Below are 47,328 nucleotides of genomic sequence, written 5' to 3'. Positions count from 1 at the left end.
AAAATAATGCACAACCAATGATCATATAAATAAACACAATCGATGGACCGGCCAAACTAATGGTTTTTCCTGATCCCATGAATAATCCGGTACCTATTGCTCCACCAATCGCAATTAATTGTAAATGTCTGTTACTCAGATTACGCTTGAGATCTTGTTGTTCATATTCATCATGTGTTTCGTTTAACGCCATAGCAAAGTTCTCTGTTATTTTGACAACAGAAATAAGCAATTATTGTTCCAAGTTAATATAGATAATCGCTCGTTATGATACAATTTAAACAAACAGATAATTTTATTCTTAATTTATTGCAGATAATCTTCTATTTAATTTTTACCATGTGACCAAATACGATTACTCAATCATTCAGATGAAGTTAGCTGTATAGCAAAGCGCTAGCTTAAACGCTTTGCTAACAATCGTATTTAAATATCACTCTTCGTTTTCAATAAGACCAAATTTTGCTATCGCAGCTTGAACAATTTCATCAAAATATGGATGTGCCTGTTTTAATTTATCCAACGCATCTGTAATTGGTGTTAAAGCATCTTCTAATGTATTGTGTTCATAATTATATATAACTGTTTGTTTATCTAAGCTCGTAATCAGAAGATACCAGTTACCTTCTGGATTAAACTTAAAACCTAATTGTTCAATCTGTGGATATTGCTTATTCATTGCAATAACAAACTCTTTCCATTCTTTTGCAAAAGTTTTATTAAAACCATTTTTCCATAAAGCAAAATTGAGGATCATTCGATCGTTATCATTTATAAAGAAATTAGTAAGCCACCAGTTATTTGTTTCATCATTTTCGCCTTCATTCGTTAATTCATAAAATGCATAAAGATTTTTCCATGTTTTAGAATCTTCAAAATCAAAATCTTCATTTTTCCATTTCGATGATAAAAACCACGTTTCATTTTCATGAAAATCATAGGAACCTATAAGACTATCATCATTAAAATTTTCTACAAACTCTTCAATTAAATTATCGACTGCATTGAAAATTTTTTCACTTAATTCACCATTAAGTAAATTATTTGCCTGTTCCAATAATTGAATATTTTCAATAATCAGTTTAGCTGCATTTGTATTACTATTACTCATTTTCTTATTCCTATATACTTAGAAAATAAATTATTAAAAAGTTTTAATATGATCAGCAAATTGTTTTGCTAACCAAGCGCTACGATTATTTACATCAGATTTTTTGGCATATTTATAAAACAATCTGGATATCTGTAACCATGAAATACCTATCAATCTTTTTTGATTTCCTTGATCTTGGTATCTTACGGGTAATTTTCCATTTTTAGTTAAATAAATCACTGCCCAATCTCTTGTTAATCCGGCCTTAGCTTGTACTAAATTAATGTAACGCTGCAATTGATCTTGTCCTTCAGTCGCATCAATTTTTATTTCAATAAACAATAAAAACTGAGATGTATCAATTTCAATATCAATTCGATTTTCTTGTTGACCTAAAGGACAACATTCAGCTATGGTTGAGTATCTTTCAACGTTGTAAATTTGAAATCGTTCTGGCAATAAAGATATAAGTTCTTTTAAAAACTCATTACCTCGCCCATGATCTCCTCGATAATCTAAAAACCATTTTAGAACTTGACTATTTTTTACTTCATCTCTTCCCAAGCCAGCAGTCTGCCAAACATTGGCATGCAAACCTTGTTTTTTGGCTTCTCTTATAGGTTGCTGTACTTCATCTGATTTATATACAGTAAAAAAGCGTTTCAATTTTTGATAATCAATAAAAACCTTTCGCCAATCCTTAAAGAACAGTTCAAGTCTTCGATCTAATGATAGATTCTGTAATTCTCTTTGTTGCTGCCGTTCTATTTCTTTCCAGCCTTCAAAAAAATCTAATAGCTGAGGAGAAATATCATTCATACGTAATTCCATCACTACTCCAATATTTATAAAATTTGTCCAATCTATAGTATATTTTGTCTTTTAGTTGTCTAAGGTAATACCTCTATAAATTTCATCAAATACACACATATTAATACAACATAAGAAATTGATTATTATATAATTAAACCAAAATCTCCCGCTTGCCATCTGCGTCCATTGGGCTAACAATTTCGTCGTCTTCCATCTGATCAATAATTCGAGCAGCTTGAGTATAGCCTAACCCAAATTGATGTTGTAATGATGACACCGACACCTTACGGGTTTTAAGCACAAATAATGTACATTGATAAAGCAGATCAGCATCAATATCGTAACCATCATCATAGGAACTAATGTCAAATGGATTTAGCCTATAAGATTCTAAAAGTGCCTTAATATACTGAGGTTTAGCACATTGACGCCATACATCACAAATACGATTAATTTCATCAGTGGAAACAAAAGCACCAGACACATATTCAGGCTCTACTTTACCCGGCCCAAGAAACAACATATCGCCTTGAGCAGATAAATTCTCAGCACCATCATGATCCAAAATAAGACATGATTGAATATGGTGATCGACTTTCAAGGCAATACGACTTGGAATATTAGCTTTAATTCGCTCTGTGATTATATTTTTCGATAAATTTTGTGTAGCAAGTACCAGATGAATACCTGCCGCACGAGATTTTTGTGCCAAATATGAAATCATTTTTTCGATTTTTTTACTGTCTTTTTGCATCACATCAGCAAGTTCATTCACAACAACCACAATTTGTGGTAAATCTAATTCAATATTTTGAACATTGGTTTCTTTGATTTTTGTATTATAATTTTTTAATGTACGAACATTTATAGAAGAAAAAAGTGTATAACGTCGCTCCATTTCATGAATACACCAGTTTAATACATTCAATGTATCTTTCTCATTTGTGACAACGGGTGTCAATAAATGAGGAATATCTTGATAATTTGCCAGTTCAGACTGTTTACAATCAATCAAAATTAAACGGATTTGATCGGGCGTATATTTTAACAAAATCGATAATATCATCGAATGGATCAAAGATGATTGATTGGAATTTATTGAGCCCGCTATTAATAAATGTGGTGCTTTATTCAAATCTGTTGTAATGATTTCACCTTTAGTATTTTTTCCAAGTGCCAGCGTAATCAATACATTGCTATTAGAATAATTTTCTGCTTCCAGTATTTGAATTAAGCCTAATTGTTTTCTTTGCGGATCAATTTTATCTAGCAAATCTAAATTTGGAATATTATAGGATTGCTCACATTTATCCATATGCAGAATATGAGTGCTAGCTGATATATCTGCATTTATATTTTCATCAAAATGATCTTCTTGCAAAAAATCCTCCAAAGTATCAACCGCACCATCAAAACCTTTATAAGATTGTTTGTATTGCTCTAAATCTTCAAAATCCATATCATAATTTTCAATCGCATCATAAATATACCTTTGGACTTTTTCAAATAACTCCTGTGGCTCCAAAACCTGTATTGAATGTGCCTTTTCAATTAACCAGTTTAGAAGACTATTTGTGATTATACTACTTGCAGTTAAAGTAAAATAATCATCATCAAATTCCGTAATTTCCTGAGAAAAATGAATTGGATTATTCTGTAGATCATCAAGCAAATCATTTTCACAACGCAATTTAATTTCTAATTCATCGCGCTCAAAATAAGCATATTCATATTCTTTTTCTTCGATCAAGTTATCTAAATCAAAAGCATCAATATCTACACTAATTCGCTGTTCAATCAATTTTACCTGATCAAATCTTTGTAGATTAAAGGTTCTCAAAACACTACGATGACCCATTATTTTACTTGCCATTAAAAATTGTTTATGTCCATGCTGAATAATGCCATGTGGTTTTAATGTATATGCCTGTTTTTCAGTCTGTCCTTCTTTACAATATAAACATTCTAACCACAATTCACTGTCTAAAAGTGCTTTATAAATTTTTTTAATTTCATCACAGTCAAAATCATCGATATATTCAGGAGAATAGCCTACCGACACAAAACGAATACGTGATCGCCAATCTTGTAATTTGGTATTTTTAACCAGTTGTTGTTCAGCTGATTCAAAAAAATCTGATACTTTGTGATAAATTTCGTGAGGTAAATAGTGTTGCAGATACTCATTTGCCATAACTAATACTAACGCTTTTTCTGCACTTAACGGCTCTATTGAAGCATCTTGGCTTAAATAATACTTATCAGGTTGATTACCTTTTAATATAATTTTCTCAAGTGTTCCACTCGTCAAAATGACATTTAATGTTTTTAAATCACGTCGAATTGCCTTATTAATTGACTTTTCATCAATTACATCACTATACAAACTTCTAAGATATGTTTTTAGTTGCTCAATGGAATAAGCCTTGGATGATTGACGAGGTAAAATCTGATAAATTCTCAATATACGTTTTATTTGACTGGGAACAATTTCACTCATTCTGTATTCTCATATACATTGTTCTGGTGCAATAAGAATATCAAGGTTATGAGACAAATAATGTCTCACGAATTATTTTTTTAATTTTTATTTATCAAGCAAAATCCTCACTTCTACGCTTCATCACTTAATTCTTGCATCGCTTTCTCTAGCACTTCGTATATCCGTTGATCATGACATTGTGCTACGTTAAATCTTAAAAAATGACTTGCGTTATTCGATTGACTAAAGGCATTACCGGGCGCCAAAATCACATTATACTTTAAACAGATCTTTGATAATTCGGCAGCATCAATATGTTTCGGTAATTGGCACCACAAAAAAATACCGCCTTTGGGAATTACCCATGGCGTAATATCTAATTTTTCCAATTGTCGAATGGCTTTACTCATGTGATCGGCTAAATGCAGTTTTAATCCTTCCAGATGTTTCCTAAAACTACTGTCAGATAAAACTGTATAAATAATTCCTGCATTTAACAAGCCACAGCCAAAATTAGTGGCAATTTTCAGATTAATTAAACCATCAATCAAACGTGGGTGGGCTGCAATATAGCCACAACGGATAGATGCAGAAACTGTTTTGGAAAAACTACCCATTTGAATAACATTGGTAAAACCATTTAAATCCAGATAACGCGGTGCCGGAACAAATTCAAAATCTGCAAAAATATCGTCTTCGACAATGGTTAAATTGGCCTGTTCTGCCACTTTTAAAATCTGATAAGCGGTATGCGTGGAAAGTGTTGCCCCAGTGGGATTATGAATGCCTGCATTAGTAATATAAAGTTTGGGCTGATGCAATTGTACGATCTGCTCAAATTGCTCAATATCCGGACCATTCTCGGTATAAGGCACAGCAACAATATTGACACGATGGACTTTGAGTAAACTTTGAAAATTAAAATAGTAAGGATCATCAACCAGTACGCTATCGCCTGCTTGCAAAAATAATCTGCAAATCAGATCTATGGCCTGAGTGCCAGACTCCGTTAACAAAACTTGATCCGGTTGAATATAAATTCCCTTTTGCTCTATACGTCGTGCAATCCAGTGCCGTAAGGGCTGGTGTCCCCATGGATTGGCATAATTTACCAGTAGATCGGTATGTTGTTTGGATACTTTGCGTAGTGCCTTGCGAATGCTGAGTTCCGGCATCCAATGCCCGGGTAACCAGCCACACCCGGGTTTAAGTACTTGTGGTTGTGCAATCAGGGATTGACGGGAAATCCATAATGGATCAATTTCACGATCGACCAATCGTGTGAGTTCGTGCTGAGGAAAAGCAGTCTGAGTACCTGATACAAAATAGCCGGCACCTTGCCTTGATTCAATCACTTTCTCTGCCACCAGTCGATCATAGCTTTCTATAACGGTTGAAACAGAATAACCAAGTGTTTTGGCTAACATCCTTACCGAAGGCAAACGTGCCCCCATCATCAGATGATGATTTTCAATTTTTGACCTGATATGTTGCATGGTTTTTTCAATTTTTGTCATAAAAATATTTTCCATTTCAATACACTGTATTGGAATATCATACATAACAGTTAGTTTAAATTGTACTGGATTGTACATAGTGATTGATCTGATTCACAGCCAAAGTAAGCCTATTTTTAAGGGGCTACTTATGCATCAAAAATCACAAGGCTGGTTGAATGGTTTACTTGGCGTTATTATTTTTGCCGGATCATTGCCTGCTACACGACTGGCGCTGAGGGACTTCAATCCGGAATTTTTAACGGGTATCAGAGCCGTTATTGCAGGAATATTAAGTCTGGCTATTATCATTATTTTCAAGCAGGGTAAACCTGAAATAAAGCACTACGCCTCTCTTGCAATTGTAGCATTTGGTGCAGTATTTGGATTTCCATTTTTCACTGCTTTAGCCTTACAATCTATCACTTCAGCACAGTCTATTGTTTTTATTGGCTTATTACCTTTATCAACAGCAATTTTTGCTGTTATACGAGCAAAAGAACGACCTCAATCCAAGTTCTGGTTATTTGCTATTTTAGGCAGTGCATGCATTATCTATTTTATTTATCTACAAACGCAAAGTAAAAATGACTTACTTGGTTATTTCTGGATGATTTGTGCCATTGTGGTTTGCGGTCTAGCTTATGCCGAAGGTGGAAAACTATCCCGAACTTTAGGTGGATGGCAAGTGATTGCATGGGCATTAATTTTTTCCCTACCGATCATGCTGATTTTTACTTGCTTTTATCTTCCCAAAACATTTCATCAGGTTACGCTATCAGGAATGTTAAGCCTATTCTACGTTTCTGTTTTTAGCATGTTTCTGGGATTTATTTTTTGGTACAAAGGTTTAGCACAAGGCGGCATTGCTGCGGTAGGACAACTTCAATTATTACAACCATTTTTTGGTTTTTTGTTGGCTGCCCTATTCTTACATGAGACCATTGAATGGCAATTTATCGCTATCAGTATGGCAGTTTTGTGTTGTGTGGGATTTGCAAAAAAATATGCCTATGCAACATAATACAAATTCAATAAGCCCTACTTTGCAGCGATCAAATACGCACCAAACATTTTTACAGTATTTAAATCGTTAAAAAGCGGTATAACGTTTTAGATTTTATCACTTGCGTTATATCAACATACTCTAAATGAAAAAATTAAATCATTTACGCAAGTCTATCGTCTTGTGCAGAAATAAAGATAAACGTTGCCATTCGTCCTGTTTTTGCCTGTCGACGATAAGAATAAAACGAGTCTGTTTCAGCATAGCTACAGCGATCGCCACCTGTTACCGACGTTATTCCCAAAGCCTGTAATTTTTTAGTCGCAATGGCATATAAATCGGCGAGATATTTACCATTCTGTCGTGCAATAAAGTCATTTTCAAAATCAGAATTTTGACTGACAAAAGCGGCTTTTACTTCTGCCCCAACTTCAAAATTTGCTTGACTAATTGCAGCACCAATCCATGCATAAACAGGCTGAGTCTGCATTTTAGCGAGTGTGGCTTCAATAATCCCATTGGCCAGTCCACGCCAGCCAGCATGCAGACAGGCAATTTCTGTTCCTTGTGCATTACTGACCACGATCGGCAGGCAATCGGCTGTCATCATCATCAATGCCACACCTTTTTGCTGTGTGACTAAACCATCACCATCTAGCAATGTTGCCTCGATTTGATCATCTACCAGATAAGCTGTTGTACTATGCGTTTGGTTTAGCCATTGCAGGCGTGTTACACCATAAGGCTGTAATGCTTTTAGCAATGCGATACGGCGTTTTTGTACTTGTGACGCAGAATCGCCTACATGCAGGCCTAAATTAAACTGCAAATAAGGCTGTTGTTGTGTTTGCTCAGAATCAATGATTGCCAATGTTTGTCCTGCAAATATGTCCTTCGGCAAGCCTTGTGCCTGATGCCATAAGAATATTTGGGGTGCTTTAATCATTCAATTATTCTCCCTTACTTTGTGCATCCTGCTGTAATAGCTGGACCAATCTGGAAAAATCTTCAGGCCATTCTGCTTCAAATCGCATTTCTTCGCCAGTTACAGGATGGATAAGTCCCAAACAACGAGCATGCAAAGCCTGACGTTTAAGCTGCTGTAAATACTGTGTCAATTCAATACCAATACTTTTGGGTAATTTCAAACGAGCATAGGTTTGATCACCCACCAAAGGATGTCCCATGTGAGCAAAATGAACACGAATCTGGTGAGTACGACCAGTCTCAAGTTGCGCTTGTACTAGACTAAAATACTCAAATCGCTGTAGCACATTGTAATGCGTTACCGCAGGTTTACCCCCATTAACAACCGCCATCTTGGTACGCTCTACCGGATGACGTTTAATTGGTGCATCAACTGTTCCTCCAGCAATAATATGTCCATAACAGACCAGATCATAGACCCGATAGACCGATTTACTAGCAAGTTGCCGTGTAAGTGCATGTTGTGCTTCCAGTGTTTTGGCAATAACCAATAATCCACTGGTATCCTTGTCAATACGATGTACTAGGCCTGCTCTGGCCAACTCACGAGATTGGGGATAATGGTAAAGTAAAGCATTAACCAATGTTCCTGATGGATTACCTGCGCCTGGATGCACCACCATACCAACCGGTTTATTAATGACCAAAATTGCATCATCTTCATAAACAATATTTAATGCGATATTTTCTGGTTGATTGAATAATTGTGCTTCAAGCTTAACATCCAGAGTTAAAGTTTCATTGCCTTCACTACGATTTTTGGGCTTGACGTGTTGTCCATTAATTTTGAGTACACCATCACTGATCCATGATTTTATTTTCTCTCTAGAAAAGTCATCCCAGAGCTGTGCAGCAATTTGATCAAATCTTTGTCCTAAATAACGCTCATCCAATTGACAATGGCGTTGAATATGCGTAGCTTGCGGTGTTGAAAATTGTTCTTGAATCTCATCAAATTCAGATGCCGTTTCAAGTATTGTAGAATTTTGTGCAGATTGCGTGGAAGTCATTTGCTCACATTTCAATAAAAATGGTTTAATAGGCGTATTGTAGCTGATTGCCCATCATGACACAGAGGAGTTTTTATGTCGCTACCACGTTTTAATGTTTTAGTGTTGTCTTTATCCATAGGCATCACTTCTGTAATGGTGGGCTGTAGCAGTAATCCCAAAAAGGTTGTCGATACCGGGCCACAATCAAGCGAACAGGTATACTATGAAAAAGCTGTTCAAGCACTTGATAAAGGGCAATATACTGAAGCTGGTAAACAACTTGAAGCTTTAGATACTTATTTTCCAACTGGTCGTTATTCTCAACAGGCACAGCTTGACCTGATGTATACCAAATTCAAACAGGGAAATTATGCTGAGGCTGTCACGATTGCAGATCGTTTTATTCGCTTGAATCCACAGCATCCTCAAGCGGACTATGCTTATTATTTACGCGGTGTAGCTAATATGGAGCAAAACTATGATGGTTTGCTACGCTATACCTCACTAAAACAGGCACATCGTGATACAGGATATCTTAAAGTTGCTTATCAGAATTTTGCCGACTTCATTCGTCGTTATACAAGCAGCAAATATGCAGTAGATGCTGCGCAACGCATGCAATTTATCGGGCAGGAACTGGCTGAAAGTGAAATGAATGCCGCACGCTTTAATATTGAGCGTAAAGCATGGGTTGCTGCATTACAACGTGCCCGCTGGGTTTTAGAATATTATCCACAAGCCCCACAAACTGCTGAAGCAATTGCTACCGCAGCGTATGCCTATCAACAATTGGGTGATCAGGAATCTGCACAACAATATATCAAACTGTTACAAGCAAACTATCCTGAACTGCTTAAATCTAACGGAACGGTTAATCTAAAGGCAGCACGTCATCAGGCCAGCTTATTTAATCGCTTCTCTTTAGGAATTTTTGGTCGCTCTGCTCAAAATAGCGCCAGCGCATCTTCTGAAGTTGCTGCACCACATTCTGTTGTGCCGCAAGCCGAACAAACACCTGCTGAACAGCCAAAGCGTAGCTGGTTAAACCGTTTAAGTTTAGGTTTACTGGATAAAGATCAGCAAAACTAAATGTTTTTTTGCTGTAATTTTGATTAAAGTAATTTGAGCATCACATGATGCTCAAATTTTTTTATTTGTATTGAGATTTTTTAAAATGGCAATTCCTCAGCATACCATTGATCAAATTCTGGATCGTGTCGATATTGTCGATCTCATTAGTCAACGTGTAAAACTTAAAAAAACTGGACGAACTTATTCTGGCTGCTGTCCATTTCATCAAGAAAAAACGCCATCTTTCCACGTCTATCGAGACAAAGCGTATTATCATTGTTTTGGTTGTCAAGCCAATGGAAATGCCATTCGATTCCTCATGGATCTGGATAATCGTAACTTTATTGATGTTATTAAGGATCTGGCGCAGCAAACCGGCATTGAACTGCCTAAAGATGATTTTTCAGCAAAAAAAGCCACGTATCAACGTAAAATTACCGAAACCACCACAATTGCACCATCGACTGATGCAATAATCACGTCTAATGAAATTACTGACGCACCCTCTCTATCAGTTGATCCTTTTGCTGATTTTTATGCAATGGAACCTATGCCTGGTGATGATTATGCCGCTTTGTCAGCAAATGATGCGACCACTGAAGAACACTCACTTTATGATCTTCTAGAACAAGTCACTCTGTATTACCAAAAACAACTCAGTGCTGCACCACATGCACAAAACTATTTCCATAATCGGGCATTAAACGAGAATACCATTACCACATGGCGATTAGGTTATGCACCTGCCGATTGGAATCATTTAGAAAAAGCTTTTCCATTAGATATTGAAGGTTTAAAACTGGTCGGTTTAATTAGAGAAAATGATTCTGGAAAAAATTTTGATCTATTACGTGATCGTGTAATTTTTCCAATTCGTGACAGTAAAGGCCGTGTTGTAGGATTTGGTGGCCGTGCCCTGAATGATGAAATCAAACCTAAATATATTAACTCTCCAGACTCGGAAGTTTTCCATAAAAATCAATTACTTTATGGATTGTATGAAGGTCGAAAAAACAAAAGCATCGACTGGTTAATGGTCGAAGGTTACATGGATGTTATTGCCTTACACCAAGCAGGAATCACAGGTGCAGTTGCCACATTAGGAACCGCCAGCAATACCGACCATCTAAATATTTTATTTAAACAAAATCCACGCCTGACATTAGCATTTGATGGGGATGCAGCCGGACAAAAAGCCGCATGGCGGACACTGGAAATTGCCTTACCATTACTCAATGATGGTAGAGAATTACGATTTTTTATTCTGCCCGACCAACATGACCCCGATTCATTAATACGCCAGCTTGGTTTAGAACAATTTCAACAATTACTTAACAAAGCCCCATTACTGTCTGACTACTTATTTGCTCAATTGACCAAACGTTACGATATTAGTCACCCTGAAGGTAAAGGTATGGTGATGGCAGAATTACGCCAACTGACCAACACCTTACCAAATGGCTCATATAAATACTTATTATCACAATCTTTTCGGGAACGTTTGGGCTTTGGTCGCAAGAAATTTGATAGTAGCACACAAGATAAGGATTTAAGTTTTGACCGCATTGACCGCAATCATTTATTGGTAGCATTACTTATGCATTATCCATTGCTATTTCCTCATTTTGAAACCCTCAGAGCATTTATCCCCAGCCAAAGTAATACACCGATTCGGCAATTATTGGATATTTTGGATAAAATTTACGATACCTTGCCTAAAGACATTGAATTGAGTCGTTATTTTGCTTTAGGTGCAGCTGCAAATTTACATGGGAAAATTTTACCCATTCTCAATCAGGTTGATATTGAAGATTTACAGATTAATCACCCCGAAGAGTTGGATAAACATGCCCAATCATTATTTGTATCGATGAAAATTTATTATTTAAAACTCAAACTCAAGCATCCTGCATCAGTCAAAGAAGCACATAACCTCAAAAAACAACTCAACGATGCTTCCAGAAGCTTAACTGAATTACAGATCAGCGAGCCTTAGTTTTACGCATGTTGTCATGAATGTCTTGTATCGTTTCATTCAGCCATTGGGCGTGTTCCGGTTGCTCTGCTCTGGCCGCTTCACGAAACAACTTAGATGGAATATGCAACATTTTATTGGTTAATCGCTGCGACAACCTTTCTAATAATTCTGCTGGATCAACGCCTTGTTGTAATTGTTGCAATGCCAATTGAAGCTCTTTCTGGCGCTGATGTTCTGCAAAGTCACGATATTGTTGAATATCATGTCCTGCCCGTTGTACTTTTTCATTAATGACAAACTGTGATGCCAGTTGTGAGACTAAAATCTCTGCATCAAGTGCAGCCTGACGACGCTGTGACAAATTATCATCAATTACTGCCTGTAAATCATCAACTCCATATAAGTAAACACTATCCAAATCGTCTACTTTAGCATCAATATCACGAGGAACAGCTAGATCAACCATTAACATCGGTTGATATTTTCGCTGTTTAACGGCACGTTTTACCGCAGAATATGAAATTACCTGATGTAAACTTCCAGTACAACTTGAGACAACATCCGCACGATACAAATTATTTTCTAGTTGATCAAAATCAATTACCTCCACCTCAACACGAGTAGCGAGTTCCTGTGCCAGATGTTCAGCTTTACTGCGAGTTCGATTACAAATAATCATTTTTGCCACACCCATTTCAGCCAGATGTTTTGCAACCAGCGTATTCATTTCACCTGCTGCGACAATCAATACCGTCATCTGCGACACATGGCTAAAAACCTGTGTTGAAAGTTGTGCAACAGCATAACCCATGGAAATGGCATGGGCACCCACAGCAGTTTCAGAACGCACCTTCTTTGCTGCATAGAATGCATATTCAAATAAACGATTTAAATGTGGAGAAACGACTTCGGCATCTTTGGCCAATATTAATGCATTTTTGATTTGACCTAAAATTTGTGGCTCACCCAGCATCAATGAATCCAGCCCACTGGCTACACGCATCAAGTGCGTCATGGCATCTACATTTTCATAATGATAAACATGACGCAACAGAGTATTTACATCAATTCCATTACACTGTGCCATCCAATGCAGTACATCGTCAGTATTTTTGGTTAATGCATAAATTTCTGTACGATTGCAGGTTGAAACAACCACCATATCCGCTAATTCAGGATGTTGTCGTGTTTCAGAAAAGACTGTATTTAATCGCTCTGGATTAAAAGCAATTTGTTCACGGAGTTCAACAGAAGCCGTATGATGATTGACACCCAAAGCCAAGAAAGTCATATTACTTCATCAAGTGGAAAAGATATGATACAAACGTGCATATATGTTAAACAACCATGATACAAAAATGTAATTCGAATGCAGCAAATTTCAGATAATTTCATGCAGAAAACTGCCAGATACTATTCTATCACATTCCTTCTTATAGGAAGTATCACTGCTACGTCTACACTATACGCTGCTGAAATGCGAAACACTGATCATCATAGCGCATTTTTATCCGTTTTTACTGCGGAATTTGCATTAGGACAAGGTAATATTGAACAATCACTAAGCACTTACCACGATTTGGTGATGCATTACAATGTACCCAATATTAATCAGCGCGCTCTAGAAATTGCCTTACAAGTCAATGATATTGATGCAGCACTAGAAATTGCCAAACACTGGGTTCAGCAATATCCTAACGATGTCCCAGCCATGTTTTATCTTGCCCACCTCGCATTACGCGCACAACAATACGAATTGGCAGCACAAACACTGGATCACATTCTCAGTCTAGACACGAATGCTGATCTGGAGGGAATTCTGGACGGCATTTACCCTGAATCTCTTGAAGCCCGTCAGGCATTATTGATTGCGCTAGATCATATTAACAAACAGAATAATCCCTCTCTATTGGTCATTGTCGCTGGACTTGAAGCACAAAATGGCCAGTTTAACAGTGCTTTAAAGAAAGTAAATGCAGCACTCAAACAACGACCAAATGTGGCCAGTTTTATTATTTTGAAAGCCAATTTACTTTTTGCTTCCGATCAGGAAAAGGATGCACTTAAATGGTTGAATAATAATAGTCTAAAACAAAAAACCTCAGATGTTGGATTATTTGAAGTCCAACATCTTATTCGACAAAATCAAATGCAACCTGCGTTAAATAAATTGAAAAAAATGATTCAAAAATGGCCAGAAGAGGAACAACTATTATTTTTGGCAGGCATTACCAGTATTGACTTAAAACAATATGATCAAGCAGAAAAGTATCTACGCACTTTACAAGGGTCGATCAATTATCAAGATCAAGCCAATTATTATCTGGCAGTCAATGCCGAACGAAAAAAAGATTTCGCTGATGCTATTGAACTCTACAAAGCTGTAGATGGTAATTTCTATACCGTGTCCAGAAAAAATCTCGTCGCTATTTATCTTGCTGCCAACAATTCAGGTGACGCAATTCGCTTTTTAACTCAGGAGCGAGTCAGCCATCCCTATCAAGCCAGCTTCTTATATCAATTACAAGCACAAATTCTAGATAAAATTGGACAAAAACAGCGTGCGATTACGTTACTAGATGATGCCATTCAGCAAATGCCTGATGATGCCGAATTAATTTACGCACAAGTATTATTATTTGATCCATTTCAAGATCGAGATCGTTTAGACCATGCATTAAATCGGTTACTGGATATTGAGCCCAATAGCCCAACATTCCTAAATGCCTACGCCTACACACTCGCCTTACAAAATCGTAAACTTGACATTGCCAGAAAATATGCTGAACAAGCCTTGAATTATGCTCCGCAACAAGCCTCCATTCTAGATACGCTCGGGTATATCGCCTTTTTACAAAATGATCTTGATGTCGCAGTCAAATCACTGGCAGAAGCTTATAATTTATCTCCAAATCTATCCATTGGTATTCGCTACGCAAAAGCACTATACATGTATGGCGATATCGAGCAATTTGCGAAATTATGCGAAATTCTGGCAGAGCACTACCCAGACAGCCCGGAAGTTCTGGAGTTACAACATCTTCTAATTCCCATTCAAAGTACACAGGTTTCATAAATTGACATGATGAAAAAACAACTTCTTATTCTATGCAGTTGCATTGGTTTTTTGTTCACTGGTTGCCAGCAAATCAGTAAAACGCCTGCACTTAGCATGACGCAACCAGAAAACGTTGAGCAATTTAAAATTACTGGAAAAATTGGTGTACGTACTCCACAACAAAATGGTTCAGCTTTTTATGGCTGGACTCAGATCGGTGATCAATTTGCCATAGATTTAACCGGCGCACTTGGCGTTGGACAAACCTCAATTCGAGGCAAACCCGGTGATGTCAGCCTGACTTCCAGTAAAACAGGTACGATTGAAGCAACGACGCCAGAGGAATTATTATTTAAGGCAACCGGTTGGCAAGCACCAATCACACATCTGGTTGCATGGATCAATGCCAAAACGGCGACTGCTCAAGCCGAACAACAAACTGATGCACAAGGTCGTTTAAGCACTGTTCATGAAGGTGGCTGGACTGCTAATCTGAGTTATAATAATCAGGAAAAACAACCAAGTAAACTTGTATTAGTTGATGATGCACAGCAAAATCGAGTCACCCTCACCATTCAAACCCGTGAATAGCATGATACAAACACTTCATGTTGCGTCCCCCGCAAAGCTCAATTTGTTTTTACATATCACAGGTCGTCGTGAAAATGGTTATCATGAATTGCAAACTATTTTTCAGCTGATTGACCTATGTGATGAGCTAAGTTTTCAATATAACGAAGATGATCTGATCCAGATTAAAGGTCTTGATCACGTTGAATTAGAAAATAATCTTATTTATCGTGCAGCCATGCAACTTAAGCCATTTCGTCAACACGGCACCATGGGCTGTCATATTCAGCTTAAAAAAACCATTCCCATGGGTGCAGGTCTGGGTGGAGGCTCTTCCAATGCCGCGACCACACTACTGGTACTGAATCAATTATGGCAATGTCAATTATCAAAAACACAATTAATGGATATCGCAAGCAAACTTGGTGCTGACGTTCCGATTTTTGTTTCAGGTCACAATGCATGGGCTGAAGGTATCGGTGAAAAGATCACACCACTCTATAGTTTGCCCAAAAAACGTTATATCATCTTGAAACCTGACTGTTTTATCAGCACTCAATCGTTATTTTCACAAAAAACATTGACAAGAGATTCAAAGCCCTCTAAATTTGCCGCCTATCAAGACAACCCAAGCAACTTTGGAAATAATTTCGAACCACTAGCTCGACAATTATATCCAGCAGTTGAACAAGCTTTTCAGTATTTAAATCAATACGGTCAAGCAAAACTCACTGGAACTGGTGCTTGTGTTTTTATTGAAATTGCAGATGATCTAGATACAACAAAGATTCTGAAACAAGCACCATGTACTGTATATGTTGCTCACAGTCTGAATCACTCACCTGTACTAGATTATGTCAATGCGCTATAGGGGCGTCGCCAAGTGGTAAGGCAGCGGGTTTTGATCTCGCCATCCGTTGGTTCGAATCCAGCCGCCCCTGCCATTTCAATAATAAAGTTGTCAGCATGTTAGGGGCGTCGCCAAGTGGTAAGGCAGCGGGTTTTGATCTCGCCATCCGTTGGTTCGAATCCAGCCGCCCCTGCCATCTTAAAATAGATTATTTGATAAAATTCAATATCTTATAACTCTATTTTAAAAAACTTTCTTGCAAATGACTGTTGACAAAAACACTTTTTGCAATTAAAGTTCACATCCTATAGGGGCGTCGCCAAGTGGTAAGGCAGCGGGTTTTGATCTCGCCATCCGTTGGTTCGAATCCAGCCGCCCCTGCCATTTCAAAAGTTTTCTCAGTTAGCCAACAAACAAGGGTGTTACATGCCCAATCTTGTCGTTTTTAGTGGAAACGCACATCCACAATTTGCTCATAAAGTTGTTAGCCATTTACATATTCCGCTAGGTTCTGCATCAGTGACCCGTTTTTCTGACGGTGAAATTGCTGTTGAAATTACTGAGAATGTACGTGGTAAAGACGTATTTATTGTGCAATCAACCTGTGCCCCGACCAATGATAACCTGATGGAAATTCTGGTTATGGCTGATGCACTTCGCCGTGCCAGCGCTGGTCGTATTACCGCTGTAATTCCTTACTTTGGCTATGCACGTCAGGATCGCCGCCCGCGTTCAGCTCGTGTACCAATTACGGCTAAAGTTATTGCTGACATGCTAACAACCGTTGGCATTGATCGTGTAGTGATGATTGATCTCCATGCCGACCAGATTCAGGGCTTCTTTGACATCCCTGTTGACAATATTTACGGTACACCAGCTTTACTTGCTGACCTACGCCAACAATCACATGATAATCTGATGGTGGTTTCACCCGATGTCGGTGGTGTAGTACGTGCTCGTGCTGTTGCAAAACTCATGGGCGATATTGATCTTGCAATTATTGATAAACGCCGTCAGAAAGCCAATGAATCTCAGGTAATGCATTTGATTGGTGATGTGAAAGGCCGTGATTGCGTGATTGTTGATGACATGGTGGATACAGCCGGCACACTGTGCAAAGCAGCTGATGCATTAAAACAGTTTGGCGCAAGCCGTGTACTGGCCTATGCAACTCACCCTGTATTGTCAGGTAAAGCCATTGAAAACTTAAAAAATTCCGTGATTGATGAATTGGTTGTAACTGACACAATTCCGCTTTCTCAGGAAGCGCTGGAACTTGGAAAAATTCGTCAGGTTTCTGTAACTGCAATGGTCGCTGAAACAATTCGTCGTATTAATAACGAAGAATCTATTAGCGCAATGTTCGATTCTTATCTATAATATTGCGCTTTCAAGCCCTGTAACTTCAGGTTATAGGGTTTTTCTTTGCTGGATTGGTCGCAAATCTAGCTTATATTTAACTTAATGAGGATATTCTCATGGCAAATTTTGTATTAAATGCTCAAACACGTGCTGATGACAAACAAGGGAAAGGTGCGAGCCGCCGCCTTCGTCGTGAAGCATTGGTTCCTGCAATTATCTATGGTGGTGATGCAGCACCAGTAACAGTTACTCTTGAACTTCGTGAAGTTGTTAAAGCGTTGGAAAGCGCAAACTTTTTTGAAGAAGTAATTGAAATTAAAGTTGGTGACAAAGTTGAAAATGTTAAAATTCAGGCTTTACAACGTCATCCAGCTAAAAATACACCTATGCACGCTGACTTCAAACGTGCTTAATCGCGTGTAAAGAGAACAATGTCGTGAATCATCTTTCACTCATTGTTGGTTTGGGCAATCCGGGTGCGGAATATGCCCAAACTCGACATAATGCAGGCTTCTGGTATGTAGAACAGCTCGCTGAACGCTACAACATCCAGCTTAAAAATGATAATAAATACAATGCAATTAGTGGTCGTGGGCAAATTGAAGGGCATGATGTTCGTTTATTATTACCGCTCACATATATGAACCGTTCTGGTCAAAGTGTTGTACCCTTTGCCAAATTCTATCAAATTCCTACAAATCAAATTCTCATTGCACATGACGAACTGGATATGAATCCCGGTGTAATTCGTCTAAAAAATGGTGGTGGACATGGTGGACATAATGGTCTACGTGATATTGTCCCTCATTTAGGTGCTGATTTTTTACGTTTAAGAATCGGCATTGGCCATCCTGGAAGTAAGGATCGGGTATCTGGACATGTTTTGAGCAAAGCAGCTAAAAATGAGCAAAATTTAATGGATCAAGCCATTGATCATGCATTAACTCAAACCAAAGCATTAGCTCAAGGTGATATTGCCAAAGCCATGAATGCAATCAATGCATTTAAAGCCACTTAATTACGATTTTAAACTGCAATTTCCCGCGTTGAAAAATGCATGTACCTTTATGAAAATTGATGCTCATAAAGTATTTGGAGGACACAATCCATGCAATCTCGTTTATTAAAATGCAAAATCCACCGCGCCATTGTAACTCAGGCAGAATTACATTACGAAGGATCCTGTGCAATTGATGGTGTATTAATGGATATTGCAGGTATTAAGGAATATGAAGAAATTCATGTCTGGAACGTAACCAATGGTAAACGTTTTACGACCTATGCCATTCGTGGTGAAGATCACTCAGGAATTATTTCTGTCAATGGTGGTGCAGCACATCAAGCAGAAGTAGGTGATATCGTCATTATTGCAACGTTTGGTGATTTTGATGAAAAAGAGGCTACTGAGCACAAGCCTCGCTTAGTCTATGCTAATCCTGATAATACCGTGAACCACACTGCAAATTGTATTCCGGTACAAATTGCTTAAAGTATAAGCCAATAAGAATAAAGCCCTTTCAATACAAAGATCAAAAGGGCTTTTTATTATATTATTTGGATTGCAAGCCAAGTGCATCACGAATAACAAAGAATAAATCTGTTTGATCAAGCAAGCCATTCACATTGGCCGCACGTGGGCCGAATGCAGCGATACGAACCTGTACGCCAGTATGTGTCTGGCTACTACCAGTTTCTGTAGCATAATTAATTGCCATCGGTGCGTGATCTTTAGCAGTAAGTAAAGATACTGTACGACCAGGACTATTTGCCCCTATTGGAATAATCTGGCTAGTATGTGCATGATCGCCTGTAACAATAATCAAAGTATCTCCATGTTGTTTAGCGAATTGTAGTGCGACTTGCATTGCTTCATCAAGTTGTTTAGTTTCGCCAATCTGACCACAAATATTGCCAGCATGGTTTTCTTTATCAATAGAACCACTTTCTACCTGCAAGAAAAACCCCTTAGGATTATCTTTTAGTAATTCAATGGCTTTTGCTGTCATATCTTTAAGTAATGGTGTTTGTGCAGTGAATGCAGCATTATTCTGGCAACTCACGGGAGCAAGTTTATTTCCACCTACAACAGATGCAGGTCCCGTCCAAATCACAGGTAAATTACCTTCTGCAAACAAACCAAGAACTGGTTTTTGCTGGTTTGCTTTCGTTACAGCCTGTAGTTCTGAGGCATTTTTTACAATGTTAAATCCTTTTGCTTGTGCTTGAGCAAATAAAGTCTGCCCTTTAAATGCACCGGCTGTGGCCACTTCATTAAAAGTTGCTGCACCACCGCCCAGAGTGACATCCGCATGAGAACGTATCAATTGTTCCGTAATCGACCCTAGGCCACCATTTTCAAGTGCATTGGTTGGGCAGCTTTTAGTCGTTGCGGATGGGCCATAACATTTGCGATAGGTCACATGTGCATACATCGCGGCAGGTGTCGCATCCTGTATTTCTGTGGTGGTTACATTACCTGTTGCTAAACCTGCTTTTTTAGCAATTTCCAGTAAGCTAGCCTGAGCTTGCCCTTTCAAATTAACACCAATTGCACCATTGTATGCCTTAGTCCCTGTTGCCCAGGCTGTTGCAGAAGCTGCAGAATCTGTGACGTAATTAATCGTACCGCTTTTATCAATAGAATAGGTGGTATAACTTCCCGTAAATGGTAGAACATCAATACCTTTTAAATAACCAGAAGCACCTTCAATATAATTACGAGCAATTGTAATTTCTGAATCGCTGGTACCATCACCAATGAATAAGATAACATTCTTCGCTTTCGCACTATTAATTGATGATTTTAATAATTCACTACGTTCCTGTTTTAATCGTGTTGCCCCACCCAGTACAGTTAAATCACCTTTAGCACTCGCATCAATTAATGCCGCATTCATAGATGTTGCCGTAGATACTGTCGGTTTTGAACTCTGCTGATTGGCAGATGTAGTGCATCCCACAACCATTGCCATGAGTATCGGTAACATTAACATTTTATGTTGCATACGTTGTCCTGATCTTTTGTTTTGAATTACGGTAGGAAAGCTAATGCTCTATTATGAATACAAGATGACAAAATGGTAATTTTCATAAATTTAGCAGAAATTCATCTATAATTTTTTATCATTATGACTTGTTCTGCAAATTTATGACCACTAAAATAATTATATCTTCAGGGCGGGGTGTGATTCCCCACCGGTGGTAAATTGCAACTGCAAAAGCCCACGAGCGATAAATTTTTCTTATTGCTGATTTGGTGTAATTCCAAAGCCGACGGTATAGTCCGGATGAAAGAAGACGACCATCATACCTGTATGTTTTCAACTACTGGTTTTTAGCCTGTTTTTCTCTATGTCCTGAAATGTTCAGCCGTATTTGTTTTTTACGAGAGCGTTTCATCATGTCAAGTTTATTTGCAACAGATTTATTTTATTCTGCCCTTACCCCTGCCAAGCAACGTATTCAACAGGCTTTTGCTGATCTGCGCGCTGGAAAACCCATTGTGGTCATGGACGATTTTGATCGTGAAAATGAAGCAGATCTGATTGTAGCTGCGGAAACATTAAATGTAGCCACGATGGCACAAATGATTCGGGATGGTTCCGGCATTGTGTGTTTATGTTTAACTGAACAATGGGCTGATCATTTGGCTTTAAACCCTATGGTTCAAGACAATTCCAGTCAATTTCAAACTGCGTTTACGATTACTATTGAAGCAAAAGAAGGCGTCACCACAGGTGTATCGGCCCAAGATCGGGTGACGACCATTCAAACGGCGATTCGTGATCATGCTCAAGCATCTGACTTAAATCATCCAGGTCATGTTTTTCCATTACGGGCACGTGAAGGTGGTTTGCTGACTCGGCGTGGTCATACTGAGGCCAGTGTTGATCTGGCCAGAATGGCTGGTTTAAAACCGGCTGGCGTATTGGTTGAATTAACCAATCAAGATGGTTCAATGGCCAAGGGTATTCAGGTATTAGCCTATGCCCAAACCCATCATCTCAGTGTATTAACCATTGAAGAAATTGTGAAATATCGTCTGGAAAATCATCTATAAAATATTTTAACCAATGGCCTGATGTAAATATATTTACATCAGGTATTCTCTGTATTTTTCGATGTGATATAAAAAAATAGTTTGGAACCTATGGATAAATTTTCTGATACATTTTTAGCTAAGCACTATTCTGTGTCATTTTCTAATCCTTGAATATTCTGCTGAATAAAATTCGCTCTTAACCAGGCCACTTCGTAACTTGCCTGTGCTAGTTGTAAGACTCTGGCTTCAAAAGTTTTCCAAACCGCTTTAACTTGCTGCTTATTCAATCCCAGACCACTTTCATCTGCAAAACCTATATTCTTTTCACATAATTTGAGTGCGTGATATAACTTACGCCCTAAACTTGCATCCGGCATTAATTTTACGCGTTTATGTTCAAGAAAATGCATGACTTGCTGTAACTGATGCTGTGGCAACATAGGAATCAAAATCTGATCCAGTTGCGCATCTAATCTTTTCCAGACCGCAGCTTTTTCGGCAATACTATATTTATTCCATTGAATAACTTCATGGTTAAATCGTCGACATCCTCGGCAGACACTATCACCAAAAACTGTTGAACAACGTCCAGCACAAGGTGTAAGCGCCACATAAGTCTGTGTTTTAATGATTAAGTTAGACATCAAACAACAACCTATCTATTTCCCCATAAAAATTACGGGTTAATCGCTTTATCATAAATAATCCGCTAGAATAGCGCACTGATTATTTCTATCAACCAATTGGAGTTAATCCCATGAACGCTACTGTAGAACAGCTTGCACCTGTCGCAGAACAAGCGAACACCCCTTGGGTTGTTGCTGCACTTTATCAATTCCGTGAAGTTGCTGATCCAGCAGATTTACGTGAACGTTTAATTAATCTTGTTCAATCAATTAATTTGTGTGGCACGCTTATTGTAGCAGGTGAAGGGATTAACGGTACAGTTGCTGGTGATCGACATGCGATCGATAGCATTAACCAATTTTTGCAAAATGAAGGCTTTGATAATCTTGAGTATAAAGAGTCTGAAAGTCATGAAAAACCTTTTCGCAAAATGAAAATCAAACTAAAAAAAGAAATTGTAACATTAGGTGTAGAAGTTAAACCACGTAGTTTGGTTGGACATTACTGTGATCCTGAAGAGTGGAACGAATTAATTAGTCGTGACGATGTGATTCTCATCGATACCCGTAATGACTATGAATATAAAGCAGGAACCTTTCAAGGTGCCATTGACCCACAAACAGAAACTTTCCGTGAATTTCCTGATTATGTACGTCAACAACTGGCAAATCATAAAGATAAAAAAGTTGCCATGTTTTGTACTGGTGGAATTCGCTGCGAAAAATCTACTTCCCTATTATTACAGGAAGGTTTTAAAGATGTTTATCACCTGAAAGGTGGTATTTTAAAATATTTAGAAGAAATGCCGGCAGAAAAAAGTCTATGGAAAGGTGAATGTTTCGTTTTTGATGGACGTACAGCTGTTACACATGGTCTTCAGGAAGGGATTAACGAGAAATGTCATGCTTGTGGTTGGCCAACTACACCAGAAGAGCGGGCCTTACCAAGTTATGAACATGGTGTTTCCTGTATACACTGTATTGATAAAACTACAGAACAACAAAAAGAAGGTTTCCGTATGCGTCAATCACAGATTGTATCAGCCAAACGTAAACGCCTGTAATATTTTTATATTACTCAATATTTTCATGCCATAGATCATCTATGGCATTTTTTATTTACTGGATTTATTTTATTGAATCGAGAATCATCTGAAATTTTTCACAGTCAAGTGAATTATTATTATCAATTTAAGTACGACATTTGCTTATTACAACATCATACATTGGACGAAGATAAACTAATGGAAAAATTTAAAAATCGAGAAGCAATTAATGGATATATCTGGCAACTTCTCCCCCAAATCTGCATAGACACATGACAAACAAAATAACTTAAAACATCTGGTATTTAACCTGTTTTTTTTGCAACATGAATATTCTGATCACAAAAAAATATATGGTATGGATTTAAAAGAATGGGTATTAAATATCATGGAGCAACTGGGTTACTTCGGTATTGCCTTGCTCATGTTTCTGGACAATATATTTCCACCAATTCCATCTGAAATTATTATGCCCTCCGCAGGTTACACTGCTTCTCAAGGACAGCTTCAATTATTAGGTGTCATTATTGCCGGTAGTGTAGGCTCAATATTGGCTGCTGCAACACTTTACTGGATTGGAAGAAAAATTCCAAAATCACTACTATTTAAATGGATAGATCATTATGGAAAATATCTATTTATTCAATCCAAGGATGTGAACAAGGCATTAATCTGGTTTGAGAAATATGGACATCGCATTGTATTTTTTGGACGTATGATTCCTGCAGTACGTTCGTTGATTAGCATTCCGGCTGGTATGAGTCAAATGCCATTTACCAAATTTATGTTATACAGCACAATGGGAACGCTAATCTGGACCAGCTTTCTCGCCTGTATTGGATATTATTTGGGAAATAATCCCGTATTGATGCATCAAGTCTTACAGAATACTGGACTGATTATATTGGTTATTGCCCTAGCGATTACTGCAAAAATTCTTTATAAAAAATTTAGAAAATAAAAAATCCGATATCACGAGTGATATCGGACTTAGGCTAATCAACTATAACCTTAACCAAAAAACTTTAAAAAGCCTTGAATGACGACGACATTCACCAAGTCAATAAAAAACGCACCAACCAATGGCACAATCAAAAAGGCCTTATGTGAGGGACCATACATATTGGTAATCGCTTGCATATTCGCAATTGCATTTGCAGTTCCACCCATACCAAAACCACATAATCCAGCGCCCAAAACGGCTGAATCATAGTTGCTGCCCATCACTCGAAAAGATACATATACAGCAAATAACCACATGGTAATAGTCTGAGCAATTAATAATAAGATCATAGGTAATGCCAGATCGGCAAGTTGCCATAATTTCAGTGATACCAATGCCATTGCCAAAAATAATGCCAAAGCCGTATTACCAAAAACGTCAATAGAACGATCAAAAATTTCCTGTTTAAAAACACTTTCCAAAACATTACGCAATAAAATACCACCACCCAATGCCCAGACAAAAGTTGGTAACTCAAACATTGTATCCATTGTAATATCACGCATAATTGTGGCAAAAGCCAAGGTAAATGCAAACATACCCAATGTTGTAATGGCATTATCAGATGTAATCAGACGCACTCGATGCGGTTGTTCAAACACATATTCCTGTTCAGAAACAGGCACATCATTACTTTCTGTTTGCTCCTGCTGACTAATTGGCATTGCAAGTTTATGCTTACGGATTAAATAACGCGCCAACGGCCCACCCATTAATCCGCCAATGACCATACCAAAAGTTGCACTGGCAATTCCCATAGGCAATGCTCCTTCAACAGCATATTTGCTCTCAAAGATTGGCCCCCATGCACCAGCCGTACCCAAACCACCAATTAACGCAATTGAACCGGCCACAATACCCATTAATGGATCAAGTCCAACTGCTTTAGCAACCGCCATTCCGATACCATTTTGTATTAAGACAAAAAATGAAATTGCGATCAGAAAAATAACCAGTGGTTTACCACCTTCTCTTAACTTGGAAAAATTAGCACTTAAACCGATTGATGCGAAAAACATCAACATAAAAGTATCTTGCATGGTTTTATTGACAGAAACGGTATAGCCAAAATATTGATGCACAATATAAAAAATAATGGCACCGACCAGACCACCAGCAACAGGTTCAGGAATATTATATTTAGTTAAAAAAGGAATTTGTTTATTTAATATTCGACCGGTATAAAGTACCAGAACTGCCAACATTAAACTAAAAGTAGGACTTAGAATATAATCCATAAACACTCCTAAAAATTACAACCCAAAAATTTATACTGATTTAACTAAAAAATTAAGTTGAATACATCAAAACATGACCGCATAAAAAAAGAAAAGCACTCACATCTCGTGGTGCTTTCGCTATTATAGTGTATCAAATTGTATATTACAGCAACATGCAGATAAAACTTACACACTATCTCATTAAATTGCTATGCTTCAGGGGCATGATATAGCAAATAAATTTCGGTGAGGTTATCTGGAATTTCTTCTGCTAACTCATCCATCAACTGACCATTACGACGAAAAGATTCCATTTGTGGATCTTCATCATCAATGCCACTAAATACCATCATGGGTAAAGTCAGCTCAACCAGTGTTTCTTCAATTTCATCCTGAAACCATGCTTCTTCATTTGTAAACATCGCATCAACAAAACCAACGCTCCAATCGCCTAAACTAGAATCCACATCAGCTTCTTCAATTTCAAATGGAAATTCAATTAACTCTTCATTCGACAAAGTTTGCTGAATATCTGCAAGCCATAACTTAATCTGAGTAATAATTTCTACAGGTACTTGCTGCTCATTTTGATCAAAAAGTAAGGAAAGCCAGTTTTGTTGCTGTGGTCCCACTGCAATCGCACATAGAAAACCATGTGTAGCAGCAAAATCCAAGCCATACTCATTCTGGTCACCATCAAGGTAATCACTTAAAAGGTCTAAATCCAAAGCTGCCATAACATGTTCCTGTTTAGTTTATCGCTTATCGATATCTCGCATGATAACATCAATCTTCGTCATCGAAGTCATCAGCTAAATCATCATCATCAAACTCATAATCAAGCTCTTTCAACTCACGCTCCAAACGGCGCTGAGCCAGAAGATCATCAATCAGTCGACGTTTTTCCAGAGATTCCTTGGCGCTGATTTTACTGGCAGTTTCATCAAACTGAGTATCATCTTCGACAAAGCTATCATCCAATTCAAAATCCTGAGAACTGCTCACCTATAAATACCCCAAATAAAAATTTAAGAGCGTTAGGCGCTATTTATCTATAGTTTTTCAACTTGTCAAGATTTTTTTATTAAGACTATGATTTAAATAAGTTTATTAATAATTCATAAAAGCTATAAAATCATCTCCCAAGAATTTACTGTTGTTTCTTCATCAAATAAAATACTTGTGCACATTTATTAAAACTGAATTCCTCTTGAAATTGTCTACCACAACCCAATATAAAGGAAACCCACAATTCTGGTGCATTTTTCGCCATAAAAAACAGGTTAGCTAAATCATAACGATGCTTTTTATGCTATTATGCGCTGTTTCACAGTCATTTGATTCTTATAAGAGTGAGCTAAGATGAGCGATATGCATTCCCCAACCTCCCAAGTTGCGGCACTAATTAGCCGAGGCAAGGAGCAGGGCTATTTAACTTACGCTGAGGTTAACGATCATCTCCCAGACTCTATTACCGAAAGTGAGCAGATAGAAGATATTATTCAAATGCTCAACGATGTCGGTATTCCAGTCCATGAGCGGGCTCCAGAATCTGATGATGCGATGTTTGATGAAGCGCCTGACGCAGGTGATGAAGTTGCAGCAGAAGAAGCTGCGGCCGTATTGGCATCAGTGGAAAGTGAACCGGGACGTACTACTGACCCTGTACGTATGTATATGCGTGAAATGGGAACAGTTGAATTACTTACCCGTGAAGGTGAAATTAGCATTGCAAAACGCATAGAAGATGGTATTCGTGACGTTTTACATGCTATTGCCTATTGGCCAAATACTGTTGAAGTCGTTTTAAACGAATATAAAGAAACTTTAAGTGACGAGCCACAACGCCGTTTAGCTGATGTATTGTCTGGTTATCTTGATCCGGAAAGTGAAGAAGAAATTCCTGAAGTTCTTGAAGATGAATCACTTGATGAAGACGATGAAGACTCTTCAAGTAAATCAACTAAAGAAGTCAAACTTGATGACGATGATGAGGAAGAAGAATCGGATGACAGTGACAGCGATGCAGATGGTGATTCAGGCCCAGATCCAGAAATTGCAAGACAACGTTTTGCAGAACTAGAAAGTGTTTGGTTAACCACCAAGGAAGTGATCGCTAAACATGGTCGTAATAGCCTTGAAGCGAAACAACAACTTGAATCCTTGGCATCAATTTTTATGATGTTTAAATTAACCCCTCGCCTGTTTGATCTGGTTTCAGAAATGATTCGTGGTACGCACGATCAAATCAAATATAGCGAAAAAGAAATTATGCGTTACAGTATCCGCCGGGGACGTATGAGCCGTGATCTGTTTCGTAAAACTTTCCCAAGTAACGAATCCAACTTTGCTTGGTTAGATGAGCAAATGACCGTTGTTGATGTAACCACCAAAGGTCATCTGGAAAAAGTTCGCCCAGATATTTTGGCATTTCAGCAAAAAATTGCTGAAATCGAAAATGATTTAAGTCTGAATGTGAAGGAAATTAAAGAAATTTCCAAACGTATGGCAATTGGTGAAGCCAAAGCTCGCCGTGCAAAAAAAGAAATGGTTGAAGCAAATTTACGTCTGGTAATTTCAATTGCGAAAAAATATACCAACCGTGGTTTGCAATTCCTTGATCTTATTCAGGAAGGTAATATCGGTTTGATGAAAGCGGTGGATAAATTCGAATATCGCCGTGGTTATAAATTCTCAACTTATGCAACATGGTGGATTCGTCAGGCCATTACTCGTTCAATTGCCGATCAGGCCAGAACGATTCGTATTCCAGTCCACATGATTGAAACCATTAATAAAATCAACCGTGTACAACGCCAATTACTTCAAGAAATGGGACGTGAACCAACTCCTGAAGAATTGGGTGAACGTTTGGATATGGATGAGATTAAAATCCGCAAAGTGCTGAAAATTGCCAAAGAGCCAATTTCAATGGAAACTCCAATTGGTGATGATGAAGATTCACATCTTGGCGATTTTATTGAAGACCAAAATATCACCTCACCTGTAGATGCAGCAACGTCTGAAGGTTTACGTGAAGCTACGCGTGAAGTACTAGAAAATCTGACTGAACGTGAAGCAAAAGTTTTAAAAATGCGCTTTGGTATTGATATGCCAACTGACCATACACTAGAAGAAGTAGGTAAACAATTTGATGTGACCCGTGAACGTATCCGTCAAATTGAAGCGAAAGCTTTACGCAAACTTCGTCACCCTTCCCGTTCTGAACATTTACGCTCTTTCCTTGAAAATGACTAAGTCTGGTGATTTTCTTGAGGGTTGAATTTTAGAACTTTATCCTTATAAAGTATTAAAGTAATTTAAAAACGCCTGCTCGATTGCAGGCGTTTCACATACAGAGGCATCTTATGATTGACCGCACACCATCTCGTGAACTTCAGGAGCATCTTTGGGTATTTCCAATGGATTATCCAATTAAATTAATAGGTCATGCAGGCGAAGATTTACGTGTTGCAGTCATTGAAATTCTGTTAAAACATTTTCCAGAATTTGACGAAAATACATTGAAGGTTCAACCTTCACGTACAGGTAAATATCATTCGATTACTGCTCAATTGCGTTTTGAGGAATTAGAACAAGTACATGCTTTATATGCTGACTTAGCTGCATGTCCTCATATTAAAACCGCGCTGTAAACTTTAAAATTCTCATCAAAACGATGAGAATTTTTTTATGCTTGTTTGATGAAGATACTTTTTGCAAATTATTTATAAAGATTTTAGTTATTTTTAAGCCTTCTCTTGATAATTTTTTTCGTTTTCCAACATTATTTTATAGAATTTTAAGTTGATATCTCTTTAAATTTTTGACACTGTAATTTAAAAAAGATGCTAACAAAGTTTATTATTAAGCTAAAACTTGTCATCATTAGGATCAGCTAAACTTAATTATTTTTTTACCTGTTACTTACAAAGTTTAGATTCTGCATTAAATAAAATAAAAACATTAGTAAATAATCATGATGGTTAAATCATGTTATTGACCAAACTTTGTAATCATAGAAAAATGTACACCATTAGGTTAAGCAGAATAATTTATTCTGGAAAAAAATTAATTGATTGCAAAATCATGCTTGTTTACTGCAAATTAATTGCAATATTTTTTAATTTTTTATCAGTAATATTTTTATTGGAATAATTGAGATGAAATCAGTGAAAAAAATTACCAGAAAAATGACGATATCGTCATTAAGTTGTGCAGTATTGAGTTGTATTTTTTCTCATGTATACGCAGAAGATAGATCAACACAAAAATTTCAGCAACTTGATACACTGGAAGTTAGCACTGTCAAAACAACAGCAAAACAACAAGCTCAACAACATTTAAAACAAGTTTCTGGTGCAACTAATTTTGTAGATTCGACACAACTTGAACAAAGCAGATTATCTAACAATAAAGATGTTTTAGCGTATCAAGCCGGAGTTTATGCTCAATCTCCAGGTAACGAAGGCAGTAAAATTTCTATTCGTGGTTCTGGAGTCAACCGGGCCTCCGGTGCACACGCTTCCGGTTTGCTCATTTTACTTGATGATCTACCTTTAACTGGTCCCGGAGGAACGCCTTATGAGCTACAGGAACCCTTATGGTTGGATCATGTTGATGTTTATCGTGGTGCCAATGGTTTTGAAAAAGGTGCTTTAAATCTGGGCGGTGCTTTAAATTATGTTAGTAAAACAGGTAAAGATGCCGATAAATTACAACTACATTATGAAACAGGTCGCTATGGTTATCAAAAATACAGTCTGAGTTCCGGGCAGGATTTTGGTCATTACGATTACTATGTATCTTTCACTGGTTCAGATACAGATGGTTATCAACATCATGCTTCTGGTAATAGTAAAGGTGTAAGTGCAAATGTCGGTTGGCAAATCACACCAGAGATTGAAACCCGTTTTTATGTACGTTATCGGGAAACTGATCATAAAACACCGGGAGCGTTAACCAAGCAACAGATTGCTGAGAATCCTCGTACAGCAAATAGTTTTAACCTCAATTATGGTGCTTTTCGCAAACAGCCTGGCAGTACATGGATTGCCAATAAAACGACTGTGCATTTTGATCATGGGGGTATCCTGACAGCAGGATTGTCTTATCATGATTATCCTATGGATTTACAGGAAAGCTTGTATCGCACACAAATTAATTATCGTGATCTGAGTGCAATTTTAAGTTATCAACAGCCTTATCAATTGTTTGGTTTAGATAGTACTGGCAAAATTTCGTTACGGACAACTTCGCATTTGCCTAATACCTATGGCACAGAATCTTTGCGTTTTAATTCTAGTTCTGGAACTTATGGTACACGCTTTGGAAATAACCAATACACTGCTGGAACGATTGCTCGTAAATACCATTTACAAGGATCAGATAATGCGCTGACTCTAAGCAATGAATTGGCATTAACACCTGATTTTTGGCTGATTACCGAACTGGCTGGCATCTACAATACACGTGCTTATGAAGTAACTTACCCTGCAACGGATGATCGATATTCTAATCATGAGTTTCATCTCGCACCAAGATTAGGTTTTCGCTATGAGATTCAACCTGATATACAGTTTTATGGTAATGTAAGCCGTTCCATTGAGCCAGCACATCCATGGGCTTTAGGCTGGAGTGGTAGTGCTTATTTTAGTTCAACGGATGGTGCAGCAAGTGGACGACCAAGTGGTTATGCGAAATTAAAAACTCAAACAGCCAATAGTATTGAGCTGGGTAGTCGTGGTGAATCAATTATTGGGCAATGGGATCTAAGCGTATATAAATCATGGGTACGTAATGAGTTTTTACAGGATATATTACCTAATTCAGGATATATTGTGGAATACAATGCCAGCCCAACTATCCACCAAGGTATAGAACTTAGTCTGAATAGCCTGTTGTGGGATGGTCAACAACAAGGGGAAATTAATCTGCGTCAATCCTATACGCTCAGTGATTTTCATTATGAAGATGATGCAACATTTGGAAGTAATCAACTGGCGGGGATTCCCAAACATTATTATCAAGCAGAATTACGATACAGCCATCCCACAGGTTTCTATGGTGCTTTAAATACTGAATATGCATCCAAACGCTATACTGATTATGCAAATAGTTTTTATGCAGATCGTTATCAAATCTGGGGAGCGACACTTGGGTTTAATGCCCCTAACCAGTATTGGCAAGGCTGGCTAGATTTTCGCAACATCGGCAATAAGCACTATGCTGCCATCGTAACACCGGGATATAACGATAAGGGACAGGATGTAGCTCGCTCAATTCCAGGTGAAGGTTTTGGTACTTATGCAGGAATTACATGGCGTTTTCACTAATGAAATCTTTTAACAAAGTATTGATATTCATTTAAGCCTCACCTCCTCAGAGAGAATTTAATGAATTTTGCAAGCATTTAATTTATTTTTAAATTCGCTTCCTCCAGCAGCAAGATCAAGGTTTTGCTGCTTTTTTTATTTTAAGGTTTTCTCAAAAAGTTTTGCGCAGTAAGATACAACAATTAAATCAAACAGCAAAAGGACATGTTTGTGCGTAATACAGATTCTCAATGCTTGATTATTCGTAGATGGGCAAATCATCAGGATTACACTGAAAAATTTAATGCAATGAAAGACTTCACCTTCAATCGTCAAGAAGATACGATTGATGAGTTATGGTTATTACAACATCATGCTGTTTTGACGCAGGGGCAAACCGGAAAACCAGAACACATTCTCATTCCTTCGGATATTCCCGTAGTACAAACTGATCGTGGTGGACAAGTCACTTGGCATGGTCCCGGACAATTGGTAGGTTATTTTTTATTTGATCTAAACCGTTTGAAATGGCATGTCCGTGATCTAGTCGATTTTGGTGAAAATATCATGCTATGGTTATTACAACATTATCAAATTGATGCTTATACCAAAAAAGATGCCCCGGGAGTTTATGTAAATAACCGAAAAATTGGCTCGTTAGGATTTAAAATTCGCCGAGGACGTAGCTATCATGGTATTGGATTGAATATTGATTGTGATCTTAGCGGTTTTCAAACCATCAATCCCTGTGGATATGCTGGACTGGAAATGGTACGTTTTTCAGATCTATTGGATCAAGCACCCAGCTTTACTGAAATTACCGATTTATGTATACAATTCATCCAGCAACAAAATATCTATCAAAAGATTGAAGTCATTGACCAATAAGTCAATCTCAGGTTGATGTTTAATGTTACTGTATCTATAAACTTTTCATACAATCTGGCTCATTGACTCATCATCGGAATAATCATGCAAAGTACAAAAAGCTTCAAATCGCAATTAGAAAAATACTATGTTAATGCCATGATGGACATTATTGGTCGCGGTTTAGTGGTTGCAAGTCAGGTTGATCCAGAAATTCAACAGGAAATTCAGGGTTTTCCTGAAGGCTTAATATTTTCCATGTCGGTATTTCCACATGGCCCGGAATTTCGGGCACAGGTCACGGCACAGCATCAACTGATTTTATTACAAAGCAAACAGCAATCTGTAGATTTAAACATTCGCTTTAAACACTTACATCACGCATTTATGGTATTTTCCTTTCAGGAAAGCACTGCACAGGCTTTTGCGAATGATCGTATGATTGCAGATGGCGAACTTTCCTATGCAATTCGTTTGGTACGCTGTTTAAATAAAATGGAAGCTACTATTTTACCCAAAGCCCTCGCCAGCCTAGCTGTAAAAGCTTATCCGCAACATCTAAACTTTAAAGAAAAAATCAGTCTGGCGGGTAATATTTATTTCAAAATTGCCCAGTCTTACTGGAAACGGAGTGCATAACATGACCAAAGCATATTATGAGTTTTTTTGTCCGGTCAAAGTGATTGCAGGTCATGCAGCACTAGAGCATATTCCTTTTGAACTCGCCACACTCAATGCCAAAAATGCTTTGATTATTACCGACGAAGGTGTCCGTCAAAATGGTTTACTTGCGCCAATTGAGCAAGCATTTATTGGAACTGATGTCAAAATCTCTGCTATTTTTGATGATGTACCTCCAGATAGCAGCTTAATCACCGTGCGTCAGGCGGCGCAAACATATCGTGAACATCAATGTGATGCCATTCTGGCAGTAGGTGGCGGTTCTGTTATTGATACAGCTAAAGCCATGAATATTCTGGTGTCTGAAGGTGGTGATGATTTATTGAAATACTCCGGTGCGCATAATCTTCCCCGTCCACTTAAGCCATTATTTGTCATTCCGACCACTGCAGGCACTGGTTCAGAAGTAACCATGATTGCCGTAGTGTCTGATCCAGAAAAAAATGTCAAACTGCCTTTTGCATCCTATTACCTTATACCGAATGCAGCTATTTTAGATCCACGGATGACCCAGACCTTGCCTGTTCATCTGACTGCCATGACCGCCATGGATGCCATGACCCATGCCGTTGAGGCTTATACTGGTTTAGCAGCAAACCCTTTAAGTAATGCTTATGCGACAGCTGCCATCAAAAAAATCAGTGAAAATTTATTTAAAGTCATAGCCCAGCCAAACCATACTGATGCGCGTCTGGAACTGGCTCAGGCATCAACCATGGCAGGAATCGCCTTTTCCAATTCCATGGTAGGTGCTGTACATTCTCTGGGGCATGCTTTAGGTGCAGTTGCACATTTACCTCATGGTTTATGCATGAATTTGTTCTTACCCTATGTACTTGACTATAACGCATCAATCAATTCAGATAAGATTGCCGAATTATTACTTCCGCTTGCTGGTGCAGATGTTTACGCACTTACTCCTTATGATCAGCGAGCAACTCGTGCCATTCAATATATCCGTGAAATGCGGGATCAGCTATTTAGTTTGGCAAAACTTCCTCGCACATTACAGGAAACAGGTAAAGTTACTCAGGCACAATTTATGGAGATTGCTCAAAAAGCGCTTGATGATGGTTCTATTATTTATAATCCTAAAGAGTTGACGCTTCAAGATCTACTACAAATTTTGCATCAAGCATGGTAGTTTTAAACAGGAAATCTTCATAAACCAGAGGATTTCCCATTTTACATGAATACAAATGATAATCTTTTCGATATAATCACATTTGCAACTCTTTGAAGCATATATAATGATAGGCCACATTGATGATTACAACACAAATTATATGTTCGGATCATATTTCTCTTTTTACTCGCATTAGCAGTCTGACGGTTGAACAAATCAAACATCACCAGCAAGCCCATGCTTTAAGAGAGCAGGATCAAAACAGTAAAAATAATATTATTATTTCGGGCGCTTACCAGAATGTGAATTTTTCCTGCGATGGACAGGATGTATTTATTAAAGGAATTGGGCAAACCATTACACTAAAAGGTAATTGTCGTTTTATTACCATTCATGGTGCAGGAAATATTGTGTTTGCTGACTGTGTAGATTTTATTGTCAATCATGGCTTTAATAATGGTGTGTATTATCGTAAAGCCTACCGTAAAAACAAAGTCTGTCAGACCATAGAAGGTATTGGTACTTTTGCCGAACCTTATAATACCCGATCCACTCGGCGTTGTTACCGCAACAGTAAACGTGCCAGTCAACCAAATTAAAATTCTGGTGCTGAAATAATTTCCAGTCTGTTATGCCGTAATGGATGTTGCAATGCCAGATAGCTGGCATGTAAAGCCATACGGTTCAACATGCTACGTTGAGGTTCTGGATGATAAAGTTTGTCGCCAGTAATTGGATGACCAATATATGCCATGTGCAATCTTAATTGATGTGAACGACCCGTAATCGGTATCAACCTGATTCGGCTAATTTGATGTTGTCCATCAAACCCCATTGAATAATATAAAGTTTTTGCAGCTTTACCTTCAATAAAATCAATTTTTTGTTTTGGACGATTAGGCCAGTCTGTCATTATCGGTGCTTCAACATCCCCTACTCCAGATAATTGTCCTTCAACCAAAGCAAGATAATGTTTTTCAATGTTTTTCTTCTGGAACATTTTACTCACAGCAACTTCAGCATCACGATGTTTGGCAAACATTAAAATTCCTGATGTTGCCATATCCAAACGATGTGTCACTTTTGCGGTAGGATATAATTTTAAAATTCTAGTATAGCAACTATCATAATGTTCCGGCAGACGCCCAGGGACAGAGAGTAAACCGACTGGTTTATTAATAATAACCAGATCATCATCCTCAAACAAAATCTCTAGTGCCTGCTGCGGAGGTCGATAAATAAATGGTTGTTGTTGCTCTGACATAATTACCCTTAATCAATAGAGGATATGTGGTTGGATGTAACAAATCATCATACTGTTATTCGTGATAATAGCCGATTGTTGTTCTGGACTTACCGGCATTTTTTGACTGATACATCAACTGATCGGCAGATTTCAAAGCATCTTCCAGTGTTCTAGGTAAATGATCAAATACCGCAACTCCCATACTATAATCTACCCCAAATTTTTGTTTTAACTCGGATTTATCAAAAAACAATCTCAATCGTTCATCATATTTATGTATAGCAACACCATCAATATTTAAGAACATCACCACAAACTCATCACCACCTAGCCGTCCTACGGTATCGGATGCCCGATTTACCCGCTTTAATATTTTTGCAAAAGTAATCAGTACTGTATCTCCCTGTTGATGACCATAAGTGTCATTCACAGCCTTAAAACCATCCAAATCAATCATAGCAATTGCAAAAGAAATATTTTTTCTTAAACTTATTTTTCTTAATACACGATATTCCAGTTCCAGAGCACATAAATTATCAATATCTGTTAATTGATCCTTCATGGCCATTGTTTTCATTTCAAGCCAATTTTTACGAACTTTAATGATGAGTGAAGCCACGATGAAGAAAAAAATCACACGCACTAGGCTATTCCATACTGGCACAACCCATGAAGAATAATGATGTCGGGTTGCATAATCCGCCCATAACCATACAATAACTGCGGTGATGATAGTAACGATAGTTGCTTTGCTGGTGTCATACCAAGATGCAATTGCAACCGGAATAAGATAAAAAATCGAAAAGGAATATTCAATGCCTGTAATATAATCCATGATACCCATCAGTAACAGAATCAGGAGAATAATACAGCGCCGTATGACAATATGACTCAGGAAAATACGTTCAAAATTTGCTACCAACAAATGCCTACTACTCCATAGAACTTTTTGCAGAATAAATTTCATCAAACTTAATAGGATATCTTTTTAGTCTACATACACTGCTTTAACAACAGATTAAATTCAGCAAAAGCGACCGATAAAGCTTATATTTTACCGAGTAAACCACCACAGTTAAATACATCATATTCTTTAATCACAAAACTGGAATGCAGGGCAGAAACATGCTCTATTTTTCCCAGACGTTTCAATAGTACGTCACTATAATTTTCCATGTCTTTAGCAACCACTTCCACTAAAAAGTCTGCGGATTGACCTGTAATTAAAAATGCATTAATGACTTCAGGAATTTGCTGTAGTTCTTCTAAAAATCGGGAAAAGGTGTCACTGTCATGCTTACTGAGTGATACCTGTAAAATCACATGCAAGGCAAAACCAAGCTTTTGATAGTTTAAATTACGGCGTAATGCTCCAAGAATTTTTTGGTCCATTAAACTTCTGATACGGCGATGTACGGAACTGACAGATAGATGAATACGTTCTGATAATTCATTCAGATTGACATCTTCATGGGTTAAAATTTCGAGGATTTGTTTATCAAAATGATCAAGTTGCATCACTTACTCCAATGAATGATCAAAAAATATTGGGCAGGATGCAAGGCAGTTGTTATTCTTATTGACAAATTTTTTAGGGTGTCAAGGGAAAACCTGTTGAAGAGGTTTACTTTAACAACTTTACCTTTGTAAGATATCGCCTGTGCCTACAGATTTATGGTCTATAGCGTCCAAAGTCAAATCGAGACCTGATGGGTCAATACGCTCTAACTCGTTAAGCCGTTCAGCGCATATTGATCTTTTTGATCCCTCTCACACCCTTGCGATATAATTTAACAACATCCTGATTGAATTATTTCCCTAAAATGGCTTTTTTTCTATATATTTTTGAAGTTTTTTTCATAAATTATATTTTTATAAGAAAATTATATTAAAAGTATGTTCATATCACATTTTTTATTCTTTTAAACCGTATTTTTAATAGATATTTTTTCAGAAAGATATTGTCGCAAGGTATGATGAATTTCTTTTACAAGAGATGCAAATTCAGCAAAAATCAGCGATGATATAAACCTTGACCATTCAGAGGATTTCGTTCCCTATGTCTAAAGATACGCTGCAATTTTCACAATTTGTTTATCAAGGTGTTGATGCCGAAAAATTTTTACAGGGACAAGTCACTGTCAATGTCAGTAAATTAACGGCTGATGAATTTCGACCAACTGCAATTTGTGATCTCAAAGGACGTATTCATTTTGGCTTATGGTTAAAACGACATTCAGCAGAACACATTGAAATTGTGATTAGTCATGATCTGGCTGATGAATTCGCAGCACATGTGAAAAAATATGGAGCTTTTTCAAAAGCAAAACTTAGTGCTGAATCTACACTTTATCCTGCAATCGTTGACCAACAAGCAAGTTTTACCGAAGATGCTACACAGCAGGTTGATATCAAACTTTGGCAATCCATCGCCATTGATCAAGGGCAAGCATGGATTACGCAACAAACAGTACATTTATTTCAGCCGCAAGAATTACGTTTACACCAGCGTCATGGTGTTGATTATGATAAAGGGTGTTATCTAGGGCAAGAAATTATTGCTCGCCTTTGGTTTAAGGCAAAACCAAAACACTGGTTGCATTTGATTACAGGACAAGGTGATGTGCCAGCTCCTGCCTCACAACTTCATCACGATGTTGAAGTTGTAAATAGTCTTGCGACAACAAATGGCTGGAAAGCATTGGTCAGTGCAAAACCTGAAGCCCTGACTACATTGGACGTGCAGATTCTCGACTTACCTGAAGGATTAAATGGCGATGTTGCACGTGCCAAATAATTTTATTTTGACATGATCATCGTTGCTGTACCGATCAGACCTGAATCTACCCAATCAGGTCTTTTTCGTTTTAGAAAGATGTCTTTGGTAATTCAATTGCTGTAATTTTCCAGCTTAATCCCTGACGTGTCATAATAATCTGAATGGCTTGATCAGTATGTTGAGGATCAGGATAAATACTGGCATTGAACTGGGAAAAAGAACGATATCCCAGATCATATTTCAATTCATTTGTTGATCCAGAGGATGCTGAAGAAACTTGATCAGTTGACGTAGATGAATTTTTAATTGACGAAGTTGCAGTAAATTGTTGACCTTTCATTAATAAAGCGATTGCTTCTGGAGTAAGTATCAAATCTACCGCTTTATCGGCAATACTTGAAGCAAATATGGCCGCCAATGCCTCATGTCCTGGCACATTTTTTTCAGGTTGGTGCAATTTATGCAATAAGTAATTGCCCATCTGCCCTTTCAGACTTTTTCTCACACTTGGGTAGTCAATATATTGTGAAAGTTGCTGTGCATCATGGCGTTCAGCCGCCTGCTTAAGCTGATATAACACCAAATAAGGCGATAAATAAATATAGGCAGCAGTCAGTAAAAGTATGACAACAATGGAAGTTTTTAAAGTTTTATTCACATACATTTCCTGTCTACTCGACCAATACTCTCAGCATAACCAAAATACGCTTTTTAGTCGTAGTATTTTCTTAAAATTATATTGAGGATCTGTTAATCCTTTACAAAATCAATATGCTACAGGCTAAAATTTGCTTGTACATGATATTGTAATTATGCAAGGATAAAACCAATCCAGTTTAGAGCCTTCACATGAAAAAATTAATTTCTTCACTTGCACTCAGTTTACTGACAATTTCTATCAGCCATGCAGATGAAAAAACCTTACAAAACAAACTTGATCAAACTTATCCTGAACTACACGCACAAGTTACCGGCAAGTCACCAATTTCAGGAATTTATGAAGTAATGGTAGAAGGTGAGCTGACGTATACAGATGATAATGGTCGTTATTTCTTTATTGGGAATTTGATTGACTATCCAAATAAACGTAGCGTGTCACAACAACGTATGCAAGAACTTTCTCGTATTGATGTCAAAAAACTACCTTTAACTCAGGCGATCAAGCATGTGAAAGGGAATGGACAGCGTGTATTATATATTTTTACCGATCCTGATTGTCCATATTGCAAACAATTGGAAAAAGATTTGACACAAGTCAATAATATTACCTTATACATTTTCCCTTATCCAATTACTGCACTACATCCTAATGCTGCCACTACTGCCCAAAAGATCTGGTGTTCGGCCAAACCATACGAAGCATGGCAAAGTTACGTACTTCAGGATAAACAACCGACAGGTTCAACAAACTGTAAAAATCCTATTGAGGCCAATAGTCAATTGGGTAAACAATTGGGTGTTGATGGTACACCAACTTTCTTTTTAAAAGATGGACAACGTATAAGCGGTGCCCGTTCAGCACAACAAATTGAACAACTACTTAATACAGTAAAATAAGCCATCCTCAAACATTCTTGCGAAAGGTCTTAGATTTCCTCTCGAAAAGGAAAATAAAGCAATAATAGATACTTTCGTAAGAAGTTTAATTTTGGAATGATTTAAATCTACTAGCCAGAAAATTTTTTCTTTTAATACCAAAAATAAATCAGACTACTTACACCAATAAAACCCAATACTGTACTGATCATTAAGGGTGTTAATGCTTTCTCATGTAAACCATACGCTTGCCCAAAAATTCCAAAAGCAGTTGGCATCGGTAATGCCGCAAGTAATGTCCCAGCATATAGCATTTCCCGGCTAACATCAGGAAATAAATGAAAAATACCATAAACCAACAGAGGCATTAAGATCACACTAAATATTACCAATACCATACTGGGAAGATTAATTTGTATTCTTGGCATCATGGCCAAACTACCGCCAATCACAAATAATGCAACTGGAGAAGCTGTTTTTCCCAATAGTTCGAGGGCATGAAACACTGGCTTGGGCAAATGCAGATCCAGAATCGCCAGAAATAATCCCAATACAATTGCAATAATGAGTGGATTTTTAAAAACTTTTTTTAACGTTTGCAGAAATATATGTACCAGCGCACCTTGCTGCTTACCTAACTCAGCCAAAGTCAGCATCAGTAACACAATCAGTATATTTTCTATAATTAGGGTGAGTGAAATATATATTGCTGCATGCGTCCCAATTAATAAGGTCAGAATTGCAGTCCCCATAAATCCGGTGTTGGACATGGATGCACCCATCGACATAACTGCGGCTTGACTCACATTGAAATCAAATACTCGCCAATATAGAAAGTACGCTAAAAAAAATAAAATTAAAGAACCACCACCATAGGCAATAAAATACGCCGGATGCCAAAGCTCATTAATGTTTTTACTACTCAATGCATAAAGTAAAAAAGCAGGTAAAGCAATTTTAATGACATAAGTATTCATGGCCAGAAAATGCTCTTTGGTCATGACTTTAAAATAAGCACATAAATAACCAATACTCATTAAAAGCAGTAAAGGTAAAATGACCTGTAAAACCATATCCAGCCCTAAATATATTCCAACACCAAACAATAAAAAATTTAAAAATATCTTTTGAAAACCATTAAATTTCCCTATGAAAAGAAATTTAATCAGGTTATAGATACTTTCATAGTGAATCTAAGTAATTGATTATGAACAAATCTATTTCTTAAATCAGCTTGAAGTGATGATGACTTTATTTTGTATTGTATACAGAAACTATTTGGATCAACAATTAACAATGCCTGAAGTCATCATCCCTCTCTATTTCAGCTTAAAAAGCCTTAGTGATACTTAAACCAGCACTAAAATTACGTCCATCAGCTGCTTCATAGTAACGGCTATTACTGTCATTTACGATCACTGAACCCACATAGTTACGATCGAAAAGATTATCTACTCGTGCATAGCTATTAATTTTCCAGTCCTGATAAGCCCAAACATATCCCACATTAATACCTGTAACTGTGTAGCTATCGACATATTCTGAGTTACGATCATTCACATACATTTTATCCATATAACGTACATCTAGACCCGCCTGAAAACCCTGTTCAGGCTGCCATGCTAAACGAGCAAACGCTTGATTTTTAGCAATACCGGGAATAAAACTTCCTTTGGAGATGGCAGAAACAGAACCTGTTGCTGGAATATCAGCATCAAACGTTGCATCAATATAGCTATAACTGGCTTGCGCGGATAAGTCTTTCCAGAATTTATTTTGCCATGAAACTTCTGCACCCTGACGTAAAGTTTGATCAGCATTACGGAATGTTGCACGACCACCATAACTTCCTGCCGATACAATGTCATTTTTCGTCTCAGTACGAAAAGCTGCCAATGTAAATAGACCATATTGGTGATCCAATTTTAATCCAATTTCATAATTGTCACTACTTGATGGTTTCAAATCCAGATTCAAACCTGATTCTGTCAGGCTTGGTTTGTAAGACATTTCGGTAAAAGTTGGTGTTTCAAAGCCTTTCCCATAACTCATATACCCATATAATTTAGGCAAAATATTCCACCCCAAAGCAACGGATGGTAAAACTTTTTGATAATCCGTAGCGCCACTATCATCAGGATTGGTTGTCGTAATATATTGATCTTTAGATTTAAAATGCACATTGCTATAACGCAGACCGGTATCCAGATGCCAATGTGGTAAAAACTGCCATGAAGCCTGTACATAAGGATCAATATTCCATTGTGTATTGTCTTCATTACGGCGTAAATCACCTTTAACACCATAAGTTATCACACCATTTGACGTAACAAAATTTTCATAGCCCCTCCTATCTTCATCAAGTTGATCCAGTGCAACACCTGCTACCAATGTAGTATTCGGTAGTAATTCTTTGCCTGTCCAACGTAAATCCAGTCCATAATAATTACGATCAAAATCGATTACTGCACCGGCGTGTTTCGGATTATTCAATTGAGTTGCAGCAGGAATCGTCTGATATTGCGTTACCTGACGATTTCCAAGATAAGCCATTGCATATAATTCATTATGCTCATTCAGTGATTTTGTCCAGGTGACACCAGTTTGTGTTTGTTCAATTTCTTTACGAGAATTAAATCCCATTCGTTTAAGATAGCTATTTAACTGTTTAGGATTCGCTTGCCAATCTGCCTTACTTAAACCGCCCGGATCTGCCGCATTAATATTAACATGGTTGATCACCCAGTTTACTTTACTGCCATCATCCAAATTCCAGCTAAGTTTGGCATTGGTCAGAGCCTTATTTGCACCACTATGCTCACGATAACCATCTGTATCAAAATAAGAAGAACTAATCACATAAGCTGGCTCAGTGATTTTATCTGCGCCACCTTGTAAAACAACATTCGCTTGCTGCTTCCCATGACTCCCTGCCAAATAGCCCAATGTCACTGAATCTTTGCCCTGCCCTTGCCGTGTTGTTGCAAGAATTGTCCCTCCTGAAGAATTACCATATAACGATGAAAAAGGACCTGTTAACACCTCCACATCATTCAAGCTATTTAAATCAATATTTGAGCTTTGGCCCTGACCATCCGGCATGGTCGCAGGAATACCATCAATATACAAACGAATTCCCCGCACTCCAAAAGTAGATCGTGCGCCAAAACCTCGCATAGAAATTTGTAAATCCTGTGCATAATTTTCCCGATTATTAATTTGTAAACCAGCAACACCCTGTAAAACCTCGGAAAAATTTACATTTGTATTATTTTGATGCTCGCTTTGCTGCACCTTATAAATGGAAGCTGGTGTAGTAGCAAGATGATCACTGGTACGAATTGCCTGCACTTCAAGTTCAGGTAATTGCTGAATTGTCTGTTGATCCGCATATACAGCCATAGTTTGTAAAACACTTATTCCCAGAATCAGCTTTTTAAAATTTTTTTTATGATTTGTAAAAAACATTTATAGACAACCTCATTGAAAAACCCATATTGTAGCCTAGAATTGAATTTTATGGGGCTGAACCTCATATTAGGTCAAGTTTTATCTTTATACGAAAAAATCTATGCCTGAATTACCTGAAGTTGAAACAACCAAGTTGAGCCTGCAACCATTAATTCACCAAAAAGTGAAAAATATCGTTGTGCGCAATGCAAGTTTACGCTGGACTGTTCCTGATGATCTTATATTACTTTGTGGCTTGACACTGAACCAATTGCAACGTCGATCAAAATATATCATTGCATCTTTTGGTGATAAAAAAATGCTGTGGCATTTAGGCATGTCTGGTAGTTTTCGTATTTGCGATCCCAAAGAAGAACTACGCAAGCATGATCATGTAATTTTTGACTTTGGCAAGCAACAGTTACGTTATCATGATCCGCGCAGATTTGGCTGTCTGCTTTGGTTAGATCAAAATACTCAAAAAAAACTACTTGATCCACTCGGCCCCGAGCCGTTATCAAAAGATTTCAATACCGAGTATCTACAACAAAAACTGCATCATAAACAAAGCGCGATTAAAGTGGCATTAATGGATAATCATGTTGTGGTAGGTGTTGGAAATATTTATGCCACAGAAAGTTTGTTTAATTGTGGTATTCATCCTGCACAAACAGCTTCATCCCTGTCTTCATCACAAGTGGCGCAATTGGTTAATGAAATTAAAAGAATTTTACAACAGGCTATTCAACTTGGAGGTTCAACCTTAAGAGATTACTCCAATGCTATGGGAGAAAATGGCTATTTCCAGCAAACTTTGCTGGCTTACGGTCGTGCCGGTGAAATGTGTGTCAACTGTGAAACCACTTTGCAGAACATTAAACTTGGACAACGTGCCAGTGTATTTTGCCCGCAATGTCAACCGCTCAAAAATAATATTCCCAGCAAGATCAAACCACGGAAATGCAAATGAATCGGGCAATCGTAAGACATATTTTAGTTAAAGAATTGGTTCTTGCCACACAATTAAAGCAAAAGCTTAAGGATGGTGCTGATTTTGCAGCCTTAGCCAAAAAGTATTCATTATGTAATTCTGCAAAACGTGGTGGAGAACTTGGAGAAGTCAAGAAGGGACAACTTGTCCCAGTGATTGATAAACTGGTTTTTTCAGCACCGGAACGCATTATACAGGGGCCAACAAAAAGTAAATTTGGTTTTCATCTGGTAGAAGTGAAGTTCCGTACAGATTTTTAACGTCTGCCATCAGATTGCATAACATAAATCCATGCTCTAGTTATTTCACCGGATTCAAGTTCGACATCTACTCTGACACGTTTATACTGGAAACCTTCAAACTCATCCAGCATCTCCCAATGCTCGACAAGTTTATCTGAACTCAATACATAGCCTTCAATTCGCTCAGCTTGTTCATCAAGTACAATCGCAGGTAAACCTTGATCAGGCCCCCAATCAAGTATATGCACCACACCATGAACAAAGCCCTTTTGCCATGTTCCCTCAATGTGCTTCAAAATATGTGCATTTTCATGGTTGGGACGCAATGTTCCATAAGTAAACAGATGATTCATTTATTTTTTTATCCTTTTAATAATTTGTGGTATTACGATTACATGAACGCATCTGTACCCTTGACTCTGATACAAAATAAGTTCTGATAAAACGGTAGAGGTAATCTACCGTTTAATTCAACTTAATTTGTTTTATTTTTTAATGCATCACGAATTTCACGTAATAATTGCACATCTTCCGGCGTTGGCGCTGGCTCTACTGGAGCTTCTTCTTTACTACGGCGCAACTTATTCAATAATTTCACCATTAAAAATACGATCCACGCAAGAATGATAAAATTGATAAAAATCGTTAAAAAGTTACCATAGGTCAGGACATTCACACCTGCTTTTTGTAATGCATCCAGTGATTGTAAATTATTTGGATTATCACCAAGTACGATAAATTTCTGGGTAAAATCAACACCGCCACCTGTGATGACAGAGATAATTGGCATGATGATATCTTTCACTAAGGAATCCACAATTTTACCAAATGCACCACCAATGATGACACCCACAGCCAAATCAATCATGTTACCTTTTACGGCAAATTCTTTAAATTCTTGAATAATACTCATCTTTCACTCCAATATACGCAATCAGATAAATCGCTTTTTCTTAAAATATAGAAAAGCTTGATTTATTTTTTGTTAATCGTTAACTGTACTGTTTTTTTAAATAAAATAAAACCATGAAAAAATAAAGGTTTTTTAAATTATCTAAGTAACCACAATGCTTACATACTGGCTTAATCCTAATTTATCACATTGCAAAAACATCATATTGATCTAATATGAATAACCAAAATCAACCAAGTAACTACCTTCCTGAATATCCTGACAATGCTGTAACCAGCGTTGATTTGGCCAAATCAGTTCCGCTGTCAAATCATAAGGATTGTAACGTGCCGTATAAAGTGTGCCATAGCCCTTGTTATATGATGTTTGAAATAATGGCGGTTTAAGCAATGCACGTTCTATTGCATGGCAATCCATAGACTTTTTAACAATATTATTTAGTGCAGCTTCCCGTTCCAGTGTTTTTGTTGCACGTGCATGTGCTGGCCATTGAATCTGATGTTGGTGATTGGCAACCACGGGTTGATAAAGCACTTCTGCCTGACGATTCGGCCCCAAAAATACAGTTGCCCAATGTCCCTGTCGGTCAAGTAAACTTACGTTATATGACATGTGCACAGGAATACGCTTTAAGATTACAATAGCTTCTGCTGTTGACGTTGCCACTTCCAAGACATAGCGTAATACCAATGGAATGCCAAATCCTTCACCAATTTCTCGACTTCCACCATAAGTCAATGATGCAACCAAACCAGATTCATTGATTCCGTCCAGAACACCCCATAAGCAATCACTCATAGCCAAAACGGATTGACCACACCAGCGTGTTGCCAACCAACTGCCTTCAAGTAAAGCTGGCACATAATCATAATTACGAATCAACATGGGTTGCTGTAAACCCTGCGGATCATGCCAAACAGCTTGAGTACATCCTGTAATATAAGAAGGAGGACACCACAGAGAAAGAAATCTAGCCTCCAGATCCCCCTCTCCGGCTAAATTGACCAATTGCTCATACAAAGGAACCAGTTCTGGCATATAAGTCTTTAGTGCACGGCGACAAGATAAATAAGATGGCCGAAAATGATGGCTATCTCTTAAAAACCAGCGGCAATAACCAGGCCAGCGTTTTTGAAACAGTGCCTGCCAGCGAGATCCGGGAACATCTTCACGAATTGCCTCAAATTGACAGTGCATGGTTTACCTCTTTCTCTAGTTCATTCATATTACAGAATTTTAAATGCGCCATGTTGAGGAACTGGCTGAGTATTCACGACCGCAAGTGGCTGAGCTGAATAATAAGCTTTTATTCCTGCAATCCAGTGATGGGCACGTGTATTTAATTCAAATTGATCATTCATCGCGCGACCACGAGTAATTAGAATTCCCAGATCTGCACCTTCATAGCGATAATCACCCGGACCGCTAATACGTAGGAAAAATGCTTCATTCTCTGATGCAATACCTTCTCTTGAATAATCAAATCGG

General features: G+C 37.7%; 46 protein-coding genes, 3 tRNA genes, 1 pseudogene and 1 riboswitch (1 of these 51 cut by a window edge). Of the genes and pseudogenes, 27 read left to right on the top strand and 23 right to left on the bottom strand.

The window, feature by feature from the left end; translation table 11 throughout:
* The 5 genes and pseudogenes from F4V57_RS09700 to F4V57_RS09680 all read right to left on the bottom strand — a co-directional run.
* A pseudogene (locus F4V57_RS09700) lies at positions 1 to 193 on the bottom strand (amino acid transporter); the annotation flags it as partial.
* A 240-nt stretch (positions 194 to 433) separates the two neighbouring features.
* Positions 434 to 1,111: a hypothetical protein gene (locus tag F4V57_RS09695; protein ID WP_070068449.1), complete on the bottom strand. Its 678-nt coding sequence runs from the start codon at positions 1,109 to 1,111 to the stop codon at positions 434 to 436.
* A 33-nt stretch (positions 1,112 to 1,144) separates the two neighbouring features.
* Positions 1,145 to 1,924, bottom strand: a complete 780-nt coding sequence (locus tag F4V57_RS09690) for a PD-(D/E)XK nuclease family protein (RefSeq protein WP_081409123.1) — start codon at positions 1,922 to 1,924, stop codon at positions 1,145 to 1,147.
* 133 nt (positions 1,925 to 2,057) lie between these two features.
* Positions 2,058 to 4,406, bottom strand: a complete 2,349-nt coding sequence (locus F4V57_RS09685; protein ID WP_070068450.1) for an FtsK/SpoIIIE domain-containing protein — start codon at positions 4,404 to 4,406, stop codon at positions 2,058 to 2,060.
* 113 nt (positions 4,407 to 4,519) lie between these two features.
* A complete protein-coding gene (locus F4V57_RS09680) occupies positions 4,520 to 5,905 on the bottom strand; it encodes an aminotransferase-like domain-containing protein (RefSeq protein WP_406564506.1) in 1,386 nt (461 codons plus the stop codon).
* Between the two features lie 130 nt (positions 5,906 to 6,035).
* Between F4V57_RS09680 and F4V57_RS09675 the strand changes: the two genes are divergently transcribed.
* A complete protein-coding gene (locus F4V57_RS09675) occupies positions 6,036 to 6,908 on the top strand; it encodes a DMT family transporter (protein WP_070068600.1) in 873 nt (290 codons plus the stop codon).
* 145 nt (positions 6,909 to 7,053) lie between these two features.
* On the opposite strand, the gene pgeF is transcribed toward F4V57_RS09675, so the two are convergent.
* On the bottom strand, positions 7,054 to 7,836 hold the full coding sequence (gene pgeF / locus F4V57_RS09670; RefSeq protein WP_070068451.1) for a peptidoglycan editing factor PgeF: 783 nt from the start codon (positions 7,834 to 7,836) through the stop codon (positions 7,054 to 7,056).
* 4 nt (positions 7,837 to 7,840) lie between these two features.
* Positions 7,841 to 8,887, bottom strand: coding sequence for a 23S rRNA pseudouridine(1911/1915/1917) synthase RluD (gene rluD / locus F4V57_RS09665; protein WP_070068452.1), 1,047 nt, complete (start codon positions 8,885 to 8,887; stop codon positions 7,841 to 7,843).
* A 75-nt stretch (positions 8,888 to 8,962) separates the two neighbouring features.
* Between rluD and F4V57_RS09660 the strand changes: the two genes are divergently transcribed.
* Entirely contained in the window at positions 8,963 to 9,958 is a 996-nt protein-coding gene (locus F4V57_RS09660; protein ID WP_070068453.1) for an outer membrane protein assembly factor BamD, read from the top strand.
* An 85-nt stretch (positions 9,959 to 10,043) separates the two neighbouring features.
* The gene (locus F4V57_RS09655; RefSeq protein ID WP_070068454.1) at positions 10,044 to 11,936 is read left to right on the top strand and encodes a DNA primase; all 1,893 of its coding nucleotides are present in this window, start codon (positions 10,044 to 10,046) and stop codon (positions 11,934 to 11,936) included.
* On the opposite strand, the gene hemA is transcribed toward F4V57_RS09655, so the two are convergent.
* Complete coding sequence (gene hemA, locus F4V57_RS09650) at positions 11,923 to 13,209, bottom strand: glutamyl-tRNA reductase (protein WP_070068455.1); 1,287 nt, start codon at positions 13,207 to 13,209, stop codon at positions 11,923 to 11,925. The two genes, F4V57_RS09655 and hemA, sit on opposite strands and share 14 nt — an antisense overlap.
* A 78-nt stretch (positions 13,210 to 13,287) precedes the next feature.
* Between hemA and F4V57_RS09645 the strand changes: the two genes are divergently transcribed.
* The 10 genes from F4V57_RS09645 to panD all read left to right on the top strand — a co-directional run bounded on the left by F4V57_RS09645 (position 13,288) and on the right by panD (position 19,247).
* On the top strand, positions 13,288 to 14,994 hold the full coding sequence (locus F4V57_RS09645; protein WP_081409124.1) for a tetratricopeptide repeat protein: 1,707 nt from the start codon (positions 13,288 to 13,290) through the stop codon (positions 14,992 to 14,994).
* Positions 14,995 to 15,567, top strand: a complete 573-nt coding sequence (gene lolB, locus F4V57_RS09640) for a lipoprotein insertase outer membrane protein LolB (protein WP_406564507.1) — start codon at positions 14,995 to 14,997, stop codon at positions 15,565 to 15,567. It begins immediately after the preceding gene.
* A gap of 1 nt (position 15,568) precedes the next feature.
* Positions 15,569 to 16,417 (top strand): 4-(cytidine 5'-diphospho)-2-C-methyl-D-erythritol kinase, encoded by an 849-nt coding sequence (ispE, locus tag F4V57_RS09635; RefSeq protein WP_070068458.1) that lies wholly within the window; start codon positions 15,569 to 15,571, stop codon positions 16,415 to 16,417.
* Positions 16,416 to 16,490 (top strand) — tRNA-Gln (locus F4V57_RS09630). The genes ispE and F4V57_RS09630 overlap by 2 nt, the downstream gene beginning before the upstream one ends.
* A 27-nt stretch (positions 16,491 to 16,517) precedes the next feature.
* A tRNA-Gln gene (locus F4V57_RS09625) sits at positions 16,518 to 16,592 on the top strand.
* Positions 16,593 to 16,705: 113 nt separating this feature from the next.
* Positions 16,706 to 16,780 (top strand) — tRNA-Gln (locus F4V57_RS09620).
* A 42-nt stretch (positions 16,781 to 16,822) separates the two neighbouring features.
* Positions 16,823 to 17,776, top strand: a complete 954-nt coding sequence (locus F4V57_RS09615; RefSeq protein ID WP_070068459.1) for a ribose-phosphate pyrophosphokinase — start codon at positions 16,823 to 16,825, stop codon at positions 17,774 to 17,776.
* A 98-nt stretch (positions 17,777 to 17,874) separates the two neighbouring features.
* Positions 17,875 to 18,171, top strand: a complete 297-nt coding sequence (gene rplY, locus F4V57_RS09610) for a 50S ribosomal protein L25 (RefSeq protein ID WP_070068460.1) — start codon at positions 17,875 to 17,877, stop codon at positions 18,169 to 18,171.
* A gap of 23 nt (positions 18,172 to 18,194) precedes the next feature.
* Positions 18,195 to 18,776, top strand: a complete 582-nt coding sequence (gene pth / locus F4V57_RS09605) for an aminoacyl-tRNA hydrolase (protein WP_070068461.1) — start codon at positions 18,195 to 18,197, stop codon at positions 18,774 to 18,776.
* A gap of 90 nt (positions 18,777 to 18,866) precedes the next feature.
* Positions 18,867 to 19,247, top strand: coding sequence for an aspartate 1-decarboxylase (gene panD, locus F4V57_RS09600; RefSeq protein ID WP_070068462.1), 381 nt, complete (start codon positions 18,867 to 18,869; stop codon positions 19,245 to 19,247).
* A 61-nt stretch (positions 19,248 to 19,308) separates the two neighbouring features.
* Here panD and phoA read toward each other — a convergent pair whose 3' ends face one another.
* Positions 19,309 to 20,763, bottom strand: coding sequence for an alkaline phosphatase (gene phoA, locus F4V57_RS09595; RefSeq protein ID WP_070068463.1), 1,455 nt, complete (start codon positions 20,761 to 20,763; stop codon positions 19,309 to 19,311).
* 159 nt (positions 20,764 to 20,922) lie between these two features.
* Positions 20,923 to 21,061: riboswitch (FMN riboswitch) on the top strand.
* Between the two features lie 97 nt (positions 21,062 to 21,158).
* Here phoA and ribB point away from each other — a divergent pair.
* A complete protein-coding gene (ribB, locus tag F4V57_RS09590; RefSeq protein WP_070068464.1) occupies positions 21,159 to 21,818 on the top strand; it encodes a 3,4-dihydroxy-2-butanone-4-phosphate synthase in 660 nt (219 codons plus the stop codon).
* Positions 21,819 to 21,943: 125 nt separating this feature from the next.
* Here the strand turns inward: ribB and F4V57_RS09585 are convergent, their stop codons facing one another.
* The gene (locus F4V57_RS09585; RefSeq protein ID WP_070068465.1) at positions 21,944 to 22,444 is read right to left on the bottom strand and encodes a DUF1289 domain-containing protein; all 501 of its coding nucleotides are present in this window, start codon (positions 22,442 to 22,444) and stop codon (positions 21,944 to 21,946) included.
* A gap of 113 nt (positions 22,445 to 22,557) precedes the next feature.
* On the opposite strand from F4V57_RS09585, the gene trhO reads away from it, so the two are divergent.
* Positions 22,558 to 23,490, top strand: a complete 933-nt coding sequence (gene trhO / locus F4V57_RS09580; protein ID WP_070068466.1) for an oxygen-dependent tRNA uridine(34) hydroxylase TrhO — start codon at positions 22,558 to 22,560, stop codon at positions 23,488 to 23,490.
* 370 nt (positions 23,491 to 23,860) lie between these two features.
* Positions 23,861 to 24,433 carry a DedA family protein gene (locus F4V57_RS09575; RefSeq protein WP_070068601.1) on the top strand — a complete coding sequence of 191 codons (573 nt, stop codon included), beginning with the start codon at positions 23,861 to 23,863 and terminating at the stop codon, positions 24,431 to 24,433.
* Positions 24,434 to 24,483: 50 nt separating this feature from the next.
* Here F4V57_RS09575 and gltS read toward each other — a convergent pair whose 3' ends face one another.
* The 3 genes from gltS to F4V57_RS09560 form a co-directional block, all read right to left on the bottom strand.
* Complete coding sequence (gene gltS / locus F4V57_RS09570; RefSeq protein WP_070068467.1) at positions 24,484 to 25,713, bottom strand: sodium/glutamate symporter; 1,230 nt, start codon at positions 25,711 to 25,713, stop codon at positions 24,484 to 24,486.
* 191 nt (positions 25,714 to 25,904) lie between these two features.
* A complete protein-coding gene (locus tag F4V57_RS09565; RefSeq protein WP_070068468.1) occupies positions 25,905 to 26,432 on the bottom strand; it encodes a YecA/YgfB family protein in 528 nt (175 codons plus the stop codon).
* 49 nt (positions 26,433 to 26,481) lie between these two features.
* On the bottom strand, positions 26,482 to 26,700 hold the full coding sequence (locus tag F4V57_RS09560) for a PA3496 family putative envelope integrity protein (RefSeq protein ID WP_070068469.1): 219 nt from the start codon (positions 26,698 to 26,700) through the stop codon (positions 26,482 to 26,484).
* A gap of 357 nt (positions 26,701 to 27,057) precedes the next feature.
* Between F4V57_RS09560 and rpoD the strand changes: the two genes are divergently transcribed.
* From rpoD to F4V57_RS09525, 7 genes are all read left to right on the top strand, one after another.
* The gene (gene rpoD / locus F4V57_RS09555; RefSeq protein ID WP_070068470.1) at positions 27,058 to 28,953 is read left to right on the top strand and encodes an RNA polymerase sigma factor RpoD; all 1,896 of its coding nucleotides are present in this window, start codon (positions 27,058 to 27,060) and stop codon (positions 28,951 to 28,953) included.
* A 110-nt stretch (positions 28,954 to 29,063) separates the two neighbouring features.
* Positions 29,064 to 29,351 carry a YbeD family protein gene (locus F4V57_RS09550; protein WP_070068471.1) on the top strand — a complete coding sequence of 96 codons (288 nt, stop codon included), beginning with the start codon at positions 29,064 to 29,066 and terminating at the stop codon, positions 29,349 to 29,351.
* A 507-nt stretch (positions 29,352 to 29,858) separates the two neighbouring features.
* On the top strand, positions 29,859 to 32,030 hold the full coding sequence (locus F4V57_RS09545; RefSeq protein WP_081409125.1) for a TonB-dependent receptor family protein: 2,172 nt from the start codon (positions 29,859 to 29,861) through the stop codon (positions 32,028 to 32,030).
* A gap of 210 nt (positions 32,031 to 32,240) precedes the next feature.
* Positions 32,241 to 32,897 (top strand): lipoyl(octanoyl) transferase LipB, encoded by a 657-nt coding sequence (gene lipB / locus F4V57_RS09540; protein ID WP_227515643.1) that lies wholly within the window; start codon positions 32,241 to 32,243, stop codon positions 32,895 to 32,897.
* An 84-nt stretch (positions 32,898 to 32,981) separates the two neighbouring features.
* Positions 32,982 to 33,515, top strand: a complete 534-nt coding sequence (locus F4V57_RS09535; RefSeq protein WP_070068473.1) for a hypothetical protein — start codon at positions 32,982 to 32,984, stop codon at positions 33,513 to 33,515.
* Position 33,516: 1 nt separating this feature from the next.
* A complete protein-coding gene (locus tag F4V57_RS09530; RefSeq protein ID WP_070068474.1) occupies positions 33,517 to 34,701 on the top strand; it encodes an iron-containing alcohol dehydrogenase in 1,185 nt (394 codons plus the stop codon).
* Positions 34,702 to 34,823: 122 nt separating this feature from the next.
* The gene (locus F4V57_RS09525) at positions 34,824 to 35,282 is read left to right on the top strand and encodes a DUF3060 domain-containing protein (protein WP_070068475.1); all 459 of its coding nucleotides are present in this window, start codon (positions 34,824 to 34,826) and stop codon (positions 35,280 to 35,282) included.
* Here the strand turns inward: F4V57_RS09525 and F4V57_RS09520 are convergent.
* From F4V57_RS09520 to F4V57_RS09510, 3 genes are all read right to left on the bottom strand, one after another.
* Positions 35,279 to 35,947 (bottom strand): pseudouridine synthase, encoded by a 669-nt coding sequence (locus F4V57_RS09520; RefSeq protein ID WP_070068476.1) that lies wholly within the window; start codon positions 35,945 to 35,947, stop codon positions 35,279 to 35,281. The genes F4V57_RS09525 and F4V57_RS09520 overlap by 4 nt on opposite strands.
* Before the next feature lie 55 nt (positions 35,948 to 36,002).
* On the bottom strand, positions 36,003 to 36,764 hold the full coding sequence (locus tag F4V57_RS09515) for a GGDEF domain-containing protein (protein ID WP_227515644.1): 762 nt from the start codon (positions 36,762 to 36,764) through the stop codon (positions 36,003 to 36,005).
* Positions 36,765 to 36,976: 212 nt separating this feature from the next.
* Entirely contained in the window at positions 36,977 to 37,447 is a 471-nt protein-coding gene (locus F4V57_RS09510; protein ID WP_070068477.1) for an Lrp/AsnC family transcriptional regulator, read from the bottom strand.
* Between the two features lie 541 nt (positions 37,448 to 37,988).
* Here F4V57_RS09510 and ygfZ point away from each other — a divergent pair.
* On the top strand, positions 37,989 to 38,726 hold the full coding sequence (gene ygfZ / locus F4V57_RS09505) for a CAF17-like 4Fe-4S cluster assembly/insertion protein YgfZ (RefSeq protein ID WP_070068478.1): 738 nt from the start codon (positions 37,989 to 37,991) through the stop codon (positions 38,724 to 38,726).
* A 70-nt stretch (positions 38,727 to 38,796) separates the two neighbouring features.
* On the opposite strand, the gene F4V57_RS09500 is transcribed toward ygfZ, so the two are convergent.
* Positions 38,797 to 39,366, bottom strand: coding sequence for a DUF2939 domain-containing protein (locus F4V57_RS09500; protein ID WP_070068479.1), 570 nt, complete (start codon positions 39,364 to 39,366; stop codon positions 38,797 to 38,799).
* A 191-nt stretch (positions 39,367 to 39,557) separates the two neighbouring features.
* Between F4V57_RS09500 and F4V57_RS09495 the strand changes: the two genes are divergently transcribed.
* Complete coding sequence (locus tag F4V57_RS09495) at positions 39,558 to 40,265, top strand: DsbC family protein (RefSeq protein WP_070068480.1); 708 nt, start codon at positions 39,558 to 39,560, stop codon at positions 40,263 to 40,265.
* A gap of 131 nt (positions 40,266 to 40,396) precedes the next feature.
* On the opposite strand, the gene F4V57_RS09490 is transcribed toward F4V57_RS09495, so the two are convergent.
* Together F4V57_RS09490 and F4V57_RS09485 are read right to left on the bottom strand one after the other, a co-directional pair.
* Positions 40,397 to 41,317, bottom strand: a complete 921-nt coding sequence (locus tag F4V57_RS09490; protein WP_070068481.1) for an AEC family transporter — start codon at positions 41,315 to 41,317, stop codon at positions 40,397 to 40,399.
* A gap of 256 nt (positions 41,318 to 41,573) precedes the next feature.
* Entirely contained in the window at positions 41,574 to 43,712 is a 2,139-nt protein-coding gene (locus tag F4V57_RS09485; protein WP_070068482.1) for a TonB-dependent receptor family protein, read from the bottom strand.
* Between the two features lie 103 nt (positions 43,713 to 43,815).
* Here F4V57_RS09485 and mutM point away from each other — a divergent pair, with 103 nt between their 5' ends.
* Positions 43,816 to 44,664, top strand: a complete 849-nt coding sequence (gene mutM, locus F4V57_RS09480) for a bifunctional DNA-formamidopyrimidine glycosylase/DNA-(apurinic or apyrimidinic site) lyase (protein ID WP_070068483.1) — start codon at positions 43,816 to 43,818, stop codon at positions 44,662 to 44,664.
* On the top strand, positions 44,661 to 44,945 hold the full coding sequence (locus F4V57_RS09475) for a peptidylprolyl isomerase (protein WP_070068484.1): 285 nt from the start codon (positions 44,661 to 44,663) through the stop codon (positions 44,943 to 44,945). Before mutM ends, F4V57_RS09475 begins: the two co-directional genes overlap by 4 nt.
* On the opposite strand, the gene F4V57_RS09470 is transcribed toward F4V57_RS09475, so the two are convergent.
* The 4 genes from F4V57_RS09470 to F4V57_RS09455 all read right to left on the bottom strand — a co-directional run.
* Entirely contained in the window at positions 44,942 to 45,280 is a 339-nt protein-coding gene (locus F4V57_RS09470; protein WP_070068485.1) for a gamma-glutamylcyclotransferase family protein, read from the bottom strand. The two genes, F4V57_RS09475 and F4V57_RS09470, sit on opposite strands and share 4 nt — an antisense overlap.
* A 122-nt stretch (positions 45,281 to 45,402) precedes the next feature.
* A complete protein-coding gene (mscL, locus tag F4V57_RS09465) occupies positions 45,403 to 45,840 on the bottom strand; it encodes a large conductance mechanosensitive channel protein MscL (RefSeq protein ID WP_070068486.1) in 438 nt (145 codons plus the stop codon).
* Between the two features lie 210 nt (positions 45,841 to 46,050).
* Positions 46,051 to 47,037: a C45 family autoproteolytic acyltransferase/hydolase gene (locus F4V57_RS09460; protein WP_070068487.1), complete on the bottom strand. Its 987-nt coding sequence runs from the start codon at positions 47,035 to 47,037 to the stop codon at positions 46,051 to 46,053.
* 29 nt (positions 47,038 to 47,066) lie between these two features.
* Positions 47,067 to 47,328, bottom strand: the 3' portion of a protein-coding gene (locus F4V57_RS09455) for a biotin carboxylase (protein WP_228268230.1). 1,193 nt of this gene lie beyond the right edge of the window; only the last 262 of its 1,455 coding nucleotides appear in the window; its start codon lies off the right edge, out of view; the stop codon is at positions 47,067 to 47,069.

The sequence above is a fragment of the Acinetobacter qingfengensis genome (assembly GCF_008693185.1).
GTDB classification, from domain to species: domain Bacteria; phylum Pseudomonadota; class Gammaproteobacteria; order Pseudomonadales; family Moraxellaceae; genus Acinetobacter; species Acinetobacter qingfengensis.
This window is presented reverse-complemented; position numbering and strand designations above follow the sequence as displayed.

Bases quoted from the DNA above. Each gene is read 5' to 3' on its own strand.
- F4V57_RS09695 (WP_070068449.1), bottom strand. From the start codon at position 1,111: ATGAGTAATAGTAATACAAATGCAGCTAAACTGATTATTGAAAATATT.
- F4V57_RS09690 (WP_081409123.1), bottom strand. From the start codon at position 1,924: ATGGAATTACGTATGAATGATATTTCTCCTCAGCTATTAGATTTTTTT.
- F4V57_RS09685 (WP_070068450.1), bottom strand. From the start codon at position 4,406: ATGAGTGAAATTGTTCCCAGTCAAATAAAACGTATATTGAGAATTTAT.
- F4V57_RS09680 (WP_406564506.1), bottom strand. From the start codon at position 5,905: ATGACAAAAATTGAAAAAACCATGCAACATATCAGGTCAAAAATTGAA.
- F4V57_RS09675 (WP_070068600.1), top strand. From the start codon at position 6,036: ATGCATCAAAAATCACAAGGCTGGTTGAATGGTTTACTTGGCGTTATT.
- pgeF (WP_070068451.1), bottom strand. From the start codon at position 7,836: ATGATTAAAGCACCCCAAATATTCTTATGGCATCAGGCACAAGGCTTG.
- rluD (WP_070068452.1), bottom strand. From the start codon at position 8,887: ATGACTTCCACGCAATCTGCACAAAATTCTACAATACTTGAAACGGCA.
- F4V57_RS09660 (WP_070068453.1), top strand. From the start codon at position 8,963: ATGTCGCTACCACGTTTTAATGTTTTAGTGTTGTCTTTATCCATAGGC.
- F4V57_RS09655 (WP_070068454.1), top strand. From the start codon at position 10,044: ATGGCAATTCCTCAGCATACCATTGATCAAATTCTGGATCGTGTCGAT.
- hemA (WP_070068455.1), bottom strand. From the start codon at position 13,209: ATGACTTTCTTGGCTTTGGGTGTCAATCATCATACGGCTTCTGTTGAA.
- F4V57_RS09645 (WP_081409124.1), top strand. From the start codon at position 13,288: ATGCAGCAAATTTCAGATAATTTCATGCAGAAAACTGCCAGATACTAT.
- ispE (WP_070068458.1), top strand. From the start codon at position 15,569: ATGATACAAACACTTCATGTTGCGTCCCCCGCAAAGCTCAATTTGTTT.
- F4V57_RS09615 (WP_070068459.1), top strand. From the start codon at position 16,823: ATGCCCAATCTTGTCGTTTTTAGTGGAAACGCACATCCACAATTTGCT.
- rplY (WP_070068460.1), top strand. From the start codon at position 17,875: ATGGCAAATTTTGTATTAAATGCTCAAACACGTGCTGATGACAAACAA.
- panD (WP_070068462.1), top strand. From the start codon at position 18,867: ATGCAATCTCGTTTATTAAAATGCAAAATCCACCGCGCCATTGTAACT.
- phoA (WP_070068463.1), bottom strand. From the start codon at position 20,763: ATGCAACATAAAATGTTAATGTTACCGATACTCATGGCAATGGTTGTG.
- ribB (WP_070068464.1), top strand. From the start codon at position 21,159: ATGTCAAGTTTATTTGCAACAGATTTATTTTATTCTGCCCTTACCCCT.
- F4V57_RS09585 (WP_070068465.1), bottom strand. From the start codon at position 22,444: ATGTCTAACTTAATCATTAAAACACAGACTTATGTGGCGCTTACACCT.
- trhO (WP_070068466.1), top strand. From the start codon at position 22,558: ATGAACGCTACTGTAGAACAGCTTGCACCTGTCGCAGAACAAGCGAAC.
- F4V57_RS09575 (WP_070068601.1), top strand. From the start codon at position 23,861: ATGGAGCAACTGGGTTACTTCGGTATTGCCTTGCTCATGTTTCTGGAC.
- gltS (WP_070068467.1), bottom strand. From the start codon at position 25,713: ATGGATTATATTCTAAGTCCTACTTTTAGTTTAATGTTGGCAGTTCTG.
- F4V57_RS09565 (WP_070068468.1), bottom strand. From the start codon at position 26,432: ATGGCAGCTTTGGATTTAGACCTTTTAAGTGATTACCTTGATGGTGAC.
- rpoD (WP_070068470.1), top strand. From the start codon at position 27,058: ATGAGCGATATGCATTCCCCAACCTCCCAAGTTGCGGCACTAATTAGC.
- F4V57_RS09550 (WP_070068471.1), top strand. From the start codon at position 29,064: ATGATTGACCGCACACCATCTCGTGAACTTCAGGAGCATCTTTGGGTA.
- F4V57_RS09545 (WP_081409125.1), top strand. From the start codon at position 29,859: ATGAAATCAGTGAAAAAAATTACCAGAAAAATGACGATATCGTCATTA.
- F4V57_RS09535 (WP_070068473.1), top strand. From the start codon at position 32,982: ATGCAAAGTACAAAAAGCTTCAAATCGCAATTAGAAAAATACTATGTT.
- F4V57_RS09530 (WP_070068474.1), top strand. From the start codon at position 33,517: ATGACCAAAGCATATTATGAGTTTTTTTGTCCGGTCAAAGTGATTGCA.
- F4V57_RS09525 (WP_070068475.1), top strand. From the start codon at position 34,824: ATGATTACAACACAAATTATATGTTCGGATCATATTTCTCTTTTTACT.
- F4V57_RS09520 (WP_070068476.1), bottom strand. From the start codon at position 35,947: ATGTCAGAGCAACAACAACCATTTATTTATCGACCTCCGCAGCAGGCA.
- F4V57_RS09515 (WP_227515644.1), bottom strand. From the start codon at position 36,764: ATGGATTATATTACAGGCATTGAATATTCCTTTTCGATTTTTTATCTT.
- F4V57_RS09510 (WP_070068477.1), bottom strand. From the start codon at position 37,447: ATGCAACTTGATCATTTTGATAAACAAATCCTCGAAATTTTAACCCAT.
- ygfZ (WP_070068478.1), top strand. From the start codon at position 37,989: ATGTCTAAAGATACGCTGCAATTTTCACAATTTGTTTATCAAGGTGTT.
- F4V57_RS09495 (WP_070068480.1), top strand. From the start codon at position 39,558: ATGAAAAAATTAATTTCTTCACTTGCACTCAGTTTACTGACAATTTCT.
- F4V57_RS09490 (WP_070068481.1), bottom strand. From the start codon at position 41,317: ATGGTTTTACAGGTCATTTTACCTTTACTGCTTTTAATGAGTATTGGT.
- F4V57_RS09485 (WP_070068482.1), bottom strand. From the start codon at position 43,712: ATGTTTTTTACAAATCATAAAAAAAATTTTAAAAAGCTGATTCTGGGA.
- mutM (WP_070068483.1), top strand. From the start codon at position 43,816: ATGCCTGAATTACCTGAAGTTGAAACAACCAAGTTGAGCCTGCAACCA.
- F4V57_RS09475 (WP_070068484.1), top strand. From the start codon at position 44,661: ATGAATCGGGCAATCGTAAGACATATTTTAGTTAAAGAATTGGTTCTT.
- F4V57_RS09470 (WP_070068485.1), bottom strand. From the start codon at position 45,280: ATGAATCATCTGTTTACTTATGGAACATTGCGTCCCAACCATGAAAAT.
- mscL (WP_070068486.1), bottom strand. From the start codon at position 45,840: ATGAGTATTATTCAAGAATTTAAAGAATTTGCCGTAAAAGGTAACATG.
- F4V57_RS09460 (WP_070068487.1), bottom strand. From the start codon at position 47,037: ATGCACTGTCAATTTGAGGCAATTCGTGAAGATGTTCCCGGATCTCGC.